Genomic DNA, 57,480 nt, shown 5'->3' with positions numbered 1-57,480 from the left:
TGGAGCTTCGTGATGATGGCCGCCTCGGTCGTGGTCTTCGCCCTCTTCGTGGTCTACGAGAAGAAGCGCAAGAGCGACCAGCTGATCGTCCCGAGCCTGTTCCGCAAGCCCGCGTTCCTGTCCGGTCTGGCCGTCGGCGCCATCTACTTCGCGGCCTTCGGCGGCATCTTCGCGGTCCTCGGCTTCTACACCCAGCAGGGTCTCGGTTTCTCCCCGCTGAAGGCCGCGCTGACCAGCGTCCCCTCCTCGGTCGGCATGATCGTGGGCATGGGCATCGCCCAGGCCACCGTGAAGTACGGTCGCAAGGTCCTGCTGGCCGGCGCGGTCGTCATGGGTCTGGGTTCGCTGGCCGTGGTCGCCATCGCCAACCCCGCCGTCACGCCGTGGCAGCTGGCTCCCGCCCTGGTCTTCGTGGGCCTGGGCAGCGGCCTGATCATGGGCCCGTTCTACAACATCGTCCTGGCGGCGGTCGACCCCTCCGAGACCGGTTCCGCCTCTGGCACCCTGACCGCGGTCCAGCAGATCGGCAACGCGCTCGGCCTGGCGGTGCTCGGCACCATCTTCTTCACCACCAAGAGCGGCGCGATCACCTTCGGGGTGGCGGCGGCGATGATCGCGGTGACCTTCGTGGTCGGCCTCCTGCTCCCGAAGCAGGCCAGGGAGGACGTGGAGTTCACCCACTAAAGTCGGTACGGCGAGCGGCCAAGGTTCGATGACTCGAACCTTGGCCGTTTTCCATTATCGGAAGGGTGAACAGAGTCACCGAGATCGACGGCATCCGCGGCTTCGCCCTGGCCGGCATCCTGGTCGCGAACATCGGCTTCTTCGCCAACCCCGGCCTGTCCGAGGTCGGCATGACCGTCTCCCTCCAGCAGGGCCCGGTGGCCTTCCTGGTCAACACGCTGGTCCTGTCGAAGTTCTACGTGATCTTCTCGTTCCTGTTCGGCTACTCCTTCACCCTCCAGATGCGCTCGGCGGGCGACGACACCAAGGCCAGGACCGTACGACGGTGCCTGGCCCTTCTCGTGCTCGGCGTCGTGCACGGCCTGCTGCTGTGGATCGGCGACATCCTCACGCTCTACGCCGTGCTCGGCATGCTCCTGCTGCCGATGCGCGGCATGGCGCCGCGCACCGCGGTCAAGACCGGCCTGTGGATCCTCGGCGTCTGGGCCTTCCTGTGGCTCGCCCTGGCCGGGCTGGCGATGCTCGACCCGGGCCAGCAGGCGGCGCCCGCGGCCACGGTGAACCCGACGACGTTCGCCGACGGCCCCCTGGGCATGCTGCGGTTCCAGCTGGAGACCTACCCGTCGCTCGCCGCGCTCGTCTGGGTCTTCCAGGGACCGCCCGCGTTCGCGATGTTCCTGTTCGGCCTGGCCGCGGGCAAGTCGCGCATCCTGGAGCGGCCGTTGCCGCTCGGCAGGATCCAGTGGATCGGGTACGGCGCCGGCCTCCCGGTCGCCGTCCTGTTCGGCCTGACCTCCGGCACCGAGGGCGCCGCGAGCGTGCTGGCGATGGCGCTGACCACGCTGACCGCGCCCCTGCTGGCCGCGGCCTACGTGGCGACCCTGCTGCGGCTGCCGCGCGTGATCCGGGTGATCGCCCCCGCGGGCCGGATGGCCGCCTCCAACTACATCGGCCAGTCGGTCCTGGCCTGCCTGGTCTTCTCCGGGTACGGCCTGGGCCTGGCCGGACAACTGCCGCCCGTCGCGGTCATGGGGGTCGCGGCGCTGATCTACGCGACGCTGCTCCTGCTGAGCCGCCGGTGGCTGTCGAGCCACCGGCAGGGCCCGGTCGAGACGCTCCTGCGCAAGGTCACGTACGCAGGGTCTTCCTCATCGACACGACCTCACGAGGCCCGATCGGCTCCACCGAAGTGATCACGTAGCCCAGCCGCTCGTAGAGGGCGATGTTCTTCTTCATCATCACGTTGGTGATCAGCCGCAGGGCGGGCAGCCCGAGGTCGAGCGCCCGCTCCTCGGCGAAGGCCAGCATCCGCCTGCCCAGGCCCCGCCCGTGCAGCTCGGGCCTGACCGCCACGTTGTCGACGTAGAGCACGTCAGGCTCGGGCACCAGCACGATCAGCGCGTCGACGGGCGAGCCGTGGACGAAGATCCGCCCGGCCGCCTGCAGCGCCGGGTAGTCCTCGTCCATCGGCTTGGGCCGTACCCCGATGAGCTCGGCCCACGGCTGGTACGCGGCCCGGACGATCTCCTCGATCGCGGGCACGTCGTCCGGGAGGGCCGCTCTGATCATCCGGTGTTCTGCAGCCCGGCCGCCACGCCGTTGACCGACAGCAGCAACAACGTCGACAGCCGCTCCCGCTCGTGCTCGGACAGATCCTCCGTGGTGCGCAGCGCGGTCAGCGCCCGCAACTGCAGGTGCGACAGCGCGTCCACGTACGGGTCGCGCAGCTGTACGGCACGCGAGAGCACCCGGCGGTCCTCCAGCAGCCGCGTGTGCCCGGTGACGCGCAGCACCAGGTCACGGGTGCGGTCGTACTCCTCCAGGACCTGCTCGGCGAAGTCGGGGCGCCCGCCGAGCAGCAGGTAGCGCTTGGCGATCGAGCGGTCGGTCTTGGCCAGCGACATCTCGACGTTGTCGAGCAGGGAGCTGAACAGCGGCCACTCGCGGTAGGCCGCCTGGAGCTCGTCGAGCTCGGCCACGGCTTCGAGCCCGCTGCCCAGGCCGTACCAGCCGGGCAGGTTGACGCGGGTCTGCGCCCAGGCGAACACCCACGGGATGGCCCGCAGGTCGTCGAGCGAGCGCGGCGCGCCCAGCCCGCGGCGGGCGGGGCGCGAGCCCAGCCGCAGCGAACCGATCTCCTCCAGCGGGCTGACCAGGGCGAACCACTCGGGGAAGCCGGGCGCCTCGGTCAGTCCGCGGTAGGCCTGCTCGGAGGCGGCGGCCACGCGGTGGGCCAGGCCGCGGAAACGGTCGGCCGCCGCCGCCGTGCTCTGGCCGACGCTCGGCGAGGAGGCCAGCAGGACCGCGTTGGCGACCTGCTCCATGTGCCGGCGCGCGATGGCCTGGTGGCCGTAGCGGGCGAAGATGACCTCGCCCTGCTCGGTGACCTTGAAGCGGCCGGCGACGGAGCCGGGCGGCTGGGCGAGCACCGCGCGGTTGGCCGGGCCGCCGCCGCGGCCGAGCGCGCCGCCGCGGCCGTGGAAGAGGCGGAGCTTGACGTCGTTGGCCGCGGCCCACGCGGTCAGCCGCTCCTGGGCCTCGTAGAGCTTCATGGTGGCGGCGGCCGGACCGAGCTCCTTGGCGGAGTCGGAGTAGCCGAGCATGACCTCGATGCGCCGGTCGTTGCTCTCCAGGCGCTTTTGGACCTGCGGGATCTCCAGCATGCCCGTCAGCACCTCGACGGAGTTGTCGAGGTCCTGACCCGACTCGAAGAGCGGCACCACGTCGAGCACGGGCGCGCGGTCGCCGAGCGCGTGGCGGGCCAGTTCGTGGACGGTGGCGATGTCGTGGGCGCTGCGGGTGAAGGAGACCACGTAGCGGGAGCAGGCGGTGACGCCGAACCGCTCCTGGATCCAGGCAATCGTGCGGATCGTGGCCAGGACCTCGTCGGTGCGCTCGGAGACCGGTCCTTCGCCCGACAGCTCCTCCAGCGCGGCGGCGTGCACCTGCGAGTGCTGGCGCACCTCCAGCTCGGCCAGGTGGAAGCCGAACGTCTCCACCTGCCAGATCAGGTGCTGCAGCTCGCCGTAGGCCTGGCGCACGGCGCCGGTCTTGGCCAGGGAGTCCTGCGCCAGGCGCAGGTCGGCCAGCAGGTCCTCGGGCGAGCGGTAGGCCAGGTCGAGGTCGCGCCGGTTGGTGGCGCCGATGCGGGCGGCCACGTACAGCAGCCACTGGCGGTGCGGCTCGGAGGGCGAGCGCGTGGCCAGCTCGGAGACCAGGTCGGGGCTGGCGTCGGTGGCGGCCTTGATCGCGCCCAGGAGTTCGGACGACGGAGAGGTGAACTGAGCGGCGGCCGTCAGCGTGCGGGCGATGCGCGTGGCGGCGGTCTCCAGCGCGGTCAGCACGTGCTCGGCCTGGATCAGCAGGGCCTCGCGGGTGACCTTGGCGGTCACGTTGGGGTTGCCGTCGCGGTCGCCGCCGATCCAGCTGCCGTAGCGGATGAAGGAGCGGGCCAGCGGCGGCCGGGTGCCCGAACCGTCGCCGAGCGCGCTGTCGAGCGACCGGTAGACCTGCGGCACCACCCGGAAGAGCGTCTCGTCGAAGGCGGCCATGGCGGTGCGCACCTCGTCGAGCGGGTCGAGCTTGGTGTTGCGCAGCTGGGCCGTACGCCAGAGCAGGTCGATCTCCTCCAGCAGGCGGCGCTTGCTCTCGTCCTGCTCGGTGGAGCCCCTGCCGGGCGTGTTGTACTCCGCCAGCTGGTGGCTGATCCGCTGGATCGCCGTGACGACGGCGCGGCGCCTGGCCTCGGTCGGGTGGGCGGTGAGCACCGGGTGGAGTTCGAGCCCGCCGACCAGCTGGGCGACGCGTTCGGCGCCCAGGTCCAGGACGGCGGAGGCCATCGACTCGCGCTGCACGCCGCCGTCGGCGTCACGCTCGCGCAGGGTGAGGATGCGGTAGTGCTCCTCGGCCAGGTTGGCGAGGTGGAAGTAGCAGGTGAAGGCCCGCGCGATCTGCACCGCGCGGTCGATGTCCCACTCGCCGACCATGGCCGCCACCTCATCGAAGGCGACCTCACGACGACGGGCGCCGATGACGGCTTTACGCAGCCGTTCGACGTCCTCCAGCAGGTCGGGACCGCCCTGTTCGGCGATCACCTGACCCAGCAGGGCTCCGAGCAGCCGCACGTCTCGGCGGAGCTCATCGGGCATTTCAACGACGGCACTGTGGCGCGCAACCATAGGTCCGAGAGTAGCGAGGCCTTCTCGAACGCTGGATACCGGTCTCAGGTATTGGACTAGACCACTGGTTCACGCGGCCTTCGTGACCGCGTCGAGAATCTCCGGCATGCGCATCCGGGCGATCTTCGCCGCCAGGTGCTGGCCGAGCAGGGCGATCGCCACGCCGTACGGTAGGGCGACCACGCCCATCCAGCCGATCCCGAGCACGACGGGCACGATGATGGGCAGGCCGACGACCCCGGTCGCCATCATCGCCCCCATCGAGCCCAGGAAGGCCTGCCCGCCCTGGCCGGGCGCGGCGCCGGTGAAGGCGTTGAGCCGGTCGGGGATGGTGTACGGCACGAGCACGCTGGTCAGCGCGCCGGAGCCGAACGCCACGCCGAGCAGTCCCCAGCCGAGGAGCATGGCAGGAAGAATTCCTGCCGTCGCGCCGGTGAACATTCCGGCGGCCACGGCGAGCACGGCGATGAGCGGCACCGCGATCGTGGTGGCGGCCAGGTGCCGCCCGCGCAGGTCGGTGCGCAGATCGCGGTCGGTCGCGTACACCACCGCGTTCATCCACAGGGCGCGGCCGTCGGCGCCGAACATGTTGCCGAACTGCTGCTGGGCCCCGATCATGACGGCGCCGAGGCAGGTGAGCCAGATCACCAGGCCGGGACCGGCCGTCGAGTCGCCGCCGCTCTGGGAGAAGGCCAGCACCCCGACGACGACGAGCGAGACCAGCCAGCCGACCCGGAACCGCGGGTCGCGGCGGATGTAGCGCAGCTCCTTGTAGACGACCGCCGACAGCGGGCCGTCGGGCATCAGCCGGTCGAGCAGCCCGGTGGAGGCACGCACCGAGGCCGCCTGGCTGCTGGCGTCGGGCGTGACCAGCGCGCGGGCCAGCGCCTTGATCCACAACCAGCCGATGACCACGATCGCGACGGCGACCGGCACCAGCCACAGCGGGTTGCCGGTCGAGATCGACGTGGCGGCCAGGCCCGGCGGGGTCCAGCGCAGCACGCCCGCCGCGCCGCTCAGCAGCGCGGCGGGGTCGCCGACGCCCCGGTTGACGATCACGTTGGGGAGCTGGAAGAGCAGCACGATCCCGATCGCGGCGACGGCGAGGGCGTCGCGGCCCCTGCGCGAGCGCAGCGCGCTCGACAGCGCCGTGGTGATCAGCCGCGACACCACCAGGCAGAGGGCGAACATCAGGAGCACGGAGACGATCCCGACGAGCGCGCCGGTCAGGCCGCGCGACAGGCCCACGACGCCGCCGAGCAGGGCGATCAGAGTGGCCAGCGGCCACGCCCCGGTCGCTGAGGCGGCGAACAGGCCGATCGCCATCTCCTTGGTGCGCAGGGGGAAGAGCGCGAGCCTGGAGGGGTCGAGGGTGTCGTCGACGCCGAAGGAGAGCAGCGGGATGACCGCCCAGCCGACCACGAGCGCGCTGAAGACGACGACGCCGAGGTCCGCGGCCAGGTCCGGCTCGGCGAAGCGGATCGCCGACATCGACAGGAAGCCGATGCCCGCCACGAAGGTCGCGGCGATGAGCGTGAAGATGAAGCCGATCTTGCGCTCGACGGCGCCGCGCAGATTGCCCGCGACCAGCCTGAGCTTCAGCCCGGCGAACAACCGGAAGGTGTTCACCGCTGGGCCCCCAGCCAGCTCAGCCCCTCGTCGCCCGAGTCACGGCTGCCGCCCCCGACGAGGTCGAGGAAGGCCTGGTTGAGGCTGCGCCCGGCGCGGACCTCGTCGAGCGGCCCCTGGGCGACGATGTGCCCGCCCGCCATCACCGACACCCAGTCGCACAATCGCTCGACCAGGTCCATGACGTGGCTGGAGAAGATGACGGTGGAACCGGAGGCGGTGAAGCGGCGCAGCACCTCGGTCAGGGTGTTGGCGCTGACCGGGTCGACGCCCTCGAACGGTTCGTCGAGGAAGAGCACCGACGGGTTGTGCAGCAGCGCGGCGGCCAGGCCGATCTTCTTGCGCATGCCCGTGGAGTAGTCGACGACGAGCTTGTCGGCCGCCTCGGTCAGGTCCATCACCCGCAGGAGCTCCTCGGCGCGTCCCGCGACCTCGGCACGCGGGAGCCCGCGCAGCCGGCCGTTGTAGATCAGCAGTTCGCGCCCCGACAGCCGCTCGAACAGCCGCAGGCCCTCGGGCAGCACCCCGATGCGGGCCTTGACCTCGACGGGATCGCGCCAGACGTTGAAGCCCGCGACCTCGGCGCCGCCGCCGTCGGGCCGGAGCAGGCCGGTGATCATGCTGAGCGTGGTGGTCTTGCCCGCGCCGTTGGGTCCGACCAGGCCCGCGAAGCTGCCCGCCGGGACCGCCAGATCGACCCCGGCGACGGCGACCTGGGAGCCGAAGCGCTTGGTCAGCCCGTGCGTGCGAACCGCGTCCACTGTCATACCCGCCAGCCTAGAGCGAGAAGGTTCCTGACGAGCGACCCTATGATCTTCAACCGCAGGTAGAACACGTACTAGCCTGGTGCGTATGAGCGCCGAGATCGACATTCACACCACGGCAGGGAAGATAGCCGACCTGGAGCGGCGCCTCGACGAGGCCGCGCACGCCGGGTCCGCGGCCGCGGTGGAGAAACAGCACGCCAAGGGCAAGATGACCGCGCGTGAGCGAGTCCTGGCGCTGCTCGACGAGGGCTCGTTCGTGGAGTTCGACGAGTTCGCCAGGCACCGCTCGACGATGTTCGGGCTCGAGAACCGCCGGCCGTACTCCGACGGCGTGATCACCGGCTACGGCACCGTCGACGGCCGCCAGGTCTGCGTGTTCTCGCAGGACGTCACGGTGTTCGGCGGCTCGCTCGGCGAGGTGTACGGCGAGAAGATCGTGAAGATCCTCGACCTGGCGGTCAAGACCGGCTGCCCGATCATCGGCATCAACGAGGGCGGCGGCGCCCGCATCCAGGAGGGCGTGGTCGCCCTCGGGCTCTACGCCGAGATCTTCAAGCGCAACGTGCACGCCAGCGGCGTCATCCCGCAGATCTCGCTGATCATGGGCGCGGCGGCGGGCGGTCACGTCTACTCTCCGGCGCTCACCGACTTCGTGGTCATGGTCGACCAGACTTCGCAGATGTTCATCACCGGGCCCGACGTCATCAAGACCGTCACCGGCGAGGAGGTCAGCTTCGAGGAACTCGGCGGCGCCCACACCCACAACACCAAGTCGGGCGTGGCGCACTACCAGGCCTCCGACGAGAAGGACGCGCTGGAGTACGTCAGGGCGCTGCTGTCCTACCTGCCCTCGAACAACCTCGACGAGGCGCCCGCCTACGAGCCGGTCGAGACGTACGAGCCGGTGCCCGAGCTCGACACGATCATCCCCGACTCGGCCAACCAGCCCTACGACATGCACCAGGTCATCGACCATGTGGTCGACGACTTCCTGGAGGTGCACGCGCTCTTCGCGCCCAACATCGTGGTCGGATACGGGCGCGTGGACGGTCGGCCCGTGGGGGTGGTGGCCAACCAGCCGATGCATTTCGCCGGATGCCTGGATATCAACGCATCGGAGAAGGCAGCCCGATTTATTCGCACTTGTGATGCATTCAATATTCCAATCTTGACATTTGTCGATGTACCGGGATTCCTCCCCGGCACCGATCAGGAATGGAACGGAATCATCAGGCGCGGCGCCAAGCTGCTGTACGCCTACGCCGAGGCCACGGTGCCGCTGGTCACGGTCATCACCCGTAAGGCGTACGGCGGGGCCTACGACGTCATGGGCTCCAAGCACCTGGGCGCCGACATCAATCTGGCCTGGCCCACCGCGCAGATCGCGGTCATGGGCGCCCAGGGCGCGGTCAACATCCTCTACCGCCGCGAGCTGGCCGGGGCACAGGACCCCGACGCCGAGCGCGCCCGCCTGGTGACGGAGTACGAAGACACCCTGGCCAACCCGTACATCGCCGCCGAACGCGGATATGTCGACGCCGTGATCCGGCCATCCGAAACCCGGGCCCAGGTGGTGAAGGCCCTCAGGGCGCTGCGCAACAAACGGGCCTCGCTGCCGCCGAAGAAGCATGGGAACATCCCGCTGTGAACCACATGCAGGTCGTCAGCGGCGACGCGACACCCGAGGAGATCGCCGCGCTGGTCGCCGTGCTGGCCGCGCGCGGCGAGAACCGGGCGCCCGCGGCAGAGGCGAAGCCCGAATCATGGCGAAACCCTGCCAGATCCATGCGTAAGCAACTAGCGCCAGGGAAGTCGGCATGGCGGAACAGCGCCCTACCATAGTTGGATCCGAAGAATCGGGTGTCAACTTACCCGAGACTTGGGAGTATCTAGAAAATAGGCGTATATAGTCAGCCGATCAACTAAGTCGCGGCCTGGAGGACACATGGCCATCCCAGACCTCACGCCGCATCCTGTCGCAGCGAAGTACGCCGTGCTCGTGGATGTCGGTTATCTGTACGCTGCCGCAGGTGAAGTGCTCCTTGGGGCCAAGGAGCGCAAGGAATATCGGGTGGCCGCCGATGAGCTGATCCAGGCCCTGCAGAAACATGCCGAAGTGAAAATTTCCGGCGAACTTCTGCGGATCTATTGGTATGACGCGGCCCGCGACCGAGTGCCCACCGTGGACCAGCGGGTCATCGCCCAGCTGCCCTGGGTCAAGGTCCGTCTTGGCAACCTGAACGCCCGTGGCCAGCAGAAGGGGGTCGACGCGCAGATCAGGAGCGACCTTGAGGCCCTGGCCAGGCACCACGCCGTGACCGACACGATCCTGCTGGCGGGCGATGAGGACATGGTGCCCGCCGTCGAGGCCGCGCAGGCCTACGGCGTGCGGATCCATTTGTGGGGCGTCGAGCCGCCGTACGGCACCAACCAGGCCGAGCGCCTGGTGTGGGAGTCCGACACTGTTGAGGTCATCTCGGCCGATTTCCTGCGTCCCTATTTCAACCGTGCTCCGCAGCCCGTGCCCGTCGTCGCCCCGACGGTGGCCACGCCCTCGCCCGCCCAGGTCTTCGCCGGGCGCACCCAGCCGGTCAAGCCCTCGCTCAAGCCCGGCCAGGTGGCCAAGCTCGGGCCCTCCCGGCCCCGCGTCGAGGAGGTGGGCGAGCACGTCGCGCAGAAGTGGATACTCACCCGCGGCCGCGACAACATCCGCGACCTGCTGCCCGGCCCGATCCTGCCCACCGTCATCGACACCGAGCTGCTCATCGAGGCGGAGAAGGAGCTCGGCCATTCGCTGCGCCCCTACCCCGAGGCCAGGGTGTGGCTGCGCGACGGGTTCTGGGCGCGTGTCTACCGGGAGTTCGACCTGGGTGTGGGCATCTCGTCGAAGTGAGTCCCGGCCCGCTACGGGCGGGCGTCCTGACGCAGCAGCGTCTCGGCGACCGCCGTACGGGCGTAGAGCACGAAACGCCCGGTGCGGTGCGCCGAGCAGAGCCCGGCCTTGCGCAGCGCGGTGAGGTGCTGGTTCGCGCCGGGCTCGGTCAGGCCCGTGCGCTGGGCCAGCTCCCGGGTGGAGGCCGGCTGGTCGAGCTCGGCCAGCAGCCTGGCCCTCGTCCGGCCCAGCACCGCGGCCAGCGCCTGCGGCGGCTCGACCTCGGCGTGCTCCCACAACGTCGCCAGGCCGCGCGGCGGGTAGCGCACGGTCGGCTGGTACGGCGGCGCGGTGACGGAGAAGACGCGCGGCCAGGTGAAGACCGACGGCACGAGCAGCAGCCCCATCCCGCGCAGGGGCCGCTCCCCCGCGCAGTGGACACTGGGCAGCCGTAGCCGCTCCCCCTCCCAGCTCACCCCGGGGTCGAGGTCGGCCAGCATCTGCCGCAGGCCGTGCCCCGCCAGCGTGCGGGCGCGGTAGAGCACGTCGCCTTCGAGCAGGGCGCCGATGCGCGCCCAGTACGGCTCGATCGCGGCGGCCCAGTAGTTCCTGATCTCCTCGGACAGACGTTCCAGGCCGCGCTCGGGGTCGGCCAGGAGCGCCCGCGTGTGCCGGGTGTCGGGCAGGTCGGTGAGGTCGCCGGTCAGCGACCGCATGGTCGCCAGTTCCACCTCCAGGTCGGGCACCGAGGTGGCCGGCGGGGGGCAGACGAAGCCGGGGATGTAGCGGGTGGGCACCGGGACCAGGTCCGACAGCAGACGCCAGTCGACGTCCCGCAGCCGCCTGGACACCTGCTCGGCCCAGGGCCTGAGCAGGGAGTGCGCGGCCGGGTTCTTGACCACGCGCACGCTGGCCACGACCTCCCACAGCGGGGAGATCGCGAAGCGGGTGTTGGCCACGTCTCGGGTGGTGAAGATTAGCTCCACACTAAATTAATAGCGGCTCGCGGCGGCCTTGAGCAGCGTTGGCGCATGAGCTTTCGTCATCTCTACCTGTCGGCTGCGGTGAGCCAGTTCGGCTCCCAGATCAGCTATGTCGCCCTCCCCCTGCTCGCCGTGACCGCCCTGGACGCCGGAGCCGCCGAGCTGGGGCTGCTCAGCTCGCTGGCGACGATCACCGTGCTGGTCACGGGACTGCCCGCGGGCGCCTGGATCGACCGCGTGCGCAAGCGTCCGGTGATGGTGGCGGCCGACCTGGCGCGTGCCGTACTTCTGGGATCGTTGCCGTTGATGTGGTGGCTGGGCGGGCTGACGATCTGGCAGCTGTACCTGGTGGCGATGCTGACCGGCGTGGGCACGCTCTTCTTCGACGTCGCTTCGCACAGCGTGCTGCCCCACATCGTCGGGCGCGAGGGGCTGACCAGGGCCAACTCGCTGCTGGTGGGGACGAGCGCCGGCATGGACATCGCCGGGCGCAGCTTCGCCGGAGTGCTGGTCGGGCTCGCCGGAGCGCCGCTCGCGATCGTCATCGACGTGCTCTCCTACCTGGTCTCCGCGCTGTTCCTGCGCAGGCTGCCCTCCCCCGCGCCGACGCCCGTCAGGGAGCGGCTCGGCCCGCAGGTCGCCGAGGGCGTGCGCTTCGTCGTCCGCCACCCGGTGCTGCGGCCGATCGCGCTGCAGGGCGCGATGGTCAACATCGGCTTCCCCCTCATGTCCGTGCTGCTGCCGATGATCATCAAGCCCGCGTGGCTGCTCGGGGTGTTCCTGGCCGTCGGCGGCGCCGGAGTCCTGGCGGGCTCGTCGCTGGCGCACGTGATGGGCCGATGGCTGGGCGACACGCGCGCGGTGTGGCTGGTCAGCCTTACCACCACCCCGGCCGCGTTCCTCGTGCCGTTCGCGGAGCAGGCGATCTGGGCGGCCGCGGCGGGCTGGTTCGTGCTCACGTTCCGGACAGGGATGAACAACGTGATGCTGGTCAGCTTCCGCCAGCGGGTCACCCCCGACGAGCTCCAGGGGCGCATGAACGCGACCATGCGCCTGATCCTGATGGGCGCGGTCGGAATCGGCGGCCTGTTGGCCGGGGTGATCGGCGAGGCGTTCGGCGTCTCCGCCGCGCTGTGGGCAGGAACCGTCGTCATGGCCCTCAGCTGGCTGCCGCTGGCCTGGTCCGAATTCCGCCAGTCGCCCGCGCTGACCAGCTGACCTGCCGTTTCACGGTCGGGTCCGATTCCCGCCAGTGACAGGGTCCGCCGGCGCCTAGAGTCATGGACATGACCGCTCAGAACCTCGACTTCGACGCCTGCTACCGCGCGGTCTCCGCCAGGGACGCCCGGTTCGACGGGCGGTTCTACACGGCGGTGAAGACCACCAGGATCTACTGCCGGCCGATCTGCCCGGCGCGCACCCCCGCGGCGCGCAACGTGCGCTTCTACCGGCACGCCGCCTCCGCGGAAGCGGCCGGCTTCCGCCCGTGCAAACGGTGCCGCCCCGAGTTGTCGCCCGGCGACCCCGGCTGGGACGTGCGCGGCGACTTCGTCGGCAGGGCCCTGCGGCTCATCGACGACGGCTCCGCCGACTCGGGCGTGGCCGGCCTGGCCCGCCGCCTGCACATCACCGAACGGCACCTGCACCGGCTGTTCGTCGCCGAACTCGGCGTCGGACCGCTGGCGGTGGCCCGCACCAGGCGGCTGCTGCTGGCCAAGCAGCTGCTCACCGAGACCGACCTGCCCGTCACCGACGTGGCGTTCGCCGCCGGATTCGGCAGCGTGCGCCAGTTCAACGCCACGATGCGCGACACCTACGGGTTCACCCCCAGCGAGCTGCGCGCCACCGCGCGCGGGGCGGGCGTCGCCACCCAGCCGGTCGAGGGGGGTACGGCCAGCCTGCGGCTCAAGCTGCACCGCCGCGATCCCTACGACGCGGAGGCGATCTTCCGCTTCCTGGCCGCCAGGGCGATCCCCGGCCTGGAGGAGGCCGACGCGACCCGCTACACGCGTGCCGTACCCGGCGGGACGATCACCCTGACCCCGCACGCGGGCCACATCACCCTCGACGCGACGGTCGAGGACACCCGGCACCTGTCGAGGCTGGTGGCCAGGTCCAGGCGGCTGCTCGACCTCGACGCCGACCCGATGGCCATCGGGGAGGCCCTGGCCCAGACCTCGCTGGCCCCGCTGGTCGGGGCCAGGCCAGGCCTGCGGGTGCCGGGGGCGTTCGACGGCTTCGAGATGGCCGTCAGGGCGGTCGTCGGCCAGCAGATCTCGGTCGCGGGAGCGCGCACCCTGCTCGGCAGGATCGTGGCGAGGACCGGATTCCTGACCGCGGAGAGCCTGGCCGACGCCGACCTGACCGGCCTGGGCATGACCACCAGGCGGGTCACCACCCTCAAGTCACTCGCCGAGCGGGTGTCGGAGGGCGAGATCGACCTCGACGGCGGCCAGGAGCCGGGCGAGGCCTTCAAGGCCCTGCTGGAGGTGCCGGGCATCGGCCCGTGGACCGCCGGCTACATCGGGCTGCGCGCCCTGCGCGACCCCGACGCCTGGCCCGACGGCGACCTGGTGCTGCGCAAGCGCATGGCCGCCCTCGACATCCCCGACGATCACATCGAGCGGTGGCGGCCCTGGCGGGCCTACGCCGCCCTTCACCTGTGGAGTGCATCATGATCAAGGCAAGCGTGGAGCCCACCCCGATCGGCCCCCTGGCCCTGCTGGCCCGTGACGGCGTGCTGGTGGCGGCGGGCTTCACCGCCGACCCCGAGGAGATGTTCGTACGGCTGTCGCCGTCGCTCCAGGCCGAGGGCCTCGAGCGGGTCGCCGGCCTGGGCGACATCTCGAGCAAGGTCGCCCGCTACTTCGCCGGCGAGCTGGAGGCGATCGACGACATCCCCGTCGAGCAGCCCGGCAGCAGCACCCGCAAGGCGCTGCACAAGGCGCTGCGCGAGGTGGCGGCCGGCACCACCGTGTCGTACGGCGAGCTGGCGGAACGCGCCGGCCTGCCCAGGACGGCCGCCAGGGCGGCGGGAAGCGCCTGCGCGCAGAACCTCATCGCCCCCTTCGTCCCGTGCCACCGGGTGCTGCCCACCACCGGCGGCTTCGGCGGCTACTACTACGGCAGCCACGTCAAGGAATGGCTGCTGCAGCACGAAGCGACTCGCTGAGGCATCGGAGGCACGGTCCGGGGTCTAGTCACCCTGGACCGTGCTCTGCACCTCGCCCACCGGCACGTCACGGGTGCCGCCCGCCTCGATCGGGTCGTATGCGAAAGGCACCACGTCGTCGTCGGCGTCCGCCTCCACCGGCCAGACCGTGGTCACGGTCAGCACGTAGACCTTGCGCGGCTCGTTGACCGACGCGCGCAGGTAGCGCACACCGCACGTGAACTCGCCGCCCCTGACGTACGGCTTGCCCGCGCTGCCGCAGTTCTCGCGCACCTCGGCCTCCTTGGTGCCCGCATCGATCTTGATGTCCTCCAGCTGCGCCGTCACCGTCGCGGACATGATGCCCGGCAGGCTCGCCGTCACCGAACGCGACGTCTGGCCCACGCCGTCGAGCCAGACCCACGTCGGCAGGTTGACATAGCTCTTGGCGTCAGGATTCAGCTTGATCTGCGGCTCCGGCACGGTGAGCGCGGCGCGGGCGATCTGGTAGAGCTCCTCCAGCGTGATCCCGGCCGGCGGGGTCGCCCCCGGCGGCACCCACACGAACGGGTTCAGCCCGCCCCAGCAGGCGTACCCCTTCGGATCGCTGGCGTTGTAGGCCGGCTTCCACCAGCGGCCCTGCTCGCCGACCTTGTCCTTGAACTGCTTGAGGAACTTCTGGAACTGCTCCTCGGTGCCGCGAGGGTTCTGGTGGAACCACTGGGCGCGCAGCTCCTCCTGGGTCTTGGCCATCTGGCCGGCGTCGGGACCCGGCTCGTACCAGCACGGGCGTTTGACCCGGTAGCCGTCGGCCTTGCCGCCGCGGGCGCCGTTGCCGGTGATGACGATGTCGGAGTTCTCCAGCTTGACGCCCGCCGTACGGTCGTCCTGGAAGCCCTCTCCTCGGGGGCCGCCGGGGTCCAGCAGGAGCAGGCCGGCCATCAGCAGGCGCAACATCAGGCGCATCCCTTCAGATCGTGACGGAAGTCCTTGACCCGCCAGGTGCCGTCCTGACCCTTGTGGAGGACGACGGCCTGCAGGTAGGGGGTGCGGGTCCAGCCGGGCTGGCGGGAGTGCACGTTGCCGCTGCGGTTGAGCAGGCGCACGCCCGTCTCGTCGACGCACGCGTTGACCTCGGCGCCGTCGTCGACGACCGCGCTGACCCGCAGGGAGTACAGCCGGGCCGAGCCCTTGACCTTGGCGCCGCCGAAGCTCTTCACCCACTCGTGGGCCTGGCCGCTGGCCGGAGGTTCGACCAGCTCCAGGTAGGCCTGCGAGCCGGTGAACACCGAGCGCCAGGAGTCGAGATAGAGGTCGGTGAAGGCCCTGAGCATCGTGGTGTCGGCGCCCGCCGGCCACTCCACCGACACCGACATCTGATCGTCTATCGTGATCACCTCGGCGCGGGGGGTGCTCGCGACGGGCTGCCCGGTGGGCCGCTCGGCCTGGCGGGGCGTGAACGGCTTGTCGGCGCCCGCACACCCCGCCACGAGCAGGAGCAGCAACAGGACTCTGGTCACGCCGTCGACTCCCTCACCACATGGATGCGCCACGACGGCAGCAACTCGTCGATCAGCGCCTCGGTCTCGGGAGCCAGGCCCGAGCCGTACGGATGCGACGCCGAGCGGCGCGTCAGTCCCTCCACCACCGCGCGCAACCGGACGACGTCGCCCGTCGCGTGCGTCGCCCGCAGCAGGTCACGCCAGAGCCCCTCGTCGTCGGCGGCCAGCAACAGGCCCGCGCGCACCGCCGCGATCGCGCCCTCCGGCTCGCCGTGCGCCAGCCGCACCTCGCAGAGCCGGTGCGCCGCGTCGGCCACGCCCGCGCTCACGTCGTACTCCAGCTCGTCGGCGGCCAGCCACGCGTAGCGCCCGCGCGGGCGACCGCTCAGCAACGGGCCCCTGACCAGGCCGAGCGCCCGCTCCAGCAGGACGGCCCGCGCCGAATGATCGTGATGCGAGCGGCGCACCAGCTCGCGGAAAAGCGCCCAATCGGTGCGCACCCCGGGACCCAGCCGCAACCTGCCCGCCTCGTCGGTGAACAGGTGCTCGGACCCCAGCCAGTCGATCACCCGCGCGATCGTCGCGTCGCGGACCATCGTCTGCACCCCGCGCGGCCACAACACCCCGCCGAGCACCACCGGATGCACGCCGCCCGGATGCGTGGCCAGGTAGACCAGCAGCTCGGCCGCCAGATCCATGCGGCCTTCCTCCAGCGCCTCCGCCCCCATGACCTCGATCGGGCCCAGCATCCTGATCTCCACCACCGGCGGGTGCACGATGTCGAGCGCCTCCGCCTCCGGCACCGCCTCGCCGTCCATGTTCTCCGCCGTGACGAACAGGTCGACCAGCGCCCGGTAGTGCCTGCGCGGCAGGAGCTGAGCGGTGACCTCCAGGCCCAGCTCGGGCAGCTTCGCCCGGCCGTCGTCGGTGATCTCGACCGACCACGTGGCGTGCGCGATCTCGCCCGCGACCACGTAGCCCGCCGTGTCGTTCTTGGCCAGCAACGCCAGACGCCTGACCTCGTCGTGCGTCGGCGTGACGGCGCACAGCAGGTAGTGGGCGTCACGCGGGCTGCCCGTCACGCGGCCCTTCAGCACCTGCTCGCGCGGGGCCGCGGTGGCCTCCAGATCGGGCAGGACCTCGGCCAGGCTGCCGACCGCCTTGATGCGGTCGGGGGCGATCGCGGTCAGCTCCTCGCCGAAACCCACCAGGGTGACCCGCATACGATCGGACCAGCGGTTCGTCGCCAGCTCCACCGCCAGCGCCGCCAGCGCCGCGGTGGTCTGGGGGCCGGTGATGTTGATCAGGCCCTGCGCCGCCTCCAGGTCGACCAGGACCCTGCCCGCGCCGTTCGTCCCCAGCGACACCAGGCCCGGGTACGGCGCGCCGCCCGGCTGCTCCTCCAGCAGCCTGCCCTCGTGCGCGGCAAGGCGCCAGATCTGACCGCCGTCGGTCGCCTGCCAGGGGACGGGGGCGTTCTGCTGCGGCGGATGCACCCACAGGTCGAGGCGGCGGGGCGACAGGTGGGCGGCGTAGACCGTGGGAGGCGTGCGATCCTGCGCGGCCAGCTCGGCTCCCAGCAGCCTGAGGCCGGTGTCGAGCATCCTCGTGCCCGGCGCGTCGGCACCCAGGCGCAGGGCCGTCTCGGCCTTGGCGGCGTCGTCCCTCGGGCGGGTGACGCGGTGGCCGAAGGCGCGGCGCCAGAGCTGCTCCCTGCGGCGGCGGCCGAGGATGAGCAGGAGCCCGGCGGCGGCCAGCGAGGCACCGGCCAGGTAGTCGACCAGGTCCAGGCCGGGGGTGATCTCATCGGGGGCTGGGTTCTCGGCGCTTGGCTTCTCGGCGCTTGGCCTTTCCGCGCTTGGCTTTTCCGCGCCTGGCTTCTCGACGCTATGGTTCTCGGCGCTTGGCTTCTCGACCTGGGGTTTCTCGGCTTCCGGCTTCTCGGCTTCCGGCTTCTGAGCGTCCGGCTGCTCGGCTGACGGCTCCTGGGTGGCCTCCTGGGACGGCTTCTCCTCCCGGGGCTCCTGCGTCCGCTGGGCCGGCGGGGTCAGGTCGACGCTCTTGCCGCCCACCTCCACCCCGGTCCTGGGCTCGGGCTTGTCGACCACCTTGGCCCGTCCGGGGTGCAGCTCCAGCGTCTCGACCCGCTTCTGCTCGCTGGGCACGACGTGCACGTTGCGCGCGTCGTCCGGCATGTCCAGCACCCAGCCGGGCCGGATCAGATCCGCCATCTGCAACCGGGTCCCGTCAGGCTGCGCCTTGTGCTGGTTGAGCCGGTAGATCTCTGGATATCTCCGTCCATCGCCCAGGCACTTCTCGGCGATCTCCCACAGGCTTTCGTGGTGCCTCCCGTGAGGCGGCTGCACCACATAGACCTTCTTCGTCGTCCGGAACGTCTCCAGCGTCGCCGTCTCGGCCACCGGAGCCGCGTACGCCACCGGCGCCACCTTGATCGGCACCGGCTTGCCCATGTGCGCGATCGGCACCGCCACCGCGCCCGCCGTGAACAACACCAGCACCGCCGAGACGAGCCGGTTGGCCAGCGCCTGGGTGCCCCCGGACAGCGGCACCCTGGCCGGCATGCCGACCCGCCGGACCCCGGCGTACACCTCCACGATCACGCACACCACCAGCTGGAACCAGGCCAGCCAGACCAGCAGCACCAGCACCGCGACGATCGTGCTCGGACCCACCGTGCTCGTGAACAGGTCCAGGTCGAGCAGCTCGGGAGAGACCGGCGGTCCCGCCAGGGTCAGGAGCGCGTACGGCACGCCGCCGACGAGCAGCGCCAGCACCACCAGCGCGCCCAGCCCGGCGAGCACGTCGCCTGCCGTACGGCGCTGCGGGATGCGCACCGGCGCACCCCTGCCACGCCCGGGCCCGCCCGCTCGTGGCCGCGACGCTCCGGGGCGTGCCTGCCCAGGGCTCTTACCCGACGGCATCGCCACTCCTTTCCCGTCCAGCGTCTTCGTTGGACCGTCCTCAACGCCACCGAGTGGTGGGTTTCGGTCTATCTCGCGAGGCTTCGCCGTACCGCCGGCCGCCTGTCACCGCGCGTCCGGCCCCGCCGTCGCGCGCCCCTCCATCCACGACCCGGGGAACCCGATCGCGCCCAGGAAGAAGGCCGTCCACTCGGCCCGTACGGTCACCGTCACCGTCGTGTTGCCGTCGCCCACCTCGCACGTCCCCGCCTGCAGCGAATCCGAGCCGTGCGCGTCGACGACCTCCCAGGCCCGGGCGCACGATTCACCGCCGCCGAGCAGCCGCGCCTCGCCCGTCTCCCGCAGATGCTCCACGTCGACGCGGTCGGCGCCCGCCCTGGCCGCCTGCTCGGCGACGTCCGCCGCGCGCAACCGCGCGTTGATCGCCGCACCGCCGTCGACCAGCAGCCCGGCCAGCAGGAACACCACGACCGAGAACAGGACGGTGAACACCGACATCGAACCGCGGTCGCGCCTGCTCACTCGACCCTCCGGAACGTCTCCAGGGGCACCACCGAGGTGCCGGTCAGCTCCTTCGTCGCGGTGAAGCCGAGGAAGCTCAGGTCGAGCTCGCAGGCGATCCTCGCCGTCACCTGGCCGCCCTCCTCCCACCGGGATCCGGCCAGGGACACCTGCGGGGAGACGCACCGGCCCTCCAGCGCGTGCGTGGCCGTACTCTGCGCGGCCTGCTCGGCGTCGGCCATCGTGCGCTGCACTGACGCCGCCCTCGCGGCGTCGCGCGCCGCCCCGCTCACCTCGCCCTGCGCCTCGACCAGGCGGCCGGCGCCGACGAGGAACATCAGGAAGAGGAGGAAGACGGGGGCGAGCATGACCGTCTCCACGGCCATCGACCCACGCTCCGCCACGCGCCGCTCCGCCTCCCACCGCTGCGCCGGCTGGCGGCCACGCGCCGCCACGCGCCGCCCGCGCGGGACGGCCTGAGTCGCCGCCCGGATCGCCGCCACGCGCCCGATCATGGCGCGCCTCCCGCGCCCTCGGCCTCACAGCTGTTGCTGCCGTCGTCGGGGCGGAAACACTCCACCGGCCCGCCCGAGTGGGCGGTGATCGTGAACGTGAGATCCGGCAGCAGCGGGATCACCTGGACGGCGCTACCCGTCACCGTCACCCACCGCTCGTCGCCGTCGCGCTCGGCGACGGTCACCTGCAGGTCGGACAGCAGCTTCGGCCCCACGGCGGCGGCGATGCCCCTGGCCTTGTCGACCGCGTCCGCCTCCCACCCCCCGTCGGAGGAGGAGCGGGCGACCCGCGCCCCCTCCCGGGCGGCGGCCTCGGCCACCTGGCGACCGTGGAACCACAACGTCACCTGCACGACCAGCAGCGAGACGGCGAGGATGACGGGCATGAGCAGGGCCAGCTCGATGACGGTGGCACCGCGCTCGCGACGGCGGGCGACGGTCTCACTCGTCACCGCCGCCCTCTCCGCCGAAGCTGCCTTGGATCTCGCTCTGCTTCTGCTCGACGAGTGTCTTGATGAGCGTCGCCAGGCCGAGCGCGACCCCGGCGATGATCGCCGTGATGATCACCCACTCGACGGCGGAGGCCCCGCGGCTCGGCGCGGTGCGGGCTCGGTGGATGCGCACGCCCAGGTAGGCGAGGAAATACACGACCCAGGGATGGTTCATGGCTAGGACCCCAACATCTTCATCGCGGCCGGGAAACTGAGAAAGATCACGAAGCCCGCGCACAACAACAGCTGCGCGACGAGCATCGACTGCGAACGCTCCCCCGCTCGCCCCTCGACCTCCGCGAGCTCACGACGGCGGAGCGTCGCGGCCCGGGCTGCCAGGGAGGCGCGGATCTTGGCCCCGTCGTCGGCCACGAGCCCGAGCGCGGCCGACAGATCACGCAGCTCGTCGACGTTGATCTCCTCGCCGAGCTGCCCCAGCGCCTGCCACGGGGTGATGCCCACGATGCGGGCCCCGGACAGGGCGTCCTTGATGCGGTGCATCGCCCAGTTGGGCTGCTCGCCGCTGACCGACACCGCCATCAGCAGCGCCTCGGGCACACCGCGGCCTCCGGCGAGGTTCATCGAGACCAGGTCGAGGAAGGCGCCGACGACGTGGCGGAAGTCGCGCCGCCGCGCTGCGGCGTCGCGGCGGATCTGCAGGTCGGGCAGGAAGAAGAAGAGGAGCGCCACGAAGCACGCCATCCAGAACGGCACCGCGAACGACACGCCCCACTCCATGAGGAGCAGCCAGGCCAGCAGCACGGGGAAGGCGAGCAGCCCCGACGCCGCCAAAAGCACCTTGGTGGCCAGGAACCCCTCGAAAGAGCGCCCGACCAGGGCCAGATCGGACCTGATGGAGCGCGAGCCCCAGCCGCGGGCGCTGTACAGCCGCGCCAGCCGTACGCCCAGGCCGCGGCGGAAGGCGCCGACCTCCTCGTCGGGCAGGACGAGCTGCAGCCTGGGCCCGTCGTCCTGCCGTACGGCATCGAGCGCGAGCAGGCGCGCGACCAGGCCGGGACGTGCGGGGAAGAGGGCGCGCAGGAGCAGGAAGAGGCCCAGCCCGAGGCCGCTGCCCGCGAGGACCGTCTCAACCATGGTTCCCCCTCGGCGATGGCGGGCCCAGCCGCTCGGGACCGGACCTCTCGAAGCCCGTCCTGTCGGCGCCCGATGGGGTCGCCCTGTCGGCCGGCGTCAGGGCCGCCCGGCCGGCTGCCGTTGGAGTCGCCCTGTCCGCTGCGGTCACCCTGTCGCCCGCCGCCGCGCTCGCCTTGTCCGCTGTGGTCGCCTGGCCGCCCATGAGCAGCCGCGTCGGCTTGTCGAAGCGCGCCAGCCTGCGCATCCAGGCGAACCCGGCGCCGAAGAGCCCCGCCACCACGAGCAGGACGGCCTGCCCGAGCCACGAGCGATACTCGGCCACGTATCCCGGATTCCAGACGACCAGAATCACCGCGAACCCCAGCGCCGTCGCGACCACGATCTGCACGCTCTTCCTGGTCGCCCGCCGCTCGGCCTCGACGCGGCGGCGCATGTCGAGCTCCTCGCGCGCGGAGACGGCCAGCGCGCCGAGCACGTCGCGAAGGCCGGGCCCGCGCAGCTTGGCGTTGAGGATCAGCGCGGCGATCACCAGGTCGGCGGAGGGGTCGGCGAGCTCGTCGGCGAACAGCCGCAGCGCGTCGGGCAACGCCATGCGGGTGTGCAGCCGGTCGACCATGGACCGCAGGTGCGGGCGCAGCATGGGCGCCGCCGCCCTGATGGAGGCCGGGATCGCCTGCTCCAGACCGGCGGCGCCGGCGATGGTGTCGCGCAGGGATTCGGTCCAGGCGGCCAGGCCCTCCAGGCGTCGCATCGACGCACGTTCCTCGGCCGCGCCGCCCGCCAGGCCGCGCCAAGCGAACACCAGCAGCACGGTGCCGACCGCCGCGACGGGCCAGCCCGTGGTGACAAGTACGGCTGTCGCAGCGATGGCCGCGACCGCGGTGCGGGTGGTGAGGTTCCTGGCCGATTCGCGCTTGGGGCGAGAGGGGCGCGGGCGCATGCCGTACAGGGCGATGACCAGCAGGAAGAGGCCACCGCCTGCGGCGGCGCCTGCGAGCATGACCAGCGGGTCGATGATGGGCACTACCAGCTCCCCGGGTGGTAGCCGTAGGCGGCGAGCTCTTCCAGGCACGACAACGGCGCGTGGGGTACGGCGCCGCCGGGGCCGAGGGTGAATGCCTCGCTCGACAACACGCGGCCGTCGCAGCCGGTGACCTCGCGCACGCTGGACACGTAGCGGCGCAGGGTGCCGCCGCGTTCGTAGTCGTTGCGCTTCTCGATGAAGACGACGAAGTCGATGGCGCCCGCGATGAGCATGTGGGTGGCCTCGATGGGGAGGCGCTCGCCGGCCTGCAGGGCGTAGGTGGCGATGCGGTTGAAGACCTCCATGGAGCTGTTGGCGTGGATGGTCGACAGGGAGCCGTCGTTGCCCTGCGTCATCGCGTTGAGCATGGTGACGATCTCGTCGCCGAGCACCTCACCGACGATGACGCGGCTGGGGTTCATACGAAGGGATCGCCGGACCAGCTCGGCCATGGTGATCTCGCCCTGGCCCTCGGCGTTGGGCAGGCGTTGTTCGAAGGCGACGACGTTGGGGTGCAGCTCGGGGAACTGGTCGAGGCCCAGTTCCAGGGCTCGCTCGACGGTGATGAGGCGCTCGGTGGGCGAGATCTCGTTGGCCAGGGCGCGCAGGAGTGTCGTCTTCCCCGCGTTGGTGCTGCCCGCGATCATGATGTTCTTACGCGCGGCCACCGCACATTGCAGGAAATGTCCCACTTCGGGGGTCAGGGTGTGATTGCCGACCAGATCCGACAGGAAGACCTTGCCGAGGCGGGCGCGCCTGATGCTCACCGACGGCCTGATCGTGACATCCATGACCGCACTCAGCCGGGAGCCGTCGGGCAGGCGCAGGTCGAGCTGGGGGTTGGCGGTGTCGAACGGCCTGCTCGACAGGCCGGAGTAGGCGGCCAGGATCTGGATCAGCTCGATCAGCTCGTCGTCGGACTCGGCGACCGGATCGTGGATCTCCTCGCGACCGTCGGCGTAGCTGACGAAGACGCGGTCGCAGCCGTTGATGTCGATGTTCTCGATCTCGGTGTCGTCGAGCAGCGGCTGCAGGCGGCCCACGCCGAACAGGGCCGCGTGGATGCCCGCGGCCAGACCCTCCTCCTCCTCGACGGTGGGAGGGGTACGGCCGAGGCCGATCTCGTTGCGCGCGTGCTCCTCGAGGACGCGGGAGATGAGCGCGCGGGCGAACTGGCGCTCGTCCTCGCCGGTCATCGGCACCAGACCGTTGGCGGCGTCGAGGCGGCGCTGGTGGGCCAGGCGGTCGCCGACCTCCTGGCGGAAGCGCTTGACCAGGGTGTGGTCGATCACGGCCGCCTCCCTGGGGTCGTTTCGCGAGCTCCCGCCACACGAGCCGCTCGCGCGTCACTGCGCGCCGCCGTCACGCGAAGCGGGCCCGATGCGTCACTCCACGTCGCCGTCACGCGAACCAGGCCTGTGGCATCACTCCACGTCACCCTCATGCGAGCCTCCCGTGCAGCCGCCCGGCCAGCTCGCGTGCCGTACGGATCAGCAGCGACCGGTCCAGCCGCCCACCCCACTGACCGCGCAGCAGCTCCGCCCCCTTGGTGTCGTACGCCAGCCCGTGGACGAACGACACGGAAGGCCCCACGATGCGCCGCACCTCGTCGATCGAGGCGCGGTACTGCCGCGGATCGGCGATCACGACCACCCCCAGCCGCTCGGCCTTCGTGAGATTGAGCCGCTCGCGCAGATGGGCGACGTGATCGAGGCTCGCCCGCGTGAAGAGCACGACGAGCCGGGCCTCGTTCATCAGGTCCGCGATCTGCGGATGCGCCCCCAGCCGCCCGCAATCAGCCAGGACGTCGGCGTTGGGCATCGCCGCGAAGCTCTTCCCGAGCGGCCCCCACATCCACCCGAGGCCCGCGGCCTGCTCCCCATGGCTGAGCCCCGCCAGCACGTCGAGCCCCCCGACGATCTTCTGCGTGTGCTCGTGGATCTGCACGGGCTCCAGCCCGCGCCGCGCGATCGCGCCCAGCGTGAGCAGGCCCTTGCCCGGGTTGAGCACCCCGCCGTCCTGCGCGGGCAGCCGGTAGGCCAGGTCTCCCCCGGATGGGTCGCACTCGGCGAGCAGGACCGGCCGCGGCCAGACCGCGGCCAGCGCGGTCGCGGCCGTGGTCACCCCCGGCGCGCCCTTGTCGGCGGCAAGCACGATCAGCGCCACGTCAGCGCGCTCCGGGCAATTCGGCCACGGCGATCTCGCCGCTGGACGCGCGCGCGAGGATCTCCGGGGAGACGGAGGAGTCGACGATGATGGTGATCTGACCGGAAGATCCCGTACGGCCAGGCGCGCTGACGCTGTGCACCAGGGCGCTAGCCGCCATGACGCGGCTCTGCGCCTGGCTGGACCGTCCGGGCACGTAGACCACCTGGACCCGGTCGCCTCTGGCCAGACCGGCTGGGTATTGCCCCGGTTTGAGCGCCAGGCCCACCTTGGCCTTGCCGGGACCCAGTTCCTGGCTGGCGGTGACAGTCATCTGGCTGGTCAGCAAGGTGCCGGGCAGGATCGTCGCGGCGGCGAAGGTCTGGACGACCTCGAAGCGGCGACCCCAGGCGACGTACTCGATGCCGGTATCGGCGATCTGGACTTCTTCGAGCGCTTCGGCGGGAATGGGCTGTCCGGTACCGATCTGCTGGGTGACCCTGATCGCGGAGATCCGCTCGCCGCTGCGCATGACCAGCAGGGTGCTGGCCAGCGCTCCGCCCAGGATGAGGAGTACGGCGAGCGCCGCGAGCGCCGGCTTGCGCTCGCGCGGGGGCACCGGAAGCTTGCGCGAGGCCGGTCCGGAGAGCGCGCCGGTCGGGCCCGTCGAGTTAACGGCGGGTTTTTCACTGGTCCTCATGGGTGGGGGGCTCCCATTACGAAATTGTGGAATTCACGCCATTATGTGCACCCGATTGTTGGGCCGGGGGCGAATGCGGGGAACCATGCTCGTTTCGCAGGTGGGTGGATGTCAACTCGGACTTTTCCATACTCGTTTTCTTGAGTCAGTTGCATTTCTGCGATTTATCGTGATAGGAGTCACATGATTAACATGTGCCGCATTTTTCCCTGATTTATCACGCCATGCGGCACGGCTCTGGCGCCCCTTCCGCGCCCGCCACCTGCGCAGACTCCTTTGCCGTCCACAGCCCTTTCCACAGCTCACCCAAGGTCGACACGCAAAATCTCGGCAGGTTTTCCACAGGCTTCGAGTTATCCACAGATCTTGTGTGCCATGCCGGTGCCGTCATTCGCCCGGCTTAACTTGGTCGCCGGCGTTACCTTGTCCCCGGTCGCAGTCAAAGGGAGTCGGCACATGCGGATCATGCTCACCGTGCTCGATGAGCGCGGCGATCGTGACGTGGTCATCGAGGGCGACGACAACCTGTCGGTCGGCCGGGTCGCGGAGGCACTGCGCGGCCACGACGAGCCATTGGCCAAGGTCGTGCGCCTCAACCGCGCCCCCTACGGCCTGTCACCGCCCTCACCCACCTCACCCCCGGCACACAACCGCCCGCCGTACCTCTCGTCCCCATCGGAGCGCGACCGCCCCGCGCCCTCCTCGGCGCGCCACCGCTCAGCCCACCCCGAAAGCTTCCCCGCCCCTCCAGAGCACGACCGCCCGCACCGATCGACCGCAGCTCCCGGCCGCGACGACACCGGAAGAGGCGCCCACCACGAGTCGGCCGACCCCACCACCTCCCCCACCGCCGCCTTGTGGCGCAACGGCCAGCTCCTCGACTCCCGCACCCGCGCCCGCGCCGTCCTCCACGACGGCGATCGCATCGCGCTCTCGGAGTCCCTCGCCCACTTCACCGTCACCGACGAGCCCGGCGGCGTCGCCGAGATCCGCGTGGTCGGCGGCCCAGGCGCGGGCATCGTCCACCGCCTGGGCCTGGGCGTCCACGTCATCGGCTCCGACGACATGTGCGCCATCGCCGTCCCCGACCGCAGCCTCTCCCCGGAAACCGCGGTCCTCCGCATAACCGCGGAAACCATCACCATCGAGCCCGTGCGGCACGCCCGCCCCACCCTGGCTCCCCGCCGCAAGCTCAAGGGCCGCTACGCGGAAGACGTCGCCCAACTACTCGACCGAGCGGAATCCCGCGCCCCCAAACCCCCCGAGGACCCCAGCGACCTGCACCTCGACGCCGCGCCCCTGACCGAGCGGCGCGACTGGCCCGAACACGCCCTGCTGACCTGCGGCTCCTCCGTCTTCGCCCTGACCGCCATCGAGTCACCCGACGCCCACCTGGCCCCCAGGCCCGAGGGCGGAGTCGCCTACAATCGCCCGCCCAGGCTGCGCAGAGCCGAGCCCGAGCGCCGTTTCGAGCGTCCCCGCGAGCCCACCCGCGCGGAAGGGCTGCGGCTTCAGCTCCTGGCCGCCCTGCTCCCCCTGATCATCGGTCTGACCCTCGCCTACTTCCTCCACCAGTGGTATTTCCTGCTCATCGCCCTGATGAGCCCCGTCATCATGTTCGGCCAGTGGTGGAGCGACCGCCGCCACGGCCGCAAGCAGCACCGGCGGGCGATGCGCGAGCACCTGGAGCTTCTCGCTGACTACGACGAGAGCGTCGAGCACGCCAGGCGCCAGGACGAGCTGACCCGCCGCTCCGACGCGCCCGACGCCGCCGAGGTCCTGCTCACCGCCACCGGCCCCCGTCGCCGTCTGTGGGAGCGCCGCATCCACGACCCCGACGCGTTGCGCCTGCGCGTCGGCCTGGCCGATCTGCCCGCCAACCTGGAACTCAGCGAGGAACGCGGGAGCGCCATCGACCCTCCCACCTGCCGTGCCGTACCCGTCGCCCTGCCGATGCGCCGCCTCGGCGTGGCGGGCGTGACCGGCGCGCGCGAGGTCTCCACCGCCCTGGTCAGCTGGCTCATCGGCCAGGCGGCCACCCTGCACAGCCCGCGCGACCTGGCCGTCGTGATCCTCTCCGCGCACTCCGACGGTGAGTCACGCTGGGGCTGGGCGCGCTGGCTCCCTCACTGCGCCGCGCCCGGCCTGCTGGCCGCCGACAGCCTCGTGCTGGCCGGCACCGACCCTGAGACGGCCGCCCGCCGGGTCGCCGAGCTGACCTCATTGATCGACGAACGTCTCAACACCGCCATCCCCGAACTCGGCAAGATCCCCACAGGCTGGGACGACCTGGGCGGCCCCGCCACCCCCACCGAACCCGCCTTCGCCACCTACGACGAACGCCCCTTCGACGTGCTCGTCATCCTCGACGGCGCCCAGGTCCTGCGCGGCCTGCCCGGCATGCCCCAGGTGCTACGCCAGGGCCCCCGCGCCGGCGTCTACACCCTGGCCATCGACGACGACCAGCGTCTCCTCCCCGAGGAGTGCGCCACGGTCGCCACGTGCGGCGACGACGACCACGTACGGCTCCGCGGCGGCGGCCTCGACACGCTGGGCCCCATCCTCGCCGACCAGGTCTCGGCATCCTGGTGCGACAGGCTGGCCCGCGCCCTGGCCCCCATCCGCGACGTCAGCCGCGAAGACCAGTCCGCCCAGCTCCCCACCTCCGCCCGACTCCTCGACCTCCTGGCCCTCCCCACCCCCACGCCCGACGAGATCGCCTCCCGCTGGCCGGTAAGAGGCACCACAAGCGCCCAAATCGGCATAGGCCCGGAGGGCCCCTACAGCATCGACCTCACCCAAGACGGCCCCCACGCCCTCATCGCCGGCACCACCGGAGCCGGCAAATCCGAACTCCTCCAAACGCTCATCTGCTCCCTAGCCGTCGCCAACCGCCCCGACCAGCTCACCTTTGTCCTGATCGACTACAAGGGCGGCGCCGCCTTCAACGACTGCGTACGGCTCCCGCACACCGTCGGCATGGTCACCGACCTCGACGGCCACCTCACCAAGCGCGCCCTCGACTCCCTAGCCGCCGAGATCAGGCGCCGCGAACGCCTCCTCCTCGCCGCAGGCGCCAAGGACATCGACGACTACCTGGACAAGCTCCACCAATCCCGCCCCGCCCACCCACACATCACCCCCCGCAGGGCCCAACCCCCCGGCCCGAGGAAGCCCACCAGCACCCACCCCGACGAAACGGACTCACCCCACCCGCCTTCGTCACCCTGGACCCCCGTCACCCCAAAGCAGCCCACCCCCAGCACCACGGGACCTGCCTCAACCCCCCAGCGCCCCTACGCGAGCGAACCCGCCCCGTTCGCCCGCTTCTCCCGCCGCGCCTTCGATCTCCCACGCCTCCTCGACGAACAGTCAGCCGCCGCCCCCCGCCCGGGCGAACCGTCGGGCAACTGGTCCTTCCCCACCCCACGCGACGCCGAGGACCACGCAACCACCCCCCACCCAGCCGCAACACCGCCCTCCAACACCCCAAGCCGATCCCACACGTCCGCCACCCACGCTCCCGACCCCACCCAGACACCCCATCCGCACACCCCGAGCCCGACCCAGACATCCGCCCTTGGCCCCCACGGCTCCAGCCCCACCCAGGCACCCGATTCACACGCCCCCAGCCCCGCTCAAGCACCTGGTTCGTACGCCACCGGCCCCGCTCAGGCACCTGGTTCGTACGCCCAGACATCCGCGCTCGGCCCCCACAGCTCCACCCCGGCGCAGGCTCCCAGCCCCCACTCACCCTGGCCGACCACCGGTGAGTCACCCAAAGCGCCCCCCTCCAGTCTGTCGCCCAGCCTGTCGCCCCACGCCCCGGGCTCCACCGCCTCCCACCTGGAGCCCCTACCTCGCCTCGTCCTGATCATCGACGAATTCGCAGCCCTGGTCACCGAACTCCCCGACTTCGTCACCGGCCTGGTCGACATCGCCCGACGCGGCCGCTCCCTCGGCGTCCACCTGATCCTCGCCACCCAGCGCCCCGCCGGCGTGGTAACCGCCGACATCCAGGCGAACACCTCCCTCCGCATCGCCCTACGAGTGACAGAACCCTCCGAATCCACCGACGTCATCGACGTCCCCGATGCCGCCCACATCCTGCGCTCCACCCCAGGCCGCTGCTACGTACGCTCGGGCGTTGGCGCCGCGACAGCCGTACAAACCGCCCGAATCGGCGGCCGAGCCACCACCTCCACCACCCGCGGCCCCGTCCGCGTCTCCGAACTCACCTGGCGCACCCTCGGCCGCCCTCTCCCCCCACCCCGCGAGACGACGGACACCAACGACATCACCGACCTCGCCATCCTCGTAGACGCCGTCGCAGACGCAGCCCGCCTAACAAACACCCCCAACCAACCCACTCCCTGGCTAGACCCCCTCCCCACCCACCTCGTCCTCGACCTCCCCGCACCCCTGACCCCTTCACACAGCAGCACCGACCTCCACACCCCCGGCCCCTTTCCCTTCGGCGTCACAGACCTCCCCTGGGCTCAGGAACGCCGCCCCCTCACCTTCGACCTCGAACACGGCGGCCACCTCCTGATCGCCGGCAGCGCCCGCTCCGGCCGTTCCACGGCCCTGCGCACCCTGGCAGGCAGCATCGCCGCCACCGCCTCCCCCGCCGACGTCCACCTCCACGCCATCGACTGCGGCTCCGGCGCCCTCCTCCCGCTGGTCGCCATGCCGCACTGCGGTGCCGTCGTCACCCGAGACCAGCTCGACCGCGTCGAACGCCTCCTGACCCGCCTCCGCGCCGAAGTAGGACACAGACAACAACTGCTCGCCGAAGCCGGCCACGCCTCCCTGTCCGAATACCGCCAGGCAGGCAACCATCTCCCCTGGCTGATCCTCATGCTCGACCGCTGGGAAGGTTACGTAGCCGCCTTCGAGGGCTACGACTACGGCAAACTGACCGACGCCCTGCTGCAACTCCTCCGAGAAGGCGCCGCCGTAGGCCTGCGCGCCATCGTCACAGGCGACCGCTCCGCCCTGATCGGCCAGGTCTCCACGGTCTTCGACGACCGCCTCCTGCTCCGCCTGTCGGACCCCTCCGACTACGCCCTGGCCGGCTTCCCCGCCAAGGACCTCCCCACCTCGATGCCCCCCGGCCGAGCCCTCACCATGGGCGAGCAGGGCATGGAGGAAAGCCAGATCGCCCTCCTGACACCCGACCCATCGGGCCCAGCCCAGGTCGCGGTGCTCCAGACGCTCGCCAGACAAACCTGGCCGGCCGACACCCTCACCCCAGCCCCGACCCCTAACGCCCCCGCAGCGGCCGGGACCCCGGACCCGAACCCGAACGCGAATTCGGCCACAGCCATGACCAGAGCGACCTCAGCCGACCCACCCCCTCACGATCGCAGGCCAGGAACCGCCACCCCCACCCCGTGGCCATGGCGGGGCGAACCCCCACTGCGAGTCGACTCCATCCCCAACCGCATCACCGCCAGCCAAGCCCTCGACCTGCAGCCCGGCTTCACTCCGCCCTCCCCCCTCTGGGCCCTCGTCGGCGTGGGAGGCGACGCCCTCACCCCCATGGGCATCGACCTCCTCGCCCAAGGCCCAGGCGCCGTAGTCGCCGGCCCACCCCGTTCGGGCCGCTCATCCGTCCTGGTGACAGCCGCCCGCTCCCTGATCGCTCAGGGCACCCCCGTGATCGCCGTCGTCCCGCGCCGCAGCCCCCTGCGAGACCTGGAGGGCGCCCGAGCCGTCCTCGACGGCAACGGCATCGGCTTGCAGGAACTGATCACCGACTTGGACTCATATGTCGTGATCGTCGACGACGCCGAACTGATCAACCCCGACGCCCCACTCGGCCTACTGCTGGACGAGATCCTCCGAACAGGCCGCGACGGCGACCACGGCTTGATCCTCGCCGGCGCCACCGGCGACCTCTCCACCGCCTACCGCGGCTTCGTCGCCGAGGCACGCAAACCCCGCACAGGCTTGCTGCTGGCCGTTCAGAGCCCCGCCGACGGGGATCTCTTCACGGTACGGCTACCGCGGGGCGCGGTAGGCGGGCCGCCTGGTCGGGGGCTTCTTCTCACGATGGGCACGGTCACCCCGATCCAGGCTGCGCTCCCTGACCCGAGCCCGCTGTGACGGCTAACGGCCTATCTGTCGAGGAGCCCCGTGGCCGAGGCCAGCGGGTGGGGCCAGCAGGTGGGGCCTGGCCCACGGGCTGCGGGCTCGGGCTGCGGGCTCGGGCGCTGCGGCTTGGAGGGCTGAGGGGGCGCTGCGGGTGCGGGCTGGAGTGAGCCTGAGGGCCCAGGTGGGGTTGGGGGCCAGGGCGCGGCGGAAAGCTGGGGCTGGCGCTGTGGCCGCGGGTCGGTGCTGACGATTGCCGCCCGGGTATCTCGGCCTGGAGCGGCCTTGATGAGGCGGCGATCCGTGGCTAATCGCCTGGGCGACCGCACGGCTACGGGGCTACGAGTCGTATGACCACTGACCTGATACCGGGTCAGTCGATCACCACCGAAATTGAAACGAGTGAGAGCCGGAGGCGATCTTTGCTGTCAACCGTACTCGGTGAACCATCTCGGGGCGGCCGTCATGGTCCTGGACCGGCAGTTCCTCGGCTTCAGCGCTCCAGCCGGGCGGGATGGTGAGGGTGGCGGGTCCCCAGGCGATCGTCGTGGGTGTGAGCTTGGGGCGAAGACGGCTGATGAACAGCTCCTCCACCAGGCCGTGGCCTGTGGAGAAGACGAACTCGTCGGTGAGGACCAGGCTGGGAGGGTGCCAGTCGAAGCGGCGGGTGAAGCGCTGGACGGCTGGCGCGTCGTAGGCGCGTGTGAGGTCTAGGACGAACGACTCAGTGTTCGGGGTCAGCTCGACGCTCGGGGTCAGCTCGACGCTCGCGTGTGGCTCGGTAGCCGAGGCTGGCCCGACGGAGGCGTGTGCGGGTGAGCCGGCGTGTGTGGGTGAGTTGACGTTCGCGGGTGGAGGCTCGGGGCTCACGTGAAGGACGACTGCGCGGTGAGTGGGTCCGGGTTGCTGAGTGGAGCCGTTGATCACGGGAACCGAGTGACCCAGGGCTGACGCTTGGAGGACCTTGTAGCGGTTCTCGCCGAAGTAGTCGCGGGTGTATTCGGGTGCACCAAGGTCGTCGAGGACAGTCTCGCCGTCGAGGCGGAGGACGAAGTGGCCCAGGTCGAGGTGGTTGTGCGGTTCGTCGTTGTGACCGCCCTTGGCGGCGAAACAGGCCCCTGGGGTGCGGAGGACGAGGATCTGGGCGTCGGGGAGGAAGCTTCTGATGGGAGCTGGGACAGGGAGATCGGGAGCAGCAGGAGCGGCGGAAGGGGAAGCGGGAACAGCCGGAACAGCCGGAACAGCCGGAACAGCCGGAACAGCCGGAACAGCCGGAACAGCCGGAACAGCCGGAACAGCCGGAACAGCCGGAACAGCGGGAGCAGCGGGAGCAGCGGGAGCAGCGGGAGCAATCGTGGCGGGTGCGATGGTTTCCCTGCTGGGAGTGACAGGCGGCGCATCAGCCTCGGGCTGGCCGGTGGGGGTGGCCGTGTGAGGGGCCCACCAGAGGGTGCGGCTGAGGTGGGCCCATCGGTAGCACGGGTCGTCGTGGAACGACGGCGGGGCATGGGTGGTGGGCACTGGGATGGCGAGGCGAGTGTGGAGTCTGGCGAGGAGGCCTTGCGGGTAGGTGGCGCGGGGTGAGGAGTCGGCGAAGGCGGGGCGGGTGCCGTCGCCGAAGTCGATCATGGAGGGGTACGAGGCGATGTGGGCGGTGCCGGCGAGGAGGTCTTGGCCGGTTCGTTCTCGCAGGGCTTCGGCGAAGTAGGTGAAGTAGCCATAGCCGTAGGTCCAGTAGTCGCCGCCCTCCAGGCAGGCGCCGTCGGGGCCGAAGCCGGACAGGAAGGAACGGAGGGCGGCTTCCACTCTTGGGAGGATCTGGGGAAGGTGCTCGGAGTCCAGGGCGAGGGCGGCCAGGCCGGAGGCGCCGGCGCAGACGGCGGACCAGTTGTGGGTGGAGGTTTCCCACCAGTGGGGTGGGGCGTCGGGGGTGAGGTGGCGTAGGACGCGGTCGTGAACCTCGGTGCGGATGCGGGCTTGGAGGCGGGGGTCGAGGCTTGGGCCGAGGAGGGGGATGGCTTCGGCGAGGGTTTGGGCGGTTTCGGCGGCGAACAGGTCGATGGGGCCCGGCTCATGGGCGGGGAGGGTCCAGGAGTGTTCGTTGCAGATCGACCAGATGAGGTCGTGGAGGGCGGGGTCGGGGGGTGATGGTGCGGGGCGGGCAACGGGGAGCGGCGCGGGTCCGGAGGTCGGGTGGGAGGCGGGCACTGGGTCTGGCGCAGGCCCGGGCGCAGACCCGGGCGCAGACCCGGGCGCAGACCCGGGCGCAGACCCGGGCGCAGACCCGGGCGCAGAGCCGGCGGTGGAGTGCGGCACCGGCTTGGGTTCAGAGCCGGTGGTGGGGTGCGGCGCAGACCCGGGTGTGGGCTTCGTGCCAGCGTGCGGCACTCTGCCAGGCGGGAGCCACGCGGGAGTGTCCATTCCAAGCTCGCCGGAAAGGTGCGCGTCGAGGAGGAGGGCCGTTAAGCGGCGGCGGCGTTCGAAGTAGACCCGCTCGTACGCCAGCCGATCCCCGCAGTCCCCGTACAACCTCCACAAAGCGAACGTCAGCTCAGGCGCCCCCGTGGAACGAGCCCGTTCCGCCTCCCGGCGGATCTCGGCCCGCAGCCCGCCGCCGCCATCCACATCAGGCGCGCACGGCGTTGATGTGGATGCTCTCCAGCACCCTGCGCGGGAACCCGTGACGAGCCAGGCCCAGCATCGCCCGCCCCATCTGCTCCGTGGTGGTCGCGTAGCTGGGCACGTAGCGCACCATCAGCGACTGCAGCGGCCGGGTGACGTCGAGCGCCACCCGTACCCACCCCGTCCGTGATGCCTCGCCGTGCATGGGCTGGATGAACGCCGGCCGTACCACGTAGCCGTGGAAGGGCAGGGCGAGCACGGACTGTTCGGTCTTCGACCGTACGCGTGCCCACATGGCGCGCCCGTCGGCGCCCGCGCCGGAGACGTACACGAACGTCATGGCCGGGTGCCGGGCGGCGAGCGGGGTGGCGATGGCCAGGGTGAGGTCGTTGGTGACGGCGCGGTAGTCGTCTTCGGACATGCCGATCGACGAGATGCCGAGGCAGAAGAAGCAGGCGTCGATGGCGTCGGGCAGCCCGGTCAGGTCGGTGACGTCGGCTCGGACGATCTCGACCAGTTTGGGGTCGCTGACCCCGGTGGGGCGGCGCGTGACCGCGATGACCTGCTCGACCTCGGGGTCGAGCAGGCATTCACGCAGCACGCCCTGTCCGATCATCCCGGTCGCGCCGTAGACGAGCACCGTTTTCACGTGGTCACTTTCGCACGGTCGACTGGATCTCGTCGATCTGGATGGTGGCGGTCGACGAGACTTCGCCCTGGGGCAGGTCGAAGCTTGGTGTGCTGGTCACTTCCCAGAACTGGGTGACGGTGATCGTGTACCGGCTGCCCAGGGAGGACTTGGTGTACTTGATCCAGCACCCGGAGGCGAGCGAGGCGCCCTTCTCGTACGGCGGGCAGTTGGCGCCGTCCTTGATCTGGCCGGGCCCGGTCGTGGTGATCTGGACGCGTGAGGGCCGGGCGTTGATGGTCGCCGACAGTTCCGGGTAGCCGGTGACGGAGGCGGTGACCGACAGGTCCTGCTGCGGCCGCACGCCGACCCAGGTCTCGAGGCCGACGTAGGAGGTGCCGTCGGGCGGGTTGATGGTGACGACGGGCTGGGGCAGGCGCAGGTTCGCACGGGCGATCTTGGCCAGGTCCCACGGGTCGATCAGCTTGTCGCCTTCGGCGACGGGCACCTGGCGGATGACGCGCCACTTGGGTTCGGTCGCCTGGTAGCAGGCGGCGCCTTCGGCGGTCTTGTCGTCGGTGAGCAGCCAGAAGATCTTGCCGGGCCAGCTTTCGTACTGCTTGAACTCCTTCAGGATCCCGTCGACGATGAACTCGATCAGGCTGCCGAAGAAGGTGCTGTCGAAGGCCTTCTTGATGCCGGTGAGCCACTCCACCATCTCGGCGTAGGTGAACTTCGGCTCCCACCAGCACTTGGGCGGGTCGAAGTCCGGCGGGATGTGCACGTTACCGCCGGGTGAGGTGCCGTTGCCCGACACGGTCACCTGGGTATTGACGTAGTATTCGCGGCCGTCGCCCCCGCCTCCGACGCTGGGGTCGTCGGCGTGGGCCGGGGCGGCGGAGAAGACGACGGAGACGGCCAGGGCCGCTGCGACCAGGCGCCGTTTCATCGGCACTCCTTAGCTTCGTAGTCGGACATGAAGGCTCTGACCTTCCAGCCGTCCGCGGTGTGCATCATCATGACGCGCATCTGATAACGAGAGGTCTTGCGCTTGCCGAGCGTCCAGCGCTCCTCGCCGGAGGTGGTCGCCTTGGTGCCGAGTTTGGTGGCGTCGACGCAGCCGACGAAGCCGAACTTGTCCTTCTCGACGAGGGTCGAGCGGAGTTTGTCGACGCGCAGGGTGCCGGTCGGCCGTACGCCTTCGCGCTGCCAGCTGCTCACGACTTCGGGGAAGACGGTGAGCCCGCCGCTCAGCGGGTCGTCGAGCGTGAGGTAGTCGCGGTAGCGGTCGTCGCGTCCGTGCGTGGTGACGGAGTACCACCAGGCGCCCCAGAAGTCGCGGAAGACTCCCACGATCTCGGCGTCCTCGCCGGGGTAGTCGGAGAAGACGACCTTGAAGTCCTTGGGGTAGGGGTAGTCGCCGAGCTTGACCCTCGGCCGGGCCGTCGTGGGGGCCGCCGAGGGGGCGGCGGAGTCCGAGGGGTCGGCGACGACGGGTTGCGGGGAGGGCGAGCCGAAGCCGGTGCCCGCTCTGGGGGTGGGGCCGCAGGCGGCCAGGGCGAGCACCGCCCCCGCGCAGGCCACCCACGTCACCACGGGTCGCGGACTCATCCGGCCACCTGCGACGGCACGGCGGAGGGCAGCAGTTCCTCGATGAGCGCCTCGGTCTCGGGCACCAGCCGCCCCCAGTATTGCGCGTTGGCCGCCCGCTGGCGCAGCGTCCCGACCCAGAACTGCAGCGTGTTGGCATCGCCGGTCGCGTGCGCGGCGCGCAGCAGCGCCCGCCACAACGCCTCGTCGCCTTCGGAGACGCGCAGCCCGGCGAGCACCGCCGAGATCGCGCCTTCGGCGTCGGAGGAGCCCATCCGCAGCTGCCACAACCGCTGCGCCGCGTCGGAGATCCGCGCCGTCACCTCCGATTCGACGGGGTCGCCCGCCAGCCACAGGTACCGGCCGGTGGGCCGGTCGGCCAGGAGCGGTCCGCGGATCATGTTGAGCGCGTACTCCAGGATGGCCACCTCCTGCTGCGGGTCCTGGCGGGCCAGGCGCAGCAGTTCCTTGAAGATCTCCCAGTCGACCCGGACGAACGGCCCCAGGTGCAGCCGTCCCTCCATGTCCAGGAAGAGGTTGGGCCGCCCGTTGACGTCGTCGCCGAGCCAGTCCATGGCCCGGTCGATGACGGCGTCGCGCACCGACTCCTCGACGCCGCGCGGCCACAGCGCCCCGGCGAGCACGCGCGGGTGCACGCCGCCCGGGTGGGTGGCGACGTAGGCGAGCAGTTCCTGGCATTGGGCCAGCCGGTCGGCTTCGAGCGGGTTGACGGCCTGCACGTCGACGGGTCCGAGCACCCGGATCTCGGCGAGTGCCTGGAAGCCGGGCTGGAGCTGGTGGCCGACGGGTCCCGAGGGCGAGGGGTCGGGCATCAGCTGGCCGTCGCGGCGGGTGGCGGCCCTGAACAGGTCGATGACCTGCTGGTACTGGTCGGCGGGGAGCAGCTGGGCCTTGACGTTGAAGCCCAGGGCGGGCAGCGTGGCCTGCCCTGAGGCGTCGACGGACCACTGCCACACCGCGCCGGGCGTCGACTGGCCCGCGATGAGGTAGCCGGACGACAGCCGCGATCCGGTGCGTGCCAGTGCGGCCAGGCGCTGCGCCTCCTCGGCGGTGGGCGGCACCGCGGAGATCAGGTAGGTGGGCATCCAGGCTTCGCCGTGCACGCCGCGTGCCCGGCCAGTCAGGACGGAGTCGGCTCCGACGGCGGCCAGCGCGCTCTGGACCTCGCCGGCGGCGCTCTCGAGCACCGGCAGCGCCTCGGCGAGCGTCGCCACGGAGGTGATGCGGTCGGGGGCGACCATGGACAGCTCGGAGCCGAAGCCGACGAGCACCAGGTTCATGTGGTCCGACCAGGTGTTGGTCGCCAGCTCGACGGCGACGGCGGCGAGCGCGGCGGTCACGTACTCGGGCGGGCCGCCGAGGTTGATGATGCCGTGCGCGGCCTCCAGGTCGACCAGGACCCGGCCGCCGTCGTTGGCGCCGAGCGAGACGAGGCCTGGGTACGGCGCGAGCACGCCGGTCAGGCCCTGCTCGGACAGGCGCAGGCCCTGCGTGGCGTCCAGCCGCCAGACGGCGCCGCCGTCGACGGCCTGCCAGGGCGCGGGCGCTTCCTTGTCGCCGGGGTGGATCCACAGGTCGAGGTGGGTCGGGGCGAGGAAGGCGCCGTAGACGGTGGGAGGTGTACGGCCAGCGGCTCCGAGCTCCTTGGCCAGGTGCCGCAGGCCCAGGTCGAGCAGGCGGGTGCCCTGCATGTCGGCGCCGAGCAGCAGCGCCTTCTCGGCCAGCGCGCCGGGCCCGGAGGGCATCGGCTGGCGCATCCCGAAGGCCCGTGCCCACAGCTGCTCGCGGCGGCGGCGGCCGAGCGCGGCCAGCAGTCCGGCGGCGGCCAGCGAGGCGGCGGCGACGTAGTCGGGCAGGGCGGACAGGTCCAGGCCGTCGTCGGCCGGGGCCTGCACCATGTCGGGCCGGACGTTCTGGGTCTGCTCCAGCGGGTTCTGCTCCAGGGCGTCCTGGACCACCGAGGGCCGCACGTTCATGGTCTGCTCGGGGTCGAACGCGTCGTTGGAGGGTCCGGTGTCGCGGGAGCGGTCGCCCTCGCGGTCCTGCTTGACCTCGACGTGCGTGTTCTTGCCGTCGAGCTCGGCGGGCTTGTCGGGGTGGTTCTGCAGGATCTCGGGACGGGAGTCGTCCTCGCTGACGATGTGCACGTTGCGCGCGTCGTCGGGCATCTCCAGCACCCAGCCGGGCCTGATCAGGCTGGCGATGTGCAGCTTGGTGCCGTCTGGCTGCACCTTGTGCTTGTTGAGCTCGTAGATCTCCTTGTAGCGCCGGCCCTCGCCCAGGCACTTCTCGGCGATCTCCCAGAGCGACTCGTGGTGGCGTCCCTCGGGCGGCTGGACGGTGTAGACCTTCTTGACCTTCTTCACCGGCGTCAGCGACTCGGCCTCCTGCACGACCGGCTGCGGCACGGCCTGCTGGGCGGCGGCGATCTTGGCGCTGGAGGGGGCGGAGACCGCGTTGACGATCGGCGCGACCACGGCGGCGGCGGTGAACAGCAGCAGCGCCGCCGTCACCAGCCGGTGCGCCAGCGCCTGCGGCCCGCGGGCGAAGGGCACCTGGGCGGGCACGCCCACCCGCCGCACGCCCGACCACAGCTCGACGAAGACGCACACGGCCAGCTGCGCCCAGGCGAGCCATACGAGGATGGCCAGCATGTCGAGCACCGTCTGGAAGCCGACCTGCTGGGTCAGCGCCTCCAGGGAGATGCTCTCCGGGAGCGGGTTGCCGAAGAATCTGATGAGCGCGTACGGCACGCCGCCCACGAGCCCGAGCAACGCGATGATCGACAGGATGCCGAGGACGACGTCCATCGCCGATCGCGACTGCACTCGCACTGGTTGTCTTGACATCCCTAATCGCCCGTTTCCGGTCCGGCCGACACCTCGGCCGACATGGTTCCTTCGTTGATCCCGATCACGCTGAGCAGGATCGCGTTCCACTTGATCTCGACGCTCACGTCGACCCGGTTGCCACCGGTGACGTTGCAGCGGGTCATCTGGGCCTTGGCCTCCTTGTGCGCGCCGACCACCCGGCGGGCCCGTCCGCACGCGGCGGCCTCGTCCCTGATGCGGATGTTGCCGGAGGCGCGCAGTTCGTCCTCGTCGATCGTGTCGGCCGCGGCCCTCGCGCCCTGTTCGGCGATGTCGCCTGCGCGCAGGCGGGCGTTCATCGCGGCGCCGCCGTCGACGAGCAGGCCCGCCAGCAGGAAGAGCGCCAGGGAGAAGATGACCACGAAGACGGCGGTGCTGCCGCGGTCGGGGCGTGCCGCCGTGGAGAACCGTCGCCGTACGGCTGACGCGAGCCGCGGCGTGTGGCGCCTCACTCGATCCTCCGGAACTGTTCCAGCGGCGCGACGGCCGTCGAGGTCATGCGCTTGGTGGCGGCGAAGCCGAACCCGGCCACCGCCCCCAGGTCGAGCGTGCAGCTCACCTCGACGTGCACCTCGCCGCCCTCGGTCCAGTTGGATCCGGCCAGGCTGACGCTCGGCCCCTTGCAGGAGCCGTTGGCCAGCGAGGCGCGTGCCGCGTCGGTGGCCGCCCGCTGGGCGCCGCCGTAGTCACGCTGCACGGAGGCGGCCCTGGCGGCGTCGCGGGCGGCGCCGTTGACCTCGCCCTGGTGCTCCACGATGACCGCCGCCCCTACCAGGAAGAGGATGAACAGCAGCAGCACCGGTGCGAGCAGCACGGTCTCGACGGCCATGGAGCCGCGTTCGCGGTTCACTGGCAGCCTCCCGAGCCGTTGTCGGGGCGGAAGCACTCGATCGGCCCGCCGAATTCCGAGGTGATCGTGAAGCTCATGCCGGGCAGCAGCGGCACGGCGGCCACGGCGTTGCCGCGCACGGTCACGCCGCGCTGGCTGCCGCGCTGCCAGGTGGTCACGGTCGCCTTCTCGAGCATCTGCGGGCCCATGTTGCGCAGGATGTCCTTGGCCCGCTTGGTGGCCGCAGCCTCCCATCCGGCCGCTTCGGCTCCGGCGGAGCGCGCCACCCGCGCACCTTCCCGGGCGGCGGCGTCGGCCACCTGGCGCCCGTGGAAGATCAGCGCGAACTGCACGATCAGCAGGATCACCACCAGGACGACCGGCATGATGATGGCCAGCTCGACCGTCGAGGCGCCGCGTTCGCGGGTGGGAGGGGAGGAGGCGGTCATGGCTACGGCTAGTCGCCGCCTTCTCCGCCGCCGAAACCCTGGGAGATCTCGGCCTGCTTGCCTTCGACCAGGCCCTTGATCACCACGGCCAGGCCCATCGCCACGCCGGCGATGATGGCCGTGATGATCACCCATTCGACCGCGGAGGCGCCGCGGCTGGGAGCGTTGCGTGCGCGCTCCATGCGCACGCCGAGCATGGCCCTCAGGTAGACGACGAGAGGTGAGTTCACTGGGACACGTCCCCTTTCATGATCCCAACATCTTCATAGCGGCTGGGAAGCTCAGGAAAATCAGGAAGCCGGCGCAGAGCAGCAGCTGCGCGACGAGCATGGACTGGGAGCGCTCGCCGGCCTGGCCCTCGACCTCGGCCAGTTCGCGGCGGCGCATGGTCTCGGCCCTGGCGGCGAGCGAATGGCGCACCTTGGCGCCGTCCTCGGCCACCAGCCCGAGCGCGGATGACAGGTCTCTGAGCTCGTCCAGGTCGACCTCCTCGCCCAGCTGGCCCAGGGCCTGCCAGGGGGTGATGCCGACGATGCGGGCGTTCGACAGGGCGTCGCGGACGCGCACCATCGCCCAGCCGTCGCCGATCGAGGAGGCCATCATGAGCGCCTCCGGCACGCCGCGCCCTCCGGCCAGGTTCATCGACACCAGGTCCAGGAACGCCCCGACGGCGTGCCTGAAGTCGCGGCGCTTGGCGGCTGCGTCCTTCTTGAGTTGCAGGTCGGGCAGCATGAAGAAGACCAGCGCGATGAGGAGCGCGCCCCAGACCGGGACGGTCAGGTTGAAGTCCCAGCCCATGAGGGAGACCCATCCGGCGACCAGCGGCGCCGACAGCAGGCCTGCGGCGCCGAGCAGGCACTTGGTGGCCAGGAAGCCGTCCCACGAGCGGCCGAGCAGGGCGAGGTCGGCGCGGGCCGAGCGCATCTCCCAGCCGCGGGCGGCGTAGAAGCGTCCGATCGACTCGCCCAGGCGCTGCTTGAACGGGCTGACCTCCTCGCGGGTGATCACGCTGATGGAGGAGGCGGCGGCCTCGCGGCGCAGCCCGTCGGTGGCCGACAGCCGCGCGGCCAGGCCGGGGCGCGCCGGGAAGAGGAACCGGGACAGGGCGAAGATCCCCAGCCCGATCAGGGCGCCTCCGAGCAGGGCCAAGGTCATCGTGCACCCACCTCCTCACCCGCGGGGGCGACCCGGGCCAGGAGCCGCTCGGGCTTGTTGTATTTGGCCAGCCGCCTCATCCACGCGAATCCCGCGCCGAAGAATCCGGCCACCACGAGCAGGACGACCTGCCCCAGCCACCCCTGGTACTCCTGGACGTACGAAGGGTTGAAGATCACCAGCAGGGCGGCGAATCCGATGGAGGCGCCCACCACGATCTGCATGGACCGCCGCGTTGAACGCCGCTCCGCCTCGACCTTGCGCCGCACGTCGAGTTCCTCGCGCGCCGACGACGCCAGCGCCGTGAGCACCTCGCGAAGGCCGGGGCCGCGCAGCTTGGCGTTGAGCACCAGCGCGGCGATGACCAGGTCGGCCGAGGGGTCGTCGAGGTCGTCGGCGAACCGGTGCAGCGCGTCGGGCAGGGCCACGCGCATGTGCAGCCGGTCGACCAGGGCCCGCAGGTGGGGCTGCAACGTCGGGGCGGCGGCGCGGATCGAGGCCGGGATGGCCTGCTCCAGGCCGGCGGCGCCGGCGATGGTGTCGCGCAGCGACTCGGTCCAGGCGGCCAGGGCCTCCAGGTTCTTCATCGCCACCCGCTCCTCGGCGGCGCCTCCCGCCAGGCCGTTCCAGCCGAGCACCAGCAGCCCGGAGCCGACGGCGATCACCGGCCAGCGGGTCAGGACCAGCACCACGACGCCGACCACGAGGGCCAGCCCCACCTTGGTCGAGAGGTTGCGCAGCTGCTCCTTGCGGTCGGCGGGCGTGGCGGCGCGCGTGCGCACCTCCGTGCCCCTGATGAACAAACCCAGCAGGAACAGCCCGCCGAAGATCAGCGCGCCTCCGACGATCGACATCATCAGGGTGCTCATCGCCAGCCGCCCCCGTATCCCGGGTGGTAACCGTGGTAGGCGAGCTCCTCGATGCACTGGATGGGCGCGTGCGGTACGGCGGCGCCGTCGGGTCCGGGCGCGAACACCTCCGACGACAGCACCCTGCCGTCGACGCCGGTGACCTCCCGGATCGACGACACGAACCGGCGCAACCGCCCGCCCTGGTGGTAGTCGTTGCGCTTGGTGATGAAGACGACGAAGTCGATGGCGCCCGCGATGAGCATGTGGGTGGCCTCGATCGGCAGCCGCTCCGAGGCCTGCAGCGCGTAGGTGGCGATCCTGTTGAACACCTCCATGGAGGAGTTGGCGTGGATCGTCGACAGCGAGCCGTCGTTGCCCTGCGTCATCGCGTTGAGCATGGTGACGATCTCGTCGCCGAGCACCTCGCCGACGATGACGCGGCTGGGGTTCATGCGCAGGGATCGCCTGACCAGCTCGGCCATGGTGATCTCGCCCTGGCCCTCGGCGTTGGGCAGGCGGTACTCGAAGGCGACCACGTTCGGGTGCAGCTCGGGGAACTGGTCCAGGCCCAGTTCCAGCGCGCGCTCGACGGTGATGAGCCGCTCGTTGACCGGGATCTCGTTGGCCAGGGCGCGCAGGAGTGTCGTCTTTCCCGCGTTGGTGGAGCCGGCGATCATGATGTTCTTGCGCGCGGCGATCGCGGAGGCCAGGAAGCGGCCCACCTCGGGGCTGACGGTGCCGTTGCCGATGAGGTCGGGCAGGAAGACCTTGCCCAGGCGGGCGCGCCGGATCGACAGCACGGGCCGTACGGCGACGTCCATGACCGCCGACAGTCGCGAGCCGTCGGGCAGGCGCAGGTCGAGCTGGGGGTTGGCGGTGTCGAAGGGGCGCGACGACAGGCCCGAGTAGGCGGCCAGGATCTGGATCAGCTCGACGAGCTCCTCGTCGGACTCGGCCACCGGCTCGCCGAGCTCTTCTCGGCCGTCGGCGTAGCTGATGAAGACCTTGTCGCAGCCGTTGATGTCGATGTTCTCGATCTCCTGGTTGTCCAGGAGCGGCTGGAGGCGGCCGACGCCGAAGAGGGCGGCGTGGATGCCGGCGGCGAGGGCCTCCTCCTCCTCGGCGTTGGGCGGGGTGCGGCCGATGCCGATCTCGTTGCGCGCGTGCTCTTCGAGGACCTGGGCGATGAGGGCGCGCGCGAACTGGCGCTCGTCCTCGCCGGTCATCGGGGCCAGGCCGTTGGCGGCGTCGAGCCGGCGCTGGGTGGCCAGCCGGTCGCCGACCTCCTGGCGGAAACGTTTGACGAGCCCGTGGTCGATCATCGGGGCATCGCCACCCTCGCCAGGTGCCCGGTCAGGGTGGTGGCCAGCTCGCGGGTGGAGCGGATGAGCAGGGTGCGGTCGAGGCGCCCGCCCCACTCGCCGCGCAGCAGCTCGGCGCCCTTGACGTCGTGGGCGAGCCCGCCCAGGACGACGTTCTCGTTCATCCCGGCTCCGGAGAGCACGCGGCGCACCTCTCCGATCGCCCTGCCGTACTGCTTGGGTTCGGCCACCACGACCACGCCGAGCGGCGGTACGGCACGCGTGCGCTCGCCGAGCGCGGCGCCGAGCGAGGTGATCCTGTCGCGCAGGTGCGCGACCTGGTCCAGTTGCGGCCGGACGAGCAGGACGATCATGTCGCAGGCGGCGAGCAGCCCGTTGAGCGGCTGATAGGCGCCGAGCCTGCCGCAGTCGAGCACCACGTCGGTGTCGGGCAGGCCGCGCAGCGCCTGCGCCAGCGGGTCCCACAACCAGGTCAGGCCGGAGGCCTGCTCGGAGGCGGTGAGGCCGAGCAGCACATCGAGGCCGCCGATGAGGCGCTGGGTGTGCTCGCCGATCTGCTGGGGTCCCAGGCCCTTGCGCGCGGCGGCGCCGAGGGACAGCAGGCCCTGGGCGGGGTTGAGCGCGTGACCGTGTTCACCGGGCAGCCGGTAGGCCAGGTCGCCCCCCGCGGGGTCGCATTCGACCAGCATCGCCTGGCGCGGCCAGACGGCGGCCAGCGCGGTCGCCGCGGTGGTCACTCCGGGCGCGCCCTTGTCGGCGGCCAGTGCGATGAGCGCCATGGGTCACCCGCTCTCGGTGGCCGACGGGCTGGCGGTGGGCTTGGTCGACTGCTTGGGCTCCTTGGTGGGCTTCGTGGTCGGCTCGATCGGGTCCTCGGTGGTGGAGTCCGAGGGCTGCGGGGTCGGGGTGACCGCGGGCTGGCCCTGGCTGCCGTTGCCGCCGGGCAGGTAGGCCAGGGCGATGCGGCCGGCCGAGGCGGCGGCGGAGACGTTGGCCGCCGCGGCCTTGTCGATGACCACGTCGACGAGGACGTTGCCGCTCTCCGGGCTGGTGACGGACTGGACCAGGGCGCGGTCGGCCAGCACCTTGCCGGTCCCGGCCGTGCCCTCCTCGCCGGAGACGTAGATGACCTGCACCCGCTGCCCCGCGTTGATCATCGCGGGGACCTGGCCGGCCTTGAGCGAGAGGCCGACCACGGCCTTGCCGGCCACGAGCCCCTCGGGCGAGTCCATGGTGAGGGCCTCGGTGAGCAGGGTGCCCGAGGGGATGCCGTACCTGGCGTACTTCTGCTGGGCCAGGTCGATCTGGCCGGCCGGGATGTACTGCACGTCCATGTCCTTGGGCACGTCGACCTCGACGAAGTCGCCCTGCTGGAAGCGCTGGCCGGCGGGGACGTCCCTGGCGAGCTTCAGCACGGGGACGCGGTTGCCCATCTGCAGGACGAGGTAGGCGGTGAGCAGGGCGCCGCCCACGATCAGCAGGACCGCGAGGGCGGCGAGGGCAGGCTTGCGCTCGCGCGGGGCGGAGGGCAGTCGGCGGCTCGCGGCAGGCTGGGAGGCAATTCCTTGATCAGCCAAGCGCTGCGCCTCGGGCCTGCGGAAGGACTGCTCGGTGGCCTTCATCTACAGGGGCTCCAGAATTGAGGGGACGCTGGTGACGAATTCCGACAATACCGAGCCGAAGCGTGTCAAGTCACACCGACCACAGAAACACCCTCAGCCACGAGAGTGACGGAATCGTGAACGTTTCCGAAAGATCGGCCGTGGCACGTTCCATGGCGATAGCGTCGCAAAAGTTATGAAAGTGACACGACATGACTGAGTTCGTGGGGCTCAATCCAGGCGCCGCGACCAAGCTGGCCACCGCACTCAAAACGGCCGCGGAATCCGCGGGTCCGCTCAAGGGAGCGCTGTCGGGAGGCATCGCGGAAGCGGGCGCCGCCTTCCCCAGCGGAGCGAGGGGGGCCGAGCAGATCGGCCAGTGCGGAACCTTCCTCAGCGACTCCGAGCGCGACCTGAAATGGCGGATCCAGACCATCCAGTCCGTGCCGGGCGCGCGGCGGGTGCGCGACGACTTCCGGGTGGCCGACTTCCCCTATTCCAGCGCCGACGCGGCCAAGCGGGCGGGCGAGGACGAGGCGCAGAAGCTCAAGGACGCGTGGGCGGCCTACGAGAAGGACCCGCGCATGAGCAACTTCGACGAGATGCTCAAGCTGCTCAAGAGCGACCAGATGAAGGACCCCGCCTTCGCCGCGGGCTTCCTGAACAAGCTGGGCCACAAGGCCTACGGCGACATCATGGCCAAGTGGATGGAGTACAACAAGGACCCCTACGGCAAGGGCCTGACGCCCAAGGAGCTGGAGGAGTTCAAGAAGGAGCTCGGCCCGCTGGTCGACGCCTTCGCCGCCGCTGACGCCGCCGGGCTCGTGCCCGACCTGCGCAAGCACATGCTGACCACGCCCGGACCCGACGTGATGACGGCGCTGCTGGCCGCCGCCCCGCAGTCCAAGGAGTTCATCGTCGAGGCGGGCAAGTACCTGGCCTCGGCGGTCACCGGTCACACGGGACCGGAGGACAACTGGCGGCTGTACTGGTTCTTCAAGGCGCTCGACGAGAACCCCGAGGCCTTCCAGGCGCTCCTGGCCACCGACCAGACGACCGCCGACCGGCTGCTGCAGCCAGCGGTCCTGGAGGAGGGCCGCCCGCCGGGCCTGGACGCCCTGGTCAGCGGCGCGATCGCCAAGGCGCTCACGGGCGGTCTGCCGGGCCCCGAGCGGCGCAAGGCACTCGCCCACGCGGCCGCCGCCTACACCGACTCCTTCGGCAAGGACCCCGTCCTCAAGAAGGCTCTCGCCGACGCCCTCAACACCGAGCTCGGCGACCCGAAGACGGGCAGGGAGGCCTTCCAGACACTCGCCAAGGCCCTGTCCGCGCGCGGGCTCAAGCCCGAGGCGCTCGACGACGCCGAGATCAACGCGATCGTCGCCAAGCACGCCGCCACCTGGCTGCCGGAGATCGCCGCGCTCACCGCCTCGCGCAACGACAAGGAGCTCGGCTACCTCAACCCCGGCAAGGGCTGGGACAACCTGAGCGAGAAGGACCTGACCAACCTCATCGCCGGGATCTTCCAGCGCCCCGAGGGCCGCCAGACCCTCTCGGACGGCATGCGCCTGCTCACCGGCTCGCTCGACATGGGCGGCGGCGACCTCAACAACCCCGAGGACCGCAAGAAGTTCACCCTGGCCATGGCGCAGCTGGGCGCCCTGGGCAGCCTGATGGTCGGTGCCGTGCACGACATCGACCTCAGCGAGGAGGAGCGCCGCAAGATCGTCGTCGAGACGCTCATCCTGCCGATCGACCTGACCATCGGCCGCCTGGGCAAGCTGGTGCCGGGCGAGGTCTCCAGCACGATCTGGAAGAACCTCCTGGAGGAGCGGCTCAAGTGGCCCGTCGCGGGCAACCTGGCCAAGACCCTCGACAAGGAGGACAACTTCTTCCAGAAGCTGCCCATCATCGGCGGGCTGTTCGGCGGCAACGAGAACGGCGAGGCCAGCGATCTGGTCATCGAGCTGTCGGAGGAGCACATGAAGGCCTACGAGGACCGGCTCAAGGCCGCCGGCGCGCCCCCGCTCAGTCCCGAGGACCGGGTGCTGCTCAAGAACGCCGTCCAGGGCTTCTACACCGAGGCCGTGGTCGAGGCACTGAAGAAGCGCGGAGGCTGAGCGTGGGTGACAAGGCGGCCCAGGCGGCGGCCAAGGAGGAGCTGGCCAAGAAGTTCGACCGCTGGGCGGGGGAGGTCGAGGGTCTGCTGAAGGAGATCACCACGACGCCCTCGGGCGGGCGGGAGATCTGGACGGGCCCGGCGGCCGACCGGTTCAACGGCACGCTCAAGACGCAGCGGAACAACCTCAGCGACCTGGGCTCGGCGTGCCGTACGACGGCGGAGAACCTCCGTCGTGAGGCCCGTGAACTGCGAGAGTCCGACAAATGATCGTAAGGTGTCCTTCGTGCCTCCTCCAGACAGAGACAGCGGCGGCGAGTTCGCAGGCATCGACCCGGTCCAGCTGAAGGGCATGATCGGGGACCTCGACGACGTCACGTCACTGATCAACGAGAAGATGTCCAACCTCGACCGCGACTTCGGTCGGGCCGGGCTCGGCACCAAGCACATCACCACGCTGAAGGGCGTCTCCGACTGGATCCGCGGAGAGCTGCCCATGCTGCGGCGCCGCCACTCCATGACCGAGCAGATCTCCAAGGAACAGGGCGTCCACGGGTTCACCGGCTCGATGGTCCAGTCGGAGTGGGAGGGCCACTTCAAGACGAAGGAGGAGGCCCAGGCCAAGGCGAAGGAGCTGGCGGGAAAGTACAAGCACCCGGCGGAGTTCCCCGACGACGTCTGGGAGCAGATCCGGAAATATCAATTCGACCCGGACTTCGCCGAGACCTTCGCCAAGGAGCTCGGCCCGGAAAAGCTCCAGCTCCTCGCCGCGCGGACCAAGAGCCCCGACGCCTGGGGCGACGACGAGAAGGCGACGGAGGGCCGCTTCTCCGCCCTGGCCAACATCCTGGCCGTGGCCAGCCACCGGGGCGTCATCGACGACAAGTGGGTGGAGAAGATGGGCCTCCCCCTCATGGCCGACCTGATGATGCACGGCACCTGGAACACCCAGACCCTCGTCCGCATCGGCAACCAGGCGCTCAAGAGCATGCAGCTCGGCGGCGGCAACGTCATCACCGCCAGGATCCTCGACGCCGTCGCCCGCAACCCGATCGCCGCCCACGAGCTCTACAAGACCAACTTCGAGCTCATCAACAACATGGCGTACGGCAAGCACATCGGGTGGATCAATACCAAGAACCCCCAGCTCGGCGACCCCCTGGGCCGCTTCATGAAGGCCGCCACGGTCGAGGCCGCCGACGTGTTCGAGCGCATGAACCCCGGCGCCAAGAACCCCGCCGACGAGCTGGTGCTCAAGCTCTTCGAGGAAGTGGCCAAGCACAAGGACGAACGATTCCCGTTCGCGGGCGTCGAGGACGCCTTCATCGAGATCGTCCAGCGCTTCTTCACGGGCACCTACACCGAGGACCTGCTCCCCGAGGGCGGCCTGACCTGGTACCAGTCGGTCCAGCTGGTCGCCGACCTGGTGGGCATCTTCGACCCGACGCCCATCTCCGACGGCGTCTCGGGCCTGATGTCGCTCGGCGAGGGCGACTGGAAGGGCGCCATGCTCTCCATGGCGGCGATGATCCCCTACTTCGGGGACGCCGCCGCCAAGCCGATCAAGACCTTCATGACGCTGGTGAAGGCCTTCCCGGCACTCAAGATCTTCTTCAAGGTGCCCGACGACGTCGCCACCGACGCCAACAAGCTCAAGGCCTACGTCAACGTCATCACCGAGGGCTTCGACAACCTCAAGAACACCCTCAAGAACGTCGACCTGAAGAACCCCGGCAAGGTCATGGACGCCCTCGGCGTCGTCAACCGCCTCCACACCGACGCGGCCAAGATCTACGCCAAGTACCCCAAGTGGGCGGAGCGGGCCAAGAAGCTGGGCCTGCCCACCGACGGACCGGTACCGTTCGTGCCACCGAAGAACTGGGACCCCAACCGCGCCAACGCGGGAAGCGGCATCACCGACGCCTTCGGCAACGTGTGGCAGCGCGGCAAGCAGCACGGCCGCGGCCAGAACAACGTCGGCAAGGAATGGGACGTGCAGGTCAAGAAGGACGGCGGCCTGGCCAAGCTCACCGCCGACGGCAAACATCTCAACGTCGAATGGGAGACCGGGCGGGTGGGCAACTGATGGGCAGGCAGGTGACGATCACGCTGAACGTGGCGGCGCCCGGCCGGAACGAGGTCGAGCGGCTCGCCGCCCCGATCCTGGAGCGGCTCGGGGGCCACGGCGAGGTGTCCGCCGAGCCGTACTGGAAGATCGAGGGCACCTGGATGGTGACGGCCGACCTGGGCGTGCGCGAGGGCGACTCGGTGACGCTGGTCGGCCAGGTGCTCGGCCTGCTCGGGGTTCAGGCGCCGGTCGAGGGCGACGCCGACGTGGCCGACGCGACGTGGTTCGACGACGAGACCCCCTTCGAGGGCGTCGACTGGATCTCCGTCTCCGCCAGCCATCCCGGCCAGGTGGAGGCCGAGATCGAGGAGCTCGTCCCCCTGCCCCCTGACCCGCCTCTCAGCGAGGAAGAGGTCGACGTCCTGATGACCAAGCTGCGAGGTGACGACGATGGCCGAGGTTGACAACCCCAAGTGGGAGTACCTGAAGAACCTCCTGGACAAGGTGCACGCCATCCAGGGCGCCATGGACAAGAAGCTGAACAAGCCGGCCAACGCCATGGACAGCGGCAAGGTGTGGACCAGCAAGACGGCCACGGAGTGGAAGGGCCACCTGCACGACCGGGTCAAGGCCTACAACGGCGCTGTCGGCGCGCTCGACGACGAGGTGTCGGCGATGTTGTCGGCCACGCCGCGCAAGTGCTCACAGGAGGAGGCCGACCGCTGGCACCAGCAGGTCAACTCCTATAACCGCACCTCGAGGTACTGATGGCTCCCGAGCCCCAGGGCGGCGAGTTCGCGGGCATCGATCCGGTCCAGCTCAAGGCCATGATCGGTGATCTCGACGACGTCAAGTCGCTGATCAACGAGAAGACGTCCAACCTCGACCGCGACTTCGGCCGCGCCGGGCTCGGCACCAAGCACATCACCACGCTGAGGACCGTCTCCGACTGGATCTACGGCGAGCTGCCGATGTTACGCAGGCGCCAGTCGATGACCGAGCAGATCTCCAAGGAGCACGGCGTCCACGGCTTCACCGGGTCGATGGTGGAGTCGGAGTGGACGGGCCACTTCAAGAGCAAGGAGGAGGCCCAGGCCAAGGCGAAGGAGCTGGCGGCCAAGTACGAGCATCCAGGGGAGTTCCCGGCCGATGTCTGGGAGCAGATCCGCAAATATCAGTTCGACCCGGACTTCGCCGAGGCCTTCGCCAAAGAGCTCGGCCCCGACAAGATCGGCTGGCTGGCCGGGCGGGCCAAGAACCCCGACTCGTGGGGCGACGACGACGAGGACACCGAAGGCCGCTTCACCGCCATCGCCAACATCCTGGCCGTGGCCAGCCACCGCGGCGTGATCAACGACGACTGGCTGAAGAAGTTCGACCCCATGGGCCGGGGCACCGACTACAACATGCTCGCCGACCTGATGATGCACGGCACCTGGAACAAGGAGACGGTCGTCAAGATCGTCAACGGCGGGATCAAGGACGGCGCCCAGAACTACACGACCGCCAAGCTCCTCGACGCCGCCGCGCGCAACCCGTTCGCGGCCACGCAGATCTACGCCGACAACTTCGACCGCATCAGCGCGATGGTGTCGGGCGACGCCTGGGGCTGGGTGCAGATCAAGGACGACAAGCTCGTCGGCCCGCTGTCGCGCTTCGTCAACGCGGCCACGCTCGAGTCGCAGCAGAACTACGAGCGCATGAACCCCAACGGGCCCAACCCGGCCGAGGACCTGATGGGCCGGGTGCTCGGGCTCACCCAGACCAAGCGCGGCTTCACCAGCCCGCACGGCGACCTCCAGAAGACCCTGGAGACGATCGTCAACGACTGGGCGGACAAGCTGACGGTCCCCAACCCCGAGACGCTCGACGGCGCCACCTACAGCCCGGCGAGCCAGCCGCCGCTCGACCCCAAGCTGCCGGTCGACTGGGAGCAGGTGTCGCAGGGCGGCGTGGGCGACTGCTGGTTCCTCGCCGGAGTCATCGGCGAGCTCAAGCGCGACCCGAACTTCCTGTCCAAGCGCATGGTGCTCAACCCCGACGGCTCCTACACCGTCACGTTCTTCCGCGACGGCAAGCCGGTGAAGGTCAGGGTCGACGGCTCGACGCTGGACTCGGGTGTGGAGCCGCCCCTGGTCAACATCTACGAGAAGGCCTTCGCCCAGTTCCGCGGCAACGGGCGCTACCGCGGCATCGAGGGCGACTCGGAGTACATCCCCGACGTCGGCGAGGCCTTCTCCCCCAACCGGTGGCGCGACGGTCACGTCCTGCGCCCGTGGGAGGACATCAACGGCAAGGACCGGCCGATGATGGACGCGGAGGACATCACCTACGACAAGCTGAAGGACCTGGTCGACAAGAAGGTGCCGATGACGATGAGCGTGCCTCACGGCTACGACCTCGACAACCGCACAGGACCGGGCGACAAGCTGGTCGCCGACCACGTCTACGTCATCGAGAAGGTCTTCAAGGACCCCAGCGGCAAGGAGATGGTCCTGCTGTCCAACCCCTGGGGCCCCGGGGCCAGCGCGGCGCAGAAGGTCGAGATCCCCCTGGAGTGGATCCAGGACCGCGTCACAGGCACCCTGCCGCTCCTGGAGCGGGTCGAGGTCAGCGGGGAGGAACGATGAAGTGGCGCCTGATCGGGATCGCGGGGATCGTGCTGGTCGTGGCCGCGGCGGTGGCGGGCGTGATGGCGTGGAACGAACGCCCGCCCGCCCCGGCCCAGGGCCTCGTACGGCTCGCCCTGCCGCGCTCGTCGGGCCTGCCGCCGATCCAGCACGCCTATCCCGGCGGCGCGGTCTCGCTCAACGCCGTGCTCGGCGATGACGAGGTCTTCATCGGCCTGCCCAATCCCGGCAGGGAGGTGACGGTGCGCAAGGGCCAGACGATCGAGATCCCCGGAGGGACCCTGACCCTCGTGGAGATCTGGAACGTCTGGCAACGCGCCCACGACGCCGTGGACGTCAGGATCGCTTCGGGTTGAGCAGGTCCGTGGCCGCCTTGTCGAGCCGCTCCGCCTCGTCGCGGATCTTGCCCGCGGTCTCGGAGCAGCGGGTGCGCCACGTGCCGATCTCGCCGCGCACCCGGTCGGTCAGCGGGCCCGACCAGTCCATCTTGCCCGCGTAGTCGCGTACCTCGTCGACCAGCTTCTCCACATGGTCGGCGAAGTCGCGCAGCTTCTTCGCCTTGCCCTGCATCTCCTCGACTTCGGGAGGTGGCATATGTGAATCACCTACTTCCTGACTTTTGTTGACATATACAGTGGCACGTCATGGGAGACCGCGGCTTCAAACCAGACCAACTGGAGAGACTGGCGGGCATGATGGGCCGGCTGAGCACCTCGGCCGACGAAGCCTTCAAACAAGCCAGTTCGCTGGGCGTGACCCCCCAGATGTCGGCGCTGCGCGAGCTGCCGGGCTGGGCCCAGAAGCAGGACCCCGACCTGCGCAAGCGGGCGGCGCTGCTCCGGCTGCAGACCGGCGATCCCTTCGCCGGGCTGGCCTGGGCGGGCTTCTCCCCCCTCGAGATCTCCGCCAACGGCGACAAGCTCGACCCCACCACGCTGGTCTACGTCAACACCGTCGCCGCCTGGGCGGCCCAGAACGGCAAGACGGACCTGAGCCGCAAGCCGGGCGAGGGCATCGACGACTACCTCAAGCGGCTGGAGGCGGCGGCGGTCGCCAAGGTCATCCCGGCGCTGGAGCCGCACCAGGAGACCGTGGCCAAGGTGCTGAAGGTCTTCGGCGACGCGCGAGGGGTGGCCACGGCCACGCCGATCGTCACCGCCCAGAGCGCCGCGCTGCTGCGCCTGATGGCCAACAACAAGGCCTGGCAGCCGCTCATCAACAAGCTCACCGGCGGCCGGTGGACGATCCAGACCAGGTCGGCGACCGCTCCCGGCACCTACCTGAGCACGCTGACCCGCAAGCTCTTCATGAAGAGCCAGCTCTACCGCGACTACGTCGCGATGTTGCCCGAGTACGCCGAGATGGACCGGGTCGGCCAGGCCACCAACGCGGGCCGGGCCCTGCTCGGCGCCCGCGTGAACAACTTCATCAACCTGACCTTCGGCAACAACAACCTGGTCAAGGCGCTGGAGATCAGCACCCACTCCGGGCAGACGGCCACCCTGGCCGGGCAGGCCAACCTCTTCAAGGTCTGGGCGGCCACCGCCGACCCCAAGAAGCTCGAGGCCGCCGCGGCCATCCTGAAGGCCGACCCGTCGAAGCTGACCCGCATGGGCGTGCTCGCCAAGAGCGCGGGCGGCCTGCGCATGCTGGGCGTCGCGGGCGGCGTGGCCTCCACCCTGTATTCGGGCGCGAACGTCATCTCGCAGGGCAACCCGGTCGACGCGTTCAAGCGCAAGGGCGCGGGGTACGTCGCCGATGTCGCCGAGCTGGGCTTCAACGCCTCCCTGACCGCCGCCATGATCGCGCCCAACCCGATCACGATCGGCGCCACCGTGGTCTTCGGCGCCGTCTACGTGGGCGCCAAGGTGGTGGAACACTGGGATGACATCAAGGAGGGCGCCGGCAAGGTGGTCGACAAGGCCAAGGATCTCGTCAAGTCACTCAACCCGTTCGACTAAGGATCGCGCAGATGCCTTCGCATGACAGTGCCCGTGACCGTTTCCGCCTGGCCCAGGCGCATCTGGGCGTGCTCGGCTGCCTGTACTCCGGTGAGGCGGTCCCCGCCGAGCTCCGCGAGGCGCACCTGGAGCTGCGCGAGGCGGGGTTCCTGGCCGACGACGACAGCGCCATGCCCGAGCTCGCCCCGCTGGTGAGCGCCCTGGCCGAGCCCGTCATGGTGGTCAACATCGAGGTCACCGGACCCGAGGGCATCACGGGCAACGGCGCGATCGTCGGCAACGACTCCTGCTACGTCTACGAGACCTGGCCGGGAGAGATCGAGTCCGAATACGTCCCGACCGACCTGTCCACGCTGGTCTGGTCGCTGGCCCGCGTGGTGGGCCTGCGCGAGCGCGACGCCAAGCCGCCGCAGGCGCCGGTCATCCACACCACCATGGCCGCGATGGACGCCGGCTTCGCCGAGCTGGGCCGACTCAACACCGACAGCACCAGCGAGGCGGCCGAGCCCGTGGGGGCCGCCATCGCGGAGGCGAGCGGGCTGGCCGACCCCGAGCTGACGATCCTGACCCACCTGCTGCTGCAGCTGACCGGCAACTGGCGCATCACCGTGGCCTGGCCCAACGCCGAGGGCAAGGGCACCGACGTGCACGGCATGGCGGTGCTCGACTGCGGTCCGCTGGGCTACTGGGTGCGCGAGCGTCCCGCCGAGCCGATCCTGCCCGGCCAGGTGACCCCCGACAGCGAGCTGCGCCTGGTCTTCGCCGACGCGCGCGAGCTCTGGGACCGGATCGTCAACCTGATCCCCGACGAGCCGCCGTCGTCGTGATCGTCCTGAACCGCAGCGTCCCGCCGGGGGCGGTCATCGTGCTGTCCGGTACGGCGCAGCCGTACGGATCCATCGAGGTCACCGTGGCCAAGCGTCCGCGCGTGGCCACCCTCGAATGCCCAGGGCTGCCCAGGGCGGTGCTCAGCCATCCCGACACCTCCAGGGAGGGCCGGGTGCCGCTCGACGAGCGCACGACGCTGACGGTCGGCGAGCTGCGGGCGGTCGTGACGCAGGGGCGCGGGCTGGCCAAGAAGGACCGGGCGCTGAAGATCTCGATGGGCGGCCGCGACTACACCTACCTGGCGACGGGCGCCAACGTGGAGGAGCTGGCCGGCCTGGTGCGCTCGCACGCTCCCCTGGGCAGCACCACCACGGTGACGGTGTCGCCGGAGGCCGGGCCGTACGAGGTCGCGCTGGCCCTGATCCTGCTGGGAGCGGACACCAATCCTCTTACTCTGACAAGAAGCGCCATTTCCGGCGTAGTCGGTTTCCTGCAGACAGGTCAGGGCGAAGCATAAGCTTTGGTCCCATGATGCGCATCTCCCTCACGGCGCTCACCCGTAACGGCCCGCGCGACGTGGTCGCCCAGGCCGACGACACGGTCACCGCCGGGCGCTTCGCCGAGGTGCTGGGCGAGTCGCTCGGCGAGCCACGCGCCCAGGTCGTCGCCCACCCCGCCTGGGCCAGCGGCCCGCTGCACCAGCGGGCCGGGCACCTGGGCGGGCTGTGGGTCAACGGCCGGCCCGTCGACCCGTCGACGCCCGCCGGGCAGGTGCTGCGCGACGGCGACATCGTCGCCTTCGACCCGGCGGCCGCGGCCGCCACGCACCGGGGCGAGCCCAGCGGCGCGGTCGAGTTGCGCGTCTCCAGCGGCCCGGCGGCCGGAGCCGTGCACCGGCTCGGCTTCGGCACCTACTCCGTGGGCACCTCGCCCGGCTGCTCGGTGCAGCTGCCCGACCAGAACACCGCACCGCACGCCTTCTCGGTGCACGTGACGGTGCACGAGGCCATGGTCGAGCCCGCTCCCGGCGCCTTCGTGCTGCTGGAGGGCCGGCAGCTGACCGGTCCCGAACGATGGACCCCCGGGCAGGTGCTCATCACGGGAGCCAGCGTCCTGACGCTCATGCTGCCGCAGAACCCCGACGCGCACCTGACGCCGATCGAGAGCGGGCTGGCCTACAACCGGCCGCCGCGGCTGAGCCAGCCGCCGCGCACCAAGCCCATCGAGGTGCCGATCGAGCCGCAGCGCCCCACCCACCAGCGCCTGCAGCTCCTGACGAGCGTGCTGTTCGGCATCGGCGGCGTCGTGATGGCCATCGCCTTCGGCCAGCCGCTCTTCCTGCTCATGGCGCTGCTGACGCCGCTGACCATGGTCGGTCAGTGGTACAGCGACCGCCGCCACGGCAAGCGTAGCCACAAGCAGGCGATGAAGGAGTTCCGCCTCAACCGCGACACCTTCGCCCAGGCGCTCGAACTCCTGCGCCTCGACGACCAGGGCGAACGCCGGGCCCAGCTTCCTGACCCGGCCGAGACCCTGCTGACCGCCACCGGCCCGCGACGCAGGTTGTGGGAGCGCCGCAGCCACGACGCCGACACGCTCCACCTGCGGGTGGGCGTGGCCGACCAGCCCTCGCTCATCGAGCTGATCGTCGAGCACGGCAGCAACGCCTCCGACCGGGAACTGCCCTCGGTGCCGGTCTCGCATGCCGTACCCCTGGCCGTGCCGATGCCGCAGGTCGGCGTGCTGGGCCTGACCGGCGCGCGCCAGACCTCCCGGGCGCTCGGCCGCTGGCTGGTGGCCCAGGCCGCCGCCCTGCACAGCCCGCGCGACCTGGCCATCGTGGTGCTGTCGGCCGACCACGAGGGAGAGGCGAGCTGGAACTGGGTTCGCTGGCTCCCGCACGCCACCCCGCACGAGGGCGAGGAGTGCCTGTCGCTGGTCGGCGCCGATCCCGAGTCGGCGGCCAGGCGGGCGGTCGAACTGGTCAACAAGATCCAGGCGCGGCGGGCCAGCAAGAAGTCGAACATGGACTTCGGCGGCTTCGGCGGGCTCAACGAGGACAAGCGCGCGTTCGCCGGATACGCCAGCGAGAAGCCGTACGACATCCTGGTCGTCCTCGACGGCGCGCGGGCCCTGCGCAGCCTGCCCGGCATGCCGCAGATCCTGCAGTTCGGCCCGACCGTCGGCGTCTACAGCATCTGCATCGACGACGACCAGCGCCTGCTGCCCGAGGAGTGCACCACGGTCGCCGTCTGCGATCTCGACAGGCCCGCGTTCGTCCGGCTCAGCGGCGCCATGCAGAGCGCGGAGGTCATCGCCGACCAGGTCAACAGCCCCTGGTGCGACCGCTTCGGCCGGGCGCTCGCCCCGCTTCGGGACGTGAGCCGCGAGGACGCCGACTCCGCCATCCCCACCTCGGCCAGGCTCCTCGACCTGCTGGGCATGCCCGACCCCGCCCCCGAGCAGATCGCCTCCTACTGGTCGCGCGGGCGCACCACCAGGGTGCCGATCGGCATCGGCGCCGACGGGCCCTACACCCTCGACCTGCGCCTGGACGGCCCGCACGGCCTCGTCGCCGGCACCACCGGCGCCGGCAAGTCGGAGCTACTGCAGTCGTTCATCGCCTCGCTGGCCGTGCACAACCGGCCCGACGAGATGAAC

General features: G+C 70.6%; 52 protein-coding genes (2 of these 52 running past the window's edge). 20 read left to right on the top strand and 32 right to left on the bottom strand.

Annotation, left to right across the window (positions count from 1 at the left end; translation table 11 throughout):
* On the top strand, positions 1–684 hold the final stretch of the coding sequence (locus ACIBH1_RS02770; protein WP_397311821.1) for an MFS transporter. It extends 726 nt beyond the left edge of the window; the window shows 684 of its 1,410 coding nt (coding positions 727–1,410); its start codon lies beyond the left edge, outside the window; it ends in the stop codon at positions 682–684.
* A 65-nt stretch (positions 685–749) separates the two neighbouring features.
* Positions 750–1,877, top strand: coding sequence for a DUF418 domain-containing protein (locus tag ACIBH1_RS02765; protein WP_397311820.1), 1,128 nt, complete (start codon positions 750–752; stop codon positions 1,875–1,877).
* Here ACIBH1_RS02765 and ACIBH1_RS02760 read toward each other — a convergent pair.
* From ACIBH1_RS02760 to ACIBH1_RS02745, 4 genes are all read right to left on the bottom strand, one after another.
* Positions 1,813–2,253: a GNAT family N-acetyltransferase gene (locus ACIBH1_RS02760; RefSeq protein ID WP_397311819.1), complete on the bottom strand. Its 441-nt coding sequence runs from the start codon at positions 2,251–2,253 to the stop codon at positions 1,813–1,815. The genes ACIBH1_RS02765 and ACIBH1_RS02760 overlap by 65 nt on opposite strands.
* Positions 2,250–4,832, bottom strand: a complete 2,583-nt coding sequence (locus ACIBH1_RS02755; protein ID WP_397311818.1) for a phosphoenolpyruvate carboxylase — start codon at positions 4,830–4,832, stop codon at positions 2,250–2,252. Before ACIBH1_RS02755 ends, ACIBH1_RS02760 begins: the two co-directional genes overlap by 4 nt.
* Before the next feature lie 99 nt (positions 4,833–4,931).
* Positions 4,932–6,491 (bottom strand): hypothetical protein, encoded by a 1,560-nt coding sequence (locus ACIBH1_RS02750; RefSeq protein ID WP_397311817.1) that lies wholly within the window; start codon positions 6,489–6,491, stop codon positions 4,932–4,934.
* Positions 6,488–7,258, bottom strand: a complete 771-nt coding sequence (locus ACIBH1_RS02745; protein ID WP_397311816.1) for an ABC transporter ATP-binding protein — start codon at positions 7,256–7,258, stop codon at positions 6,488–6,490. The genes ACIBH1_RS02750 and ACIBH1_RS02745 overlap by 4 nt, the downstream gene beginning before the upstream one ends.
* 85 nt (positions 7,259–7,343) lie before the next feature.
* On the opposite strand from ACIBH1_RS02745, the gene ACIBH1_RS02740 reads away from it, so the two are divergent.
* From ACIBH1_RS02740 to ACIBH1_RS02730, 3 genes are all read left to right on the top strand, one after another.
* The gene (locus ACIBH1_RS02740) at positions 7,344–8,906 is read left to right on the top strand and encodes an acyl-CoA carboxylase subunit beta (RefSeq protein ID WP_397311814.1); all 1,563 of its coding nucleotides are present in this window, start codon (positions 7,344–7,346) and stop codon (positions 8,904–8,906) included.
* Positions 8,907–8,911: 5 nt separating this feature from the next.
* Positions 8,912–9,100, top strand: coding sequence for an acyl-CoA carboxylase epsilon subunit (locus tag ACIBH1_RS02735; RefSeq protein ID WP_397312182.1), 189 nt, complete (start codon positions 8,912–8,914; stop codon positions 9,098–9,100).
* Positions 9,101–9,203: 103 nt separating this feature from the next.
* A complete protein-coding gene (locus tag ACIBH1_RS02730; RefSeq protein WP_181611302.1) occupies positions 9,204–10,151 on the top strand; it encodes an NYN domain-containing protein in 948 nt (315 codons plus the stop codon).
* An 11-nt stretch (positions 10,152–10,162) separates the two neighbouring features.
* Here the strand turns inward: ACIBH1_RS02730 and ACIBH1_RS02725 are convergent, their stop codons facing one another.
* Entirely contained in the window at positions 10,163–11,116 is a 954-nt protein-coding gene (locus ACIBH1_RS02725) for a DUF5937 family protein (protein WP_397311813.1), read from the bottom strand.
* 45 nt (positions 11,117–11,161) lie between these two features.
* Between ACIBH1_RS02725 and ACIBH1_RS02720 the strand changes: the two genes are divergently transcribed.
* From ACIBH1_RS02720 to ACIBH1_RS02710, 3 genes are all read left to right on the top strand, one after another.
* Positions 11,162–12,331: an MFS transporter gene (locus ACIBH1_RS02720; RefSeq protein WP_397311812.1), complete on the top strand. Its 1,170-nt coding sequence runs from the start codon at positions 11,162–11,164 to the stop codon at positions 12,329–12,331.
* Between the two features lie 68 nt (positions 12,332–12,399).
* Positions 12,400–13,791: an AlkA N-terminal domain-containing protein gene (locus ACIBH1_RS02715; protein ID WP_397311811.1), complete on the top strand. Its 1,392-nt coding sequence runs from the start codon at positions 12,400–12,402 to the stop codon at positions 13,789–13,791.
* Positions 13,788–14,285, top strand: a complete 498-nt coding sequence (locus ACIBH1_RS02710; protein ID WP_397311809.1) for a methylated-DNA--[protein]-cysteine S-methyltransferase — start codon at positions 13,788–13,790, stop codon at positions 14,283–14,285. The genes ACIBH1_RS02715 and ACIBH1_RS02710 overlap by 4 nt, the downstream gene beginning before the upstream one ends.
* 24 nt (positions 14,286–14,309) lie before the next feature.
* On the opposite strand, the gene ACIBH1_RS02705 is transcribed toward ACIBH1_RS02710, so the two are convergent.
* From ACIBH1_RS02705 to ACIBH1_RS02650, 12 genes are all read right to left on the bottom strand, one after another.
* On the bottom strand, positions 14,310–15,221 hold the full coding sequence (locus ACIBH1_RS02705; protein WP_397311808.1) for a hypothetical protein: 912 nt from the start codon (positions 15,219–15,221) through the stop codon (positions 14,310–14,312).
* Complete coding sequence (locus ACIBH1_RS02700; protein WP_397311807.1) at positions 15,221–15,784, bottom strand: hypothetical protein; 564 nt, start codon at positions 15,782–15,784, stop codon at positions 15,221–15,223. Before ACIBH1_RS02700 ends, ACIBH1_RS02705 begins: the two co-directional genes overlap by 1 nt.
* Positions 15,781–18,621: a BTAD domain-containing putative transcriptional regulator gene (locus ACIBH1_RS02695; RefSeq protein WP_397311806.1), complete on the bottom strand. Its 2,841-nt coding sequence runs from the start codon at positions 18,619–18,621 to the stop codon at positions 15,781–15,783. The genes ACIBH1_RS02700 and ACIBH1_RS02695 overlap by 4 nt, the downstream gene beginning before the upstream one ends.
* Positions 18,622–18,813: 192 nt before the next feature.
* Entirely contained in the window at positions 18,814–19,230 is a 417-nt protein-coding gene (locus ACIBH1_RS02690; protein WP_397311805.1) for a flp pilus-assembly TadE/G-like family protein, read from the bottom strand.
* Positions 19,227–19,724 (bottom strand): TadE family protein, encoded by a 498-nt coding sequence (locus ACIBH1_RS02685; protein ID WP_397311804.1) that lies wholly within the window; start codon positions 19,722–19,724, stop codon positions 19,227–19,229. Before ACIBH1_RS02685 ends, ACIBH1_RS02690 begins: the two co-directional genes overlap by 4 nt.
* Positions 19,721–20,176 carry a TadE/TadG family type IV pilus assembly protein gene (locus tag ACIBH1_RS02680; RefSeq protein WP_397311803.1) on the bottom strand — a complete coding sequence of 152 codons (456 nt, stop codon included), beginning with the start codon at positions 20,174–20,176 and terminating at the stop codon, positions 19,721–19,723. The genes ACIBH1_RS02685 and ACIBH1_RS02680 overlap by 4 nt, the downstream gene beginning before the upstream one ends.
* Positions 20,166–20,390 (bottom strand): hypothetical protein, encoded by a 225-nt coding sequence (locus ACIBH1_RS02675; protein WP_181611294.1) that lies wholly within the window; start codon positions 20,388–20,390, stop codon positions 20,166–20,168. The genes ACIBH1_RS02680 and ACIBH1_RS02675 overlap by 11 nt, the downstream gene beginning before the upstream one ends.
* A 2-nt stretch (positions 20,391–20,392) precedes the next feature.
* Positions 20,393–21,310, bottom strand: a complete 918-nt coding sequence (locus tag ACIBH1_RS02670; RefSeq protein WP_397311802.1) for a type II secretion system protein — start codon at positions 21,308–21,310, stop codon at positions 20,393–20,395.
* On the bottom strand, positions 21,303–22,334 hold the full coding sequence (locus tag ACIBH1_RS02665) for a type II secretion system F family protein (RefSeq protein WP_397311801.1): 1,032 nt from the start codon (positions 22,332–22,334) through the stop codon (positions 21,303–21,305). Before ACIBH1_RS02665 ends, ACIBH1_RS02670 begins: the two co-directional genes overlap by 8 nt.
* Entirely contained in the window at positions 22,334–23,626 is a 1,293-nt protein-coding gene (locus ACIBH1_RS02660; protein ID WP_397311800.1) for a CpaF family protein, read from the bottom strand. Before ACIBH1_RS02660 ends, ACIBH1_RS02665 begins: the two co-directional genes overlap by 1 nt.
* 148 nt (positions 23,627–23,774) lie before the next feature.
* Positions 23,775–24,500: a hypothetical protein gene (locus ACIBH1_RS02655; protein ID WP_397311799.1), complete on the bottom strand. Its 726-nt coding sequence runs from the start codon at positions 24,498–24,500 to the stop codon at positions 23,775–23,777.
* A gap of 1 nt (position 24,501) precedes the next feature.
* A complete protein-coding gene (locus tag ACIBH1_RS02650; protein ID WP_397311798.1) occupies positions 24,502–25,179 on the bottom strand; it encodes a hypothetical protein in 678 nt (225 codons plus the stop codon).
* A 456-nt stretch (positions 25,180–25,635) separates the two neighbouring features.
* Here ACIBH1_RS02650 and ACIBH1_RS02645 point away from each other — a divergent pair, with 456 nt between their 5' ends.
* Positions 25,636–31,290, top strand: coding sequence for an FtsK/SpoIIIE domain-containing protein (locus ACIBH1_RS02645; protein WP_397311797.1), 5,655 nt, complete (start codon positions 25,636–25,638; stop codon positions 31,288–31,290).
* A 366-nt stretch (positions 31,291–31,656) separates the two neighbouring features.
* Here the strand turns inward: ACIBH1_RS02645 and ACIBH1_RS02640 are convergent, their stop codons facing one another.
* The 14 genes from ACIBH1_RS02640 to ACIBH1_RS02575 form a co-directional block, all read right to left on the bottom strand.
* Positions 31,657–33,483 carry a hypothetical protein gene (locus tag ACIBH1_RS02640; protein WP_397311796.1) on the bottom strand — a complete coding sequence of 609 codons (1,827 nt, stop codon included), beginning with the start codon at positions 33,481–33,483 and terminating at the stop codon, positions 31,657–31,659.
* 418 nt (positions 33,484–33,901) lie between these two features.
* A complete protein-coding gene (locus tag ACIBH1_RS02635) occupies positions 33,902–34,546 on the bottom strand; it encodes an NAD(P)H-binding protein (RefSeq protein WP_397311795.1) in 645 nt (214 codons plus the stop codon).
* Between the two features lie 4 nt (positions 34,547–34,550).
* Positions 34,551–35,474 (bottom strand): hypothetical protein, encoded by a 924-nt coding sequence (locus tag ACIBH1_RS02630; protein ID WP_397311794.1) that lies wholly within the window; start codon positions 35,472–35,474, stop codon positions 34,551–34,553.
* Entirely contained in the window at positions 35,471–36,136 is a 666-nt protein-coding gene (locus tag ACIBH1_RS02625; RefSeq protein WP_397311793.1) for a hypothetical protein, read from the bottom strand. The genes ACIBH1_RS02630 and ACIBH1_RS02625 overlap by 4 nt, the downstream gene beginning before the upstream one ends.
* A complete protein-coding gene (locus ACIBH1_RS02620) occupies positions 36,133–38,946 on the bottom strand; it encodes a BTAD domain-containing putative transcriptional regulator (protein WP_397311792.1) in 2,814 nt (937 codons plus the stop codon). The genes ACIBH1_RS02625 and ACIBH1_RS02620 overlap by 4 nt, the downstream gene beginning before the upstream one ends.
* Before the next feature lie 41 nt (positions 38,947–38,987).
* Positions 38,988–39,458, bottom strand: coding sequence for a pilus assembly protein TadG-related protein (locus ACIBH1_RS02615; RefSeq protein ID WP_397311791.1), 471 nt, complete (start codon positions 39,456–39,458; stop codon positions 38,988–38,990).
* A complete protein-coding gene (locus ACIBH1_RS02610) occupies positions 39,455–39,856 on the bottom strand; it encodes a TadE/TadG family type IV pilus assembly protein (protein WP_397311790.1) in 402 nt (133 codons plus the stop codon). Before ACIBH1_RS02610 ends, ACIBH1_RS02615 begins: the two co-directional genes overlap by 4 nt.
* The gene (locus tag ACIBH1_RS02605; protein WP_397311789.1) at positions 39,853–40,284 is read right to left on the bottom strand and encodes a TadE family protein; all 432 of its coding nucleotides are present in this window, start codon (positions 40,282–40,284) and stop codon (positions 39,853–39,855) included. Before ACIBH1_RS02605 ends, ACIBH1_RS02610 begins: the two co-directional genes overlap by 4 nt.
* Before the next feature lie 8 nt (positions 40,285–40,292).
* Entirely contained in the window at positions 40,293–40,514 is a 222-nt protein-coding gene (locus ACIBH1_RS02600; protein ID WP_397311788.1) for a hypothetical protein, read from the bottom strand.
* 16 nt (positions 40,515–40,530) lie between these two features.
* A complete protein-coding gene (locus ACIBH1_RS02595) occupies positions 40,531–41,439 on the bottom strand; it encodes a type II secretion system F family protein (protein WP_397311787.1) in 909 nt (302 codons plus the stop codon).
* Entirely contained in the window at positions 41,436–42,308 is an 873-nt protein-coding gene (locus ACIBH1_RS02590) for a type II secretion system F family protein (protein ID WP_397311786.1), read from the bottom strand. The genes ACIBH1_RS02595 and ACIBH1_RS02590 overlap by 4 nt, the downstream gene beginning before the upstream one ends.
* Positions 42,305–43,612 carry a CpaF family protein gene (locus ACIBH1_RS02585; protein ID WP_397311785.1) on the bottom strand — a complete coding sequence of 436 codons (1,308 nt, stop codon included), beginning with the start codon at positions 43,610–43,612 and terminating at the stop codon, positions 42,305–42,307. The genes ACIBH1_RS02590 and ACIBH1_RS02585 overlap by 4 nt, the downstream gene beginning before the upstream one ends.
* Positions 43,609–44,391 carry a hypothetical protein gene (locus ACIBH1_RS02580; RefSeq protein ID WP_397311784.1) on the bottom strand — a complete coding sequence of 261 codons (783 nt, stop codon included), beginning with the start codon at positions 44,389–44,391 and terminating at the stop codon, positions 43,609–43,611. Before ACIBH1_RS02580 ends, ACIBH1_RS02585 begins: the two co-directional genes overlap by 4 nt.
* A 3-nt stretch (positions 44,392–44,394) precedes the next feature.
* Entirely contained in the window at positions 44,395–45,234 is an 840-nt protein-coding gene (locus ACIBH1_RS02575; protein WP_397311783.1) for a hypothetical protein, read from the bottom strand.
* 191 nt (positions 45,235–45,425) lie between these two features.
* Between ACIBH1_RS02575 and ACIBH1_RS02570 the strand changes: the two genes are divergently transcribed.
* Genes ACIBH1_RS02570 through ACIBH1_RS02540 form a run of 7 tightly spaced genes read left to right on the top strand, consistent with a single transcriptional unit; the run spans position 45,426 to position 52,386 of the window.
* On the top strand, positions 45,426–47,333 hold the full coding sequence (locus ACIBH1_RS02570; protein ID WP_397311782.1) for a hypothetical protein: 1,908 nt from the start codon (positions 45,426–45,428) through the stop codon (positions 47,331–47,333).
* A gap of 2 nt (positions 47,334–47,335) precedes the next feature.
* Positions 47,336–47,602, top strand: a complete 267-nt coding sequence (locus ACIBH1_RS02565; protein WP_397311781.1) for a WXG100 family type VII secretion target — start codon at positions 47,336–47,338, stop codon at positions 47,600–47,602.
* 16 nt (positions 47,603–47,618) lie between these two features.
* Positions 47,619–49,418, top strand: a complete 1,800-nt coding sequence (locus tag ACIBH1_RS02560; RefSeq protein WP_397311780.1) for a polymorphic toxin type 17 domain-containing protein — start codon at positions 47,619–47,621, stop codon at positions 49,416–49,418.
* Positions 49,418–49,864: a hypothetical protein gene (locus ACIBH1_RS02555; RefSeq protein ID WP_397311779.1), complete on the top strand. Its 447-nt coding sequence runs from the start codon at positions 49,418–49,420 to the stop codon at positions 49,862–49,864. Before ACIBH1_RS02560 ends, ACIBH1_RS02555 begins: the two co-directional genes overlap by 1 nt.
* Positions 49,851–50,168, top strand: coding sequence for a hypothetical protein (locus tag ACIBH1_RS02550; protein ID WP_181611274.1), 318 nt, complete (start codon positions 49,851–49,853; stop codon positions 50,166–50,168). Before ACIBH1_RS02555 ends, ACIBH1_RS02550 begins: the two co-directional genes overlap by 14 nt.
* Positions 50,168–52,030 carry a C2 family cysteine protease gene (locus ACIBH1_RS02545; RefSeq protein WP_397311778.1) on the top strand — a complete coding sequence of 621 codons (1,863 nt, stop codon included), beginning with the start codon at positions 50,168–50,170 and terminating at the stop codon, positions 52,028–52,030. Before ACIBH1_RS02550 ends, ACIBH1_RS02545 begins: the two co-directional genes overlap by 1 nt.
* Positions 52,027–52,386 (top strand): hypothetical protein, encoded by a 360-nt coding sequence (locus tag ACIBH1_RS02540; protein WP_397311777.1) that lies wholly within the window; start codon positions 52,027–52,029, stop codon positions 52,384–52,386. The genes ACIBH1_RS02545 and ACIBH1_RS02540 overlap by 4 nt, the downstream gene beginning before the upstream one ends.
* Here ACIBH1_RS02540 and ACIBH1_RS02535 read toward each other — a convergent pair.
* Positions 52,367–52,624 (bottom strand): hypothetical protein, encoded by a 258-nt coding sequence (locus ACIBH1_RS02535; protein ID WP_397311776.1) that lies wholly within the window; start codon positions 52,622–52,624, stop codon positions 52,367–52,369. The two genes, ACIBH1_RS02540 and ACIBH1_RS02535, sit on opposite strands and share 20 nt — an antisense overlap.
* Positions 52,625–52,722: 98 nt before the next feature.
* Between ACIBH1_RS02535 and ACIBH1_RS02530 the strand changes: the two genes are divergently transcribed.
* The 4 genes in view from ACIBH1_RS02530 to ACIBH1_RS02515 are tightly spaced (at most 11 nt apart) and all read left to right on the top strand, a layout consistent with a single transcriptional unit that may run on beyond the window.
* Positions 52,723–53,991 (top strand): hypothetical protein, encoded by a 1,269-nt coding sequence (locus ACIBH1_RS02530; RefSeq protein WP_397311775.1) that lies wholly within the window; start codon positions 52,723–52,725, stop codon positions 53,989–53,991.
* An 11-nt stretch (positions 53,992–54,002) separates the two neighbouring features.
* A complete protein-coding gene (locus ACIBH1_RS02525; protein ID WP_397311774.1) occupies positions 54,003–54,818 on the top strand; it encodes a hypothetical protein in 816 nt (271 codons plus the stop codon).
* Positions 54,815–55,336 (top strand): hypothetical protein, encoded by a 522-nt coding sequence (locus ACIBH1_RS02520; RefSeq protein ID WP_397311773.1) that lies wholly within the window; start codon positions 54,815–54,817, stop codon positions 55,334–55,336. Before ACIBH1_RS02525 ends, ACIBH1_RS02520 begins: the two co-directional genes overlap by 4 nt.
* An 11-nt stretch (positions 55,337–55,347) precedes the next feature.
* Positions 55,348–57,480, top strand: the 5' portion of a protein-coding gene (locus tag ACIBH1_RS02515; protein WP_397311772.1) for an FtsK/SpoIIIE domain-containing protein. It continues 2,295 nt past the right edge of the window; the window shows 2,133 of its 4,428 coding nt (coding positions 1–2,133); it begins with the start codon at positions 55,348–55,350; its stop codon lies beyond the right edge, outside the window.

This window comes from Nonomuraea sp. NPDC050663 (assembly GCF_044456985.1).
GTDB lineage: Bacteria > Actinomycetota > Actinomycetes > Streptosporangiales > Streptosporangiaceae > Nonomuraea.
Note: the sequence above shows the minus strand (reverse complement) of the source record. Positions and strands in the feature narration are given on the sequence as shown.

Coding starts and splice junctions, on each gene's coding strand:
- ACIBH1_RS02530 (WP_397311775.1), top strand. CDS start 52,723: ATGATGGGCCGGCTGAGCACCTCGGCCGACGAAGCCTTCAAACAAGCC.
- ACIBH1_RS02740 (WP_397311814.1), top strand. CDS start 7,344: ATGAGCGCCGAGATCGACATTCACACCACGGCAGGGAAGATAGCCGAC.
- ACIBH1_RS02630 (WP_397311794.1), bottom strand. CDS start 35,474: ATGAAACGGCGCCTGGTCGCAGCGGCCCTGGCCGTCTCCGTCGTCTTC.
- ACIBH1_RS02650 (WP_397311798.1), bottom strand. CDS start 25,179: ATGAGGACCAGTGAAAAACCCGCCGTTAACTCGACGGGCCCGACCGGC.
- ACIBH1_RS02525 (WP_397311774.1), top strand. CDS start 54,003: ATGCCTTCGCATGACAGTGCCCGTGACCGTTTCCGCCTGGCCCAGGCG.
- ACIBH1_RS02585 (WP_397311785.1), bottom strand. CDS start 43,612: ATGATCGACCACGGGCTCGTCAAACGTTTCCGCCAGGAGGTCGGCGAC.
- ACIBH1_RS02715 (WP_397311811.1), top strand. CDS start 12,400: ATGACCGCTCAGAACCTCGACTTCGACGCCTGCTACCGCGCGGTCTCC.
- ACIBH1_RS02580 (WP_397311784.1), bottom strand. CDS start 44,391: ATGGCGCTCATCGCACTGGCCGCCGACAAGGGCGCGCCCGGAGTGACC.
- ACIBH1_RS02645 (WP_397311797.1), top strand. CDS start 25,636: ATGCGGATCATGCTCACCGTGCTCGATGAGCGCGGCGATCGTGACGTG.
- ACIBH1_RS02625 (WP_397311793.1), bottom strand. CDS start 36,136: ATGAGTCCGCGACCCGTGGTGACGTGGGTGGCCTGCGCGGGGGCGGTG.
- ACIBH1_RS02595 (WP_397311787.1), bottom strand. CDS start 41,439: ATGACCTTGGCCCTGCTCGGAGGCGCCCTGATCGGGCTGGGGATCTTC.
- ACIBH1_RS02545 (WP_397311778.1), top strand. CDS start 50,168: ATGGCTCCCGAGCCCCAGGGCGGCGAGTTCGCGGGCATCGATCCGGTC.
- ACIBH1_RS02535 (WP_397311776.1), bottom strand. CDS start 52,624: ATGCCACCTCCCGAAGTCGAGGAGATGCAGGGCAAGGCGAAGAAGCTG.
- ACIBH1_RS02720 (WP_397311812.1), top strand. CDS start 11,162: ATGAGCTTTCGTCATCTCTACCTGTCGGCTGCGGTGAGCCAGTTCGGC.
- ACIBH1_RS02670 (WP_397311802.1), bottom strand. CDS start 21,310: ATGGTTGAGACGGTCCTCGCGGGCAGCGGCCTCGGGCTGGGCCTCTTC.
- ACIBH1_RS02745 (WP_397311816.1), bottom strand. CDS start 7,258: ATGACAGTGGACGCGGTTCGCACGCACGGGCTGACCAAGCGCTTCGGC.
- ACIBH1_RS02550 (WP_181611274.1), top strand. CDS start 49,851: ATGGCCGAGGTTGACAACCCCAAGTGGGAGTACCTGAAGAACCTCCTG.
- ACIBH1_RS02710 (WP_397311809.1), top strand. CDS start 13,788: ATGATCAAGGCAAGCGTGGAGCCCACCCCGATCGGCCCCCTGGCCCTG.
- ACIBH1_RS02540 (WP_397311777.1), top strand. CDS start 52,027: ATGAAGTGGCGCCTGATCGGGATCGCGGGGATCGTGCTGGTCGTGGCC.
- ACIBH1_RS02735 (WP_397312182.1), top strand. CDS start 8,912: ATGCAGGTCGTCAGCGGCGACGCGACACCCGAGGAGATCGCCGCGCTG.
- ACIBH1_RS02620 (WP_397311792.1), bottom strand. CDS start 38,946: ATGGACGTCGTCCTCGGCATCCTGTCGATCATCGCGTTGCTCGGGCTC.
- ACIBH1_RS02590 (WP_397311786.1), bottom strand. CDS start 42,308: ATGAGCACCCTGATGATGTCGATCGTCGGAGGCGCGCTGATCTTCGGC.
- ACIBH1_RS02730 (WP_181611302.1), top strand. CDS start 9,204: ATGGCCATCCCAGACCTCACGCCGCATCCTGTCGCAGCGAAGTACGCC.
- ACIBH1_RS02685 (WP_397311804.1), bottom strand. CDS start 19,724: ATGATCGGGCGCGTGGCGGCGATCCGGGCGGCGACTCAGGCCGTCCCG.
- ACIBH1_RS02555 (WP_397311779.1), top strand. CDS start 49,418: ATGGGCAGGCAGGTGACGATCACGCTGAACGTGGCGGCGCCCGGCCGG.
- ACIBH1_RS02705 (WP_397311808.1), bottom strand. CDS start 15,221: ATGTTGCGCCTGCTGATGGCCGGCCTGCTCCTGCTGGACCCCGGCGGC.
- ACIBH1_RS02755 (WP_397311818.1), bottom strand. CDS start 4,832: ATGCCCGATGAGCTCCGCCGAGACGTGCGGCTGCTCGGAGCCCTGCTG.
- ACIBH1_RS02675 (WP_181611294.1), bottom strand. CDS start 20,390: ATGAACCATCCCTGGGTCGTGTATTTCCTCGCCTACCTGGGCGTGCGC.
- ACIBH1_RS02760 (WP_397311819.1), bottom strand. CDS start 2,253: ATGATCAGAGCGGCCCTCCCGGACGACGTGCCCGCGATCGAGGAGATC.
- ACIBH1_RS02570 (WP_397311782.1), top strand. CDS start 45,426: ATGACTGAGTTCGTGGGGCTCAATCCAGGCGCCGCGACCAAGCTGGCC.
- ACIBH1_RS02605 (WP_397311789.1), bottom strand. CDS start 40,284: ATGACCGCCTCCTCCCCTCCCACCCGCGAACGCGGCGCCTCGACGGTC.
- ACIBH1_RS02575 (WP_397311783.1), bottom strand. CDS start 45,234: ATGAAGGCCACCGAGCAGTCCTTCCGCAGGCCCGAGGCGCAGCGCTTG.